Consider the following 55,904-nt stretch of genomic DNA (forward strand, 5'->3'; position numbering starts at 1 on the left):
ACGACGACGTGGTGGTGGAGTCGGGCGATCACCTGATCCTGTTCGTGATCGACAAGCGCCGCATCCGCGACGTCGAGCGGCTGTTCCAGGTCGGGCTGACGTTCTTCTGATGGCTGGCCCAGTGACAATCCGCGACGCAGGGAACGCCGCCCGATGAGCCTGCGAGTGATCCTGCGCATCCTCGGCCTGTTGCTGATGATGTTCAGCCTGACCATGATGCCGCCGATCCTGGTCTCGCTGCTGTTCGGCGACGGCCAGTGGGATGCCTTCAGCATCGCCATCGCCATCACCGTGATGACCGGCTTGATGATGTACCTGCCCAACCGCAATGCGCGCAAGGAGCTGCGCGTTCGCGACGGCTTCCTGATTGCCGCACTGTTCTGGAGCGTACTCGGGCTGTTCGGTTCGCTACCCTTCATGCTCACCGGCGACGCGGCCCTCGCCCCCACCGATGCGGTATTCGAGTCGTTCTCGGGGCTGACCACCACCGGTGCTACCGTGATCACCGGCATCGAGTTCCTGCCCGAATCGGTGCTCTACTACCGCCAGCAACTGCAGTGGCTCGGCGGCATGGGGATCGTGGTACTGGCCGTGGCGATCCTGCCGACGCTGGGGGTCGGCGGCATGGCACTCTACCGCACCGAGATCCCCGGGCCGCTGAAGGACTCCAAGCTGACCCCGCGCATCACCGAGACGGCCAAGGCCCTTTGGTACATCTACGCGGCACTGACACTGACCTGTTTCCTGGCCTACCTGGCCGCTGGCATGAACTGGTTCGACGCGCTGGGCCACAGTTTCTCCACCGTGGCCATCGGCGGATTCTCTACCTATGACGCCAGTATCGGCCACTTCGACAGCGCCCTGATCGAGCTGATCTGCGTGTTCTTCCTGGTCATTTCGGCGATGAGCTTCAGCCTGCACTTCCTGGCCTGGCGCGGCCGGCAACTCAGTCACTACCTGCACGACCCCGAGGCGCGCTTCCTGTTGATATTCCTCGCCGGATTGAGCGTCATCGCCATCGTCTCGCTATGGCTGACCGGCACCTACGACACCGAGCGCGGCTTGCGCCATGGGCTGTTCCAGGTCGTCTCCATCGCCACCACCGCCGGCTTCGGCGTGGCCGACTTCTCGGCCTGGCCGGGGGCGCTGCCCTTCCTGCTGTTCATGGCCGCCTTCGTCGGCGGCTGTTCCGGCTCCACCGGCGGCGGCATGAAGGTGATCCGTATCATCCTGATCCTGAAGCAGGGCATGCGCGAGGTAATGCGGCTGATCCACCCCAGCGCGGTGATCGCAGTGAAAGTGGGCAAGGTAAGCGTACCCGACGGCATCGCCCAGGCGGTGTGGGGCTTCTTCTCGGCCTACCTGATGCTGTTCTTCCTGATGCTGGTGGGCGTAATGGCCACCGGGGTCGATCAGGTCACCGCCTGGTCGACGGTGGCCTCGTCGCTCAACAACCTGGGCCCTGCCCTCGGCGAGGCTTCCGAGAACTACGGTGAGCTGCCCCAGCTCGCCAAATGGATCCTGGTGGTAGCGATGCTGCTCGGCCGCCTGGAAATCTTCACCGTGCTGGTGTTGTTCACGCCCGCCTTCTGGCGCAAGTGAGGCGAGTCCTGGCCGGGTTTGGCCCCGCGCGCCGCTTCATGGATAATCGGGTCTTCACCCCCTTGTGACCCGAGCGTACATGACCGACTCCCAGGAACCCGTGACCGACCCGCGCCAGGAAAGCGCCTTCAGCGGCCCCCATCGCGTCGTCGAGGTGGGCGGCACCCGCTATACCCTGCTGGGCACCGCGCATGTCTCTGCCGAGAGCGCCGAGGATGTGCGCCGGCTGATCCGCTCCGGTGAATTTGACGCCGTCGCCATCGAACTGTGCGACGCACGCCACCACAATCTCAGCAATCCGGACGCCCTGGCCCAGCAGGATCTGTTCGAGATATTCCGCCAGGGCAAGGCCGGCATGGTCGCCGCCAACCTGGCACTGGGCGCGTTCCAGCAGCGGGTCGCGGAGCAGTCCGGCATCGAACCCGGTGCCGAGATGCGTGCCGCCCTGGAAGAGGCGCGCAACCACGAGCTGCCGCTGCTGCTGATCGACCGCGACGTGGGCGTCACGCTCAAGCGCATCTACCGCAACGTACCCTGGTGGCAACGCATGTCGCTGTTCACCGGCCTGCTCGGCAGCGTGATGTCGCGCCAGGAGATCAAGCCCGAGGAGATCGAGCGGCTGAAGGAAGGGGACGTGCTGGAGTCGACTTTCAGCGAGTTCGCCGCCGAATCGGAAGCGCTCTACACGCCGCTGATCTCGGAGCGCGACCGCTACATGGTGCTGCGCCTGGCGGAGCAGGCGCCTCCCGGGCGCTACCGTAACGTGCTGGTGGTGATCGGCGCCGGCCACATGAAGGGGATGGTCGAGCATTTCGGCGCCCCGCTGCCCGCCGACCCCGAAGTGGAACGTCAAACCCTGGAAGCCACGCCGCCGCCCTCGAAACTTTGGCGCGCCCTGCCATGGCTGATCACGGCACTGGTGTTGACCGGGTTCGCCATCGGCTTCTCGCGCAACACCGAACTCGGTTGGCAACTGGTCGCAGAATGGTTCCTGATCAACGGCGTGCTCTCGGGGCTGGCCACGCTGGCCGCCCTGGCCCACCCGGTCACCGTCGTGGCCACCATGTTCGCCGCGCCGCTCACCTCGCTCAACCCCACCATTGGCGCCGGCTTCGTTGCCGCCGGAGTCGAGCTATGGATGCGCAAGCCCAAGGTGCGCGACTTCTCCATGCTGCGCCACGACGTCACCGAGCTAAAGGGCTGGTGGCGCAACCGCGTGTCGCGCACGCTGCTGGTGTTCCTGTTCGCCACCCTGGGCTCCGCCGCAGGTACCTGGATCGCCGGCTTCCGTATCGCCGGAGCATTGTTGGGGGGGCCGGCCTAGCCTGCGCTCCCCTCGCAGATGCTCCACCCATACAGGCCACCCCGTAGGCCCACCAACCGGTTGCACAGAAAAATCATAACGCCGAGTCTCCGCCTCGCAAGCGGTGGTCAATAAGAGCAGTGCCAGTAGCAGCACAGGCCGCAGGCGGGCCGTCCATAACCTAGCCATCCTGCGGCTCCTGGCTCCTGGCTCCTGGCTCCTGCGGGGCCGCCATCGCCACGCCGTGAAGGTTGGGAAATACCCGGCGCTTACCGCTAGGCTCCGGCGAATGGGCCAGGCTCCGGCGAATGGGCCAGGCTCTCCCGGCGGTGCGAGGTAACCATGCATCTCACCATGGTGAGGGGAACACGCCTTCATTGACGTACTCTTGGATGTGCTCGCGGTACCAGTCAGGGTTCCCCTCCACCTCCTCGGCCCACGCCGATTCCACGATGGGTGCATGGAAATCCCGACTGCGATCACGGCCGCAGACGTTGCAGCTGGCGCGCCACCAGACTTTGGCTTCCCCCCTACCGGAGAAACCAACCATAAGATAATGGCGGTAATCGGGTGGAGGATAATCCCGGTACCACTGCTGCAGCAGGGCGTCCGTATCCGGCAGTGCCAGATCGATCTCGTAGAAGGTCTGGGTATGGTAGGAGAACCAGCGTGCCTGTACGGATTGAGGAGCTGGCACAGGATGAGCCAATACGTTGACCGATCCACTACGAGGTGGACGATGCTCAAAACCGGCACTTAGCCCCCCCCCAGGGGTTTGCCATGCATGATCGAAGGTCATGTACTCAACCCATACCGGCCACCCTCGCGGCCCGCCGAATGGCTGCACGGCAAAGTCATAACGTCGCGGCTCAGGCTCCGCCTCGCAGGCAGCGGTCAATAGCAGCAGCGCCAGCAGCAGCGCAGTGAGCAAGCGAGTCGTCCATGGCCTAGACATCCTGCGGCTCCTGCTGGGCCACCTTCGGCACGCCGTGAAGATTGGGAAATATCCGGCGCTTGCCACTGGGCTCCGGGGCGTGGGCGAAGTGGTCTCTCAGGCTATACGACTGCTGGCGGTGAGACGTATGGATGTAGCCGGCAAAGTGTTCGTGCGATATGTCCAGCATCCACTGTCGCCCGCGTCGGCGGCCGCTTTGCCACCAGTCATCGATCAGGGTTTGCAGCTCGGCAGGAATGGCATGCTCTGGATTCGTTGCCAACAGGGGTCTCAAAGGCACCCAGGCTCGCAATGCCTCGTCATGCATCTGATGCAGGGCATAGATGGCCAGCTCCTTGCGTGTGGCGCGCCGCTCGACCTCGAGCACGTCCATGCCATCCACGCGGATGTCGAGCCCCCTTTCCTGCGCTTCCGCCTGGGCCCGGCGAATCGTCTCCCCATTGGCCCCCAGCCCACCCCGGCGGCGCACGATTAGTTCCTCAAGATTGGCGATGTCCGCCTCGTGCCTGGGGTTCTCATAGCCGCCGCCGATGTCGGCGTGCACTCCCGGCAGGGCGATCTCGGCAAAGTTGCCGGGATGGCTGCCCTGGGCATCGGCAATGCTGTTGAGCGGGAAGTTGCGGCGGATCTCGTGATGGGCAGTAAGCTGCACCACCCGCGCGGCACTGCCCGAGGCGAGGTAGAGATCGAAATCGAGGTTTTCGGCGTTGCCGGGCCAGTAGAAGCTGCCCACGGTATCGAACAACCCCACGAAGCGCACCTGTGCGAAGGGAATCGGCGAAGGAGGAAAGGCCGGAATGAGCCGCAACGGCAGCCGATACTCGCCGATGCGGAAATCCGGCACCATCGCGCTTTCCGGTCCGTCGAGCTGGAAGTCCGGCACCAGCAGGGTTTCCGGCCAGCGATGGATCAGGTTGACGAAGTGCCGGGCCAGGGCCGCGCCGCGGCTAAAGCCGAACACGTCGAAGGTCACCAGCGTATCGCGGGGGTAGGCCTCCAGGATCTTGCGGACTTCGGACAACGCTAGCTCGATACGCGCATGGCCGCCCTCCGGGCCGACGCCGCTGCCCATGCCGATGGCGTCTTCGGAGGCCACGAAGCCATCATCATTCGCATGACCGGTAATGGTCCCCACACCATGAATATAAACTCGATAGTAGCCTTCCTCTTCATCCTCCGGATATAAATCGCGCAGCTTGGCCACGTTGGTGATATCGCGATCGGGCAGATGGCGGTCGTTGTGCATGTTGTTGCCGGTGCCATCGAAGAACACGCCGATCTGCAGGTGGCGCGGCTGAGCGGGAGGCGTTTCCGGCACCGGTGGCGGCGGGGAGGGCGTCGGCTCGGGCGTGGGCACGGGGCGGACGACGCCCCAGTCACCGTGGCGCTGCAACGAGGCCATGGCTTGCGGCCCCAGCCCCCGGGCGTTCAGGCGCGGGAGGTTCCATTCGATCAGGCTCGTGGAGCCCCGCAAGAATGCCCCGGATAGACTCGCACGCCATTGCTCGCCGTTCCACTCGACCAATGGGCAGAAAGGGCGGTCGAAACCGTCGTTCAGGACCAGCAGCAGGTCACCGTCCCGGACCGCCTTGACGATCGTTCGGATCGCCTTTTCCTTGTCCGGAAACAGATCGTAGCCGCCTGCCCTTTTATACAGCTGGGAGAGAGTTTCCCGGCCAGACTCCCTGGATAGCTCGTTTTCGACCTTGCTCGCAGCGAAGGTGGGCAACTCGATGAAGGGAAGATCGATATCCCTGACGTCATGGCGACGAATGAGCTTCCAGAACACTGCCCTCTCCCCCTTCCTGGCTTTCTAAAAACGGAAAGTGAATTAGGGTATCCGGATGGTGAAGCGCGACGCTATGGTCGATTTCCTACAAAGGCCATGGTCAATGGATGACTTTTCTGTATGAGACTCACCCCACGGGCAACGCCAATGCTGCCGCACGGGGTGGCGTGCGTACTGCTCGCGAAAAAAAGATCTGGGCGGTTTACACGGTCTGGGCTTCTGCCTGGCAGGCGGACAGGCGCGTCATCCACCTAACTGTTTCCTTCATTGTCACGCTCGGCCTAGTCTTCGCCCGGGTCGCGTGCGGCCCGGGCGAAGGCCTCGATGACTTGGGCCACCACCTTGCGCTGTTCCACTGGCAGGGCCAGGTAGCGCTGCAGCACGCGGCGCTCCTCGGCGCTGACCGAGGCGCCCCAGGAGCCGCGCGGCTCGCCGATCCGATAACCACCGCTCTCACCGAAGCGCAGCACTTGCGGCTCGAGCCCAAGCCACTCGGCCAGCACCTGCAGCTTCTCCTGCTGAGGCAGGGTCTCCCCGCATAGCCAACGCCGCACGCCCTGCAGCGTGACGGGCTTGCCCCAATAGCGCAGGTTGAACTCCCGCTCGAGTACGGCAGGGCGCGGTTCGTAGCCGGCAGCGCGCATGGCGTCGGCCAGCCGTTCGGCAAAGGCGGTTTTCTCATTCATCGAGGGAATGTGCCGCGCGCACCGAGCTCGCAGTTAAACCCGGGTTGCCGAAACATGACAACAAGTGGTTTACTTTCATCATGTCAGGTACCCCTCTTGAACCATGCCGACCGTCAAAAGGTGACATGGCACGCAACAGGAGGGACGGCAGCCGCCCTCGCTGCCGGCTACACAATAGGGAAGACTCATGCCGGACTCGCTTGATAAGGAACTCGATGCGAGCATCCGCCCATCGGTGCCGGCCACCAGCGCGGCGGTACAGCCGCATGGCTGTCTCATTGCTTATGACAGCGATTGGCAAGGCGTGTGCCTGGCCAGCGCCAATCTATCCCGCTTCTTCGGTTTGTCGCCCGCCGAAGCGCTCGGGCGATCGCCCGAAGAGGTGCTGGGTACCGATGTCGCTACGGCCCTGGCAAAGGCGCTGGCCATGGGGCTGCCCGGCATGACGATCCCCTCTGGCCAGGCGCATGTGGGCTCGCGGTACCTCTACGTCTCCACATACATGGCGAGACGGCATGTGATCCTTGAAGTGGAGCCCCAGGAAGGAAAAAGCCATGAGCTGCCGGGGCTCGGTTACGCCTGGGGAACACGTATCACCCGAGCCAGCAGCGTCAACGAGCTTTACGACCAATTGCTGCGGGCGCTACACGCGCTGACCGGTTTTGAATCCTGCATTCTCCATAGCCATGAGTATGGGGGACGCAGCATGCGGCTTGGCCGGGAAGGTACCCGTCTCGAGCCTCTCCCCAGCGACATCGGCCGCTGCACCAACGCACCACTGATGCTGATCGACAGCCAGGCGGAGCCGGTCGAGCTGCTCGCGGCACCAGGCCCACTCCCCGATTTGTCGCACTGCCCGCTGTGCCTGCCGCCGCCATTGCTGAGAACCTGGCTGACCGGCCGGCAGGCCCGCGCGGCCCTCATCCTCGATCTCGGCGAGACGACCCCAGACCGGAGCCTGGCGATATGTCGGGATCGGCAGCCACGTCACCTCGCCCCACCCCTGCGGCATCAGCTGCTGCAGCTCATCCAGACGGCCGCGCTACGCCGGGAGCTGCTTCACCAAAAGCGGGAAACCCAGCACCGCTATCGCTTGCTTCACGAACGTAACACCCGACTGCAGTGGCTGGCTTATACCGACCCCTTGACCCAGGTGGCAAACCGTCACCGTATCGAGAAGGTCCTCGAAGCCGAGCTGGCGACTGCCAGCCGGAACGGCCGCTCCTTGGCATTGCTGCTGTTCGATGTCGACCACTTCAAACCGATCAACGATAGCCATGGCCATGAGGTGGGCGACAGCGTACTACGCCGAGTGGCCCAGGAGGTCCAGTCGCAGCTGCGCGACAGCGACCACCTGGGCCGCTGGGGTGGCGAGGAGTTCGTCGCTGTCATACCCGGCTGCGACCTGCCCCAGGCGCAGGAGCTGGCCTGGCGCCTGTGCCATACCCTCGCCCAGTGCCGCATCGATCCTGTGGGGGGCGTTACTGCCAGCTTCGGCGTTGCCGTTCATCGGTCTGGCGACACCTCCCGCAAACTGGTGCAACGCGCCGATCGTGCCATGTATCGCGCCAAACGAGCGGGGCGTGCCTGTGTGCGAACTCAGGAGATCGATGAATGATGCCGTTTCACTCGGCGCGATATGCCAGCAGGCGTCGCATGGCCGGGGTCGGCTGCTCGATCTTCTCGTAGCGGCGGCTGGCGTCATAGCTGACGTTGAAGACGTCGAAGTAGTCATCCAGCACCTGGGCCGCGCTGACGTCGCCGCTCTGGCGCAGCAGCTCGGCGGCCACTTCGGCGGTGCACAGATGAGCCTGGGATGCCGGCTTGCGCAAGCGGTAGCGGGTCAGTCGCGTGGTGGCCAGCGGTAGCACCGGCAGCCGGTCGAGGTAGGGACTCTTGCGGAAGATCCGCCGCGCCTGGCGCCAGGTGCCGTCGAGCAGGATGAAGACCGGTATCCGCCCACCTGCCTTGACCTCGCCGACCGCCTCCATGCCCACCACCCGCTCGGCGTAGTCGGGCTGGTCGTCGGGAAAGATCACGAAGGGGGCGAAGCGTGGATCGTCGAGCAAGGCCAGCAGCCGTTCGTCCGGTGCCGTACGGTACCAGGTGAAGACCTCGGTATCCGGCAGCACGTCGCGAATCAAGCGCCCGGTGTTGGTCGGCTTGAAGTGCTCGAGCGGATGGGTGACCAGCCACACGCGCGCCTCGCTCGCGGCGCTGGCCTGGTAGGGACAGAGACAATTCAACACCGGCAACTGGCAGCCGGGGCAGCGCTCGGTAAAGCTGCCCCGCGCCTTGAACTCGCGCCGCGGAGGGCGTGGATGACCAGTTGCGGGGTCATAAGAAAGCCCGGTTACGGGGTCAGGCGAAAGCCCTCTCGCGGGGTCAGGCGAAAATCTCGTGGCGGGGTGGCTGCCCGAAAGGTCGGCCTGGCTAGTCTCGTCCAGCATGATCTCGTGTCTAGGAGAAATGAGGCGGCAATTCTATACCAATCGGCATTCGCCAGCCTCCGGTACGTGCCCGACCGCGTCAGCCATTGGCGATCAGGGTCTGGGGCACCCACAGCCTCCCCTCGCGTTGCCAATGGCGCACCAGCGCCGGCACACCCTTGCCGGCGGGCTGGCTGATGCGGGTCACCCCCGGCGGCGCCAGCGCCTCGGCCTCGGGGTCAACCAGTACGCTGGGAGCATCCAGCGGCGTGTGGTCGAGCAGCGAGGCCGCCGGCATCACCGCCAATGAGGTGCCCACCACCAGCAGCAGGTCCGCCTCGCCGACGATCTCGCAGGCCTCCTGGAAGTGCGGCACGCTTTCGCCGAACCACACCACGTCGGGACGCAGCTGGCTGCCCTTGTCGCAGATGTCGCCCAGCTCTATCCCGCCGCGTGGCAGCGGGTACTGCATGCGTGCGTCCACCGTGGAACGCGCCTTGAGGATCTCGCCATGCAGATGCAGCACGTTGCGCGAGCCGGCGCGCTCATGCAGGTCGTCGATGTTCTGGGTGATGATGCTGACACGAAAGCCCTGCTGCTCCAGTCCCGCCAACGCCTTGTGGGCAGCATTGGGACGCGCCCGGCGCACCTGCTCGCGGCGCAGGTTGTAGAACTGCAGCACCCGGGCCGGGTCGCGCCGCCAGGCCTGTGGCGTGGCGACCTCCTCGATGGGGTGTGCGGCCCACAGCCCGTCGCCGGCACGAAAGGTCTGGATACCGCTTTCGGCACTGATACCCGAGCCGGTGAAGACCACCAGGTGGGGGCGCCTAACGTCTGCCATCACGGCCCTCGTTGCGTTACGTCAGTACACCAAGCCGTTCTCTTCACTGGCACTGAAGCGCTGCTTGTTGCGATAGGGATAGACGTCGATCACGCGCCCATCGACGATCTCCTGCTGCAGTCCCTTCCAGTAGTCGGCATCGAACAGCTCGGGGTGCAGTTGGTAGAAGAGCTTGCGCAGCTTGAGGTCGGCAAACAGGAACGGCCCGAACTCCTCGGGGAAAATATCATTGGGCCCCACCGAGTACCAAGGCTCGTTGGAAAGCTCCTGCTCCGGATACATCGGTTCGGGGATATGGCGGAAGTTGCACTCGGTGAGATAGCACACCTCGTCGTAGTCATAGAAGATCACCCGCCCGTGGCGAGTCACGCCGAAGTTCTTCAGCAGCATGTCGCCGGGGAAGATGTTGGCCGCCGCCATCTGCTTGATGGCATTGCCGTAATCCTTGAGCACCGCCCGGGTCTCGGCCTCGCCACACTGCTCCAGATAGAGGTTGAGCGGGGTCATCATGCGCTCGGTGTAGCAGTGCTTGATGATCACCTTGTCACCGCGGAGGTACACGGTGGAAGGCGCCACCTCCAGCAGGTGCTCGAGGCACTCCGGCGAGAAGTGGTCCTGACGTGCGATGAAGTTGGAGAATTCCTGGGTATCGGCCATGCGTCCGACCCGGTCGTGACGCTTCACCAGCCGGTACTTCTCGCGCACGGTGTCGTGGCTCATCTCCTTGGAGGGATCGAAGCGGTCCTTGATGATCTTGAACACGGTGCGAAACGAGGGCAGCACGAACACCGCCATGACCATGCCGCGCACGCCGGGTGCGATGATGAACTTGTCCTCGCGCTTGGCCACCTGGCGGTTGAGCGCGCGGAAGAACTCGGTCTTGCCGTGCTTGAAGAAGCCGATCGCCGAGTAGAGTTCGCCCTCCGGCTTGTCGGGCATTAGCTGCTGCAGGTAGTCGACGAACTCGCCCGGCACCTGCACCTCGACCTGGAAGTAGGCGCGGGTGAAGGAGAAGATGATGGAGACCTCGTCAGACTCGATCAGCACGGTATCGAGGTGCAACCCCTCGCCCTGCTCATGCAGGACCGGCAGCACCAGCGGCACCTGTTCGCCATCGCCACGCACCCGCCCCACCAGGTAGGCGCCCTTGTTGCGGTAGAACACGCTCTTGAGTAGCTCAATCTCTGCGTCCGGCGCGTCGAGGATCGTCTGGGGCAGGTGACCGCTCAGGAACTCGGCGCCCAGCCGCACGTCCCGTTCCAGGTCCTCGTACGGCGTCTCGAAGGGGGCCTCGGCCAGCGCCCAGCGGATCGCCGCCTCCCAGTCGCCCTTGGCGGTCATGCGGCGGCAGGGCTCTAGGCCCGAGTGGTGGGCCGCGGCGTCCCGCGAGCTGTAGACGAACATCCAGTCGTTGCGAATGTGACGATGGTGGAAGATCGAGCAGAACAGCGAGTTGAAATAGGTCTCGGCCAGCTCGTAGTCGAGGCGTTCGCTGATCAACTCGGCGTAGTGGTTCCTGGCCTCGCGCCAGCATTCGCAGTGGGTCAGATCTTCCTCGTCCAGGGCGCGCTGCAGCCGAGCCAGGGTCTCGCCGACTTTCTCCTCGTAGAGGTTGATGCGCTCGGCCGAGGCCTGCTGGGCCTCACGCCAGGCGGCATCGCGAAAGCGCCGGCTGGCATCGGCGGTGATCTCCTTGAAGCGGGTACGGTATTCGTCGAAGCCATGCAGGATGGTGGCGGCAAGGCGATAGGCGGGCGAATGCTTCATGGCAGACTCCGGGCAGCGTAGGCCACCAGCTTCGCCAATTCTCGCCCTTCGCGCGAGCCGACCATGGTGGGGCGTGTTGTAGTTCGACGACATGGCCGTCGTCATCCTTTCATCATCGCCCTGTCGCCGGGCCGTCATCCACGCCAGGCATTATCGCTCCCAAGCTCCCCGGCAGCGAGGATGCCATGCGAATCTGTCTTGTCAGCGAGACCTGGTCCCCCGAGATCAACGGCGTCGCCCATACCCTCACGCAGCTGAGCCAGGAGCTGCTGGCACGGGGCATGCAGCTCCAGCTCGTCCGTCCGCACCCAGCCGACGCTGCTACCCCGCGGCGTACGCCGGGCATGCAGGCCGAACTGCGCGTGCCGGGCATGGCGATACCCGGCTACCGCGCCGTGCGCCTCGGCCTGCCCGCCGGGCGGCGGGTCCAGCGGCTATGGCAGCAGCAGCGCCCCGACGTGGTCTACCTGGCCACCCAAGGGCCGCTGGGCTGGTCGGCGCGGCGCGTGGCCAGGCGCATGGGCATCCCGTTGGTGGCCGGCTGGCACACCAACTTCGATCACTACTGCGGCGACTACGGCGTACCCTGGCTGGCGCCGACGCTGCTGCGCGGGCTTCGCCACTTCCATAACGGCTGCCAGGCCACCCTGGTCCCCACCCGCCAGCAGGCGGACGACCTTTCACGCCAGGGTTTCCAGCGGCTCGCGGTGATGGGACGCGGCATCGACCACCGGCGCCTCGATCCGGCATTGCGCTGTGCCGAGCTGCGTCGCAGTTGGGGTGCCGACGAGCACCGCCCGGTGGCACTGCACGTCGGCCGCCTGGCGGCAGAGAAGAATCTCACCCTGCTGCGCGAGACTTTCCATGCCATGCGCAGCGCGCGCCCCGACATGGCCCAGGTCGTCGTCGGCGACGGGCCGGCACGTCGCTCGCTCGAAAAGGCGCTGCCGGAGGTGCATTTCACCGGTTTCATCTCGCCGGAGGCCTTGGCCCGGCACTACGCCAGCGCTGACCTGTTCCTGTTTCCCTCGCTCTCCGAGACCTGGGGCAACGTGGTGCCGGAAGCCATGGCCAGCGGCCTGGCCGTGGTGGCCTACCGCCACGCCGCCGCCGCCGAGCTGATCGACAGCGGCGTCAACGGCGTGACCGTGCCCGCCGGCGACGCCGAGGCATTCCGCGAGGCCGCCGTGGCGCTGTGCCAGCAGCCGGCGCGCTACGCCCAGATGGGCCGCGCTGCACGCCTGCGCAGCCAGGCCTGCCGCTGGCCGGCCATCGCCGACACCTTTCTCTCCGTACTCGAGCAGGCCCGGGAGGTGAACCATGCGACCACGCGCCCTTGCAGTATTTGATCGACTCGACCTGCTGGAATGGCGGCTGTGCCAGCGCTTTGCCAGCCTCAGCCTGTACGCCCCTTGGCTTGCCACCCTGCGTCTGGCCAGCCGCGTGGGCGACTGGCCGGTATGGGTGCTGCTGATCGCCGCCCAGCCGCTGCTCCAGCCCGAGGCCGGCCTCGCCTACTTTCTGCAGTACGCCACCACGGGGCTCGCTGCCATCCTCATCTACCGCATGATCAAGACCCGCCTGTGCCGCGAGCGTCCCTTCATCACCTTCGTCAACCTGATCCAGTGCGGCGAACCGGCCCGCGACCGCTACAGCTTCCCCAGCGGGCACACCATGCATGCGGTGATGTTCTGCGTGCTGACCGCGGCACATGCGCCCTGGCTGCTGCCGCTGCTGGTACCGCTGGCGCTACTCATCGCACTGTCACGAGTCGGGCTCGGCCTGCACTACATCAGCGACGTCGCCGCCGGTGCCGCCATCGGTTACGCCTTCGGCCTGGCCAGTCTCTACCTGGCGGGTTGACGTTACCAGGGCAGCGCCTCGCCGTTGCTGTGCCAGAAGCCGCCACTGGTTTCCAGCGTCAAGGCCTCGATACGTGCGGCGATGCCGGCAGCGGCCTCTTCGGGCGAGATCAGCCCACCGAAGTTGACCATGCGGGTCTGCACGTAGCCCGGATGCAGTTGGGCGACGGCGATGCCCTTCGGCTTGAGGTCCATGGCCAGCGACTTGCCGAAGGCGTTCAGGGCCGCCTTCGAGGCACGGTAGCCATAGCGTCCGCCGGAATCGTTGTCGGCAATCGAGCCCATGCGGCTGGAGACGTTGGCAATCTTGCTGCCGGCCCCCAAGTTGTCCAGCAGTGCCTCGGTCACTCGCAGCGGGCCGTAGGAATTGACTTCCATCTGCTCGCGAATGGCGTCGAAGTCGAGCGAACCCAGCGACTCGTCATGCAGCAGGCCGGCGTTGTTGATCAGCAGGTCCAGGCGTTGCCCACCAACGGCCTCGACGAGACGCGCAACGTCATCGGCCCGGGTCACGTCGACCCCTTCGATCACTTGAGCTGCGACCTCGTTGAGTTCCGGGGAGGCTGCACGACACACACCGATCACCTGCCAGCCCTCGTCATGATAGTGCCGGGCCAGTGCCAGGCCGATGCCGCGGTTAGCACCAGTAATCAATACATTGGAAGCCATAACGACTCCTTCATCGCGAATGAGGGACGCTTTCCAGTGTGGTGGTCGACCCAGGAAGTGCAAGTGCTGATTCGGCACATATCCCTCAACGCAAAGGCAGGCATATAATGGTTACGCAATGTAATCCCCGTCTCGGGTCCATTCACCGATGCCTGCCATCGAACAAGGACGCTTTCATGGCCAATCGCGCCTCTACTATGACACTCGCCGCCCTGGGCGGCGCCGCCATCGGCTTCGTCGTGGGTTGGCAATTGCCGAACGCCACGCCAGCCGCCCCGGCCATCGACGACGCCGTCGCCGACAGCTCGGCTCCCCCCTCCCTGGAGCTGGGCGAACGCCAGCGGGGCGAGATCACCTCGACCAGCGAGCTCAACGGCAAGGATGGCAGCCGCTTCCAGCGCTTCACCCTGCCGCTGGAGGAGGGCGCCCTGGTCGAGATCGAGCTGAGTGGCCCGCTGCAGGGCACCCTGGCCCTTTACGACGCTGACCAGCAACTGCTCGCCTCGAGTGCCAGCCCGGCCTACTACGACGCGCCTTCTGCCGCCTCATTGCGCCGCCGCATCGACGAAAGCGGCGACTACACGCTGGTGGTCAGCGGCCATGACCTGCACAGCTACGGCCCCTACACCCTGGCCAGCCGGCAAATGGAACTCACCACCAGCGATGCGCTGGAGATGCCTTCACGGGCCGATGGCTGGCTGCAAGGGAGTGGTGACACCTACACGCTGACCATCGAGGAGACCGGCCTGTTCCAGATCGAGATGCGCTCCAGCGACCTGGATGCCTACCTGGTGCTCGAAGGCCCCAACGGTTACCGCCGCGAGGACGATGACAGTGCCGGCAACCTCGATGCACGCATCGCGGACTTCCTCGAGCCGGGTGAGTATCGCCTCACCGCACGCAGCTCCTACGGCCAGGACAGCGGCCTCTATACGCTGGAGCTCGCCCCCCACGAGCTGGCCAATGGCGAAACGCTGCGCAACAGTGGCGAACTCACATTCGACGAGCCGCTGCATGGCTGGTTCAGCGGCGAGACGCTGAGCTACGAGTTCACCCTCGATGCACCCGCCGCCGTCACCATCGACATGCTCTCGTCCGATTTCGACTCCTTCCTCGAGCTGAGCGGCAATAACGTCTCTTACAGCGACGATGACGGCGGCGAAGGACTCAATGCCCGTCTCTATGCCTCGCTGGACGCCGGCAGCTATCGCGTGACCGCACGCGGTCATGGCGGTCACGGCAGCGGCTTGTTCGAACTTCGTGCCAACGGCATCGCGCTGGATGAACTGCCCAGCAACGGCCAGTTGGAGGTCGACCGCCCGGTGCGGGCCATGCTGGAGCCGGGCGCCCGTGACTACTATGAGCTGGTCGTGGAGAGCGCCGGCGACTATCGCCTGGACCTGCATTCGGACGACTTCGATGCCTATCTCGAGCTGGAGGGTCAGGGCCTGTCCCTACGCGACGACGACGGCGCCGGTGGACTGAACGCACGTATCAGTACCCATCTGGACGAGGGCACCTACCGCGCCATCGCCCGGGCCTACGGCAATAGCGAAAGCGGCAGCTATACGCTGCACCTCAGCAGCGAATAACCTCCGCGTTTTTCTCCCGGCCTTCCCATCCCCGGCAGGGTCGGGTGTTCCCCCATGGTTCTCAGCAGCGCTGGCGGCGGTCGATGAACAAACTGTTGCCGGCCTGCCGCTTGGCCTGCTGCTTGAGCTCCGAGAGATCTTCTGCAATGGTCAGGGAATCACAACCGCGCCCATCACACACAGGACGCGCCGCCAGCGATAGGCTGACGAAAGGACAGAAGTGGGTCTGGCCCTGCCGGTTTTCGACCCATATACCACCAGCTCGTCGATCCGACGCGTCGTAGAAGTCGGGAGCAATGGCACCGAAGGCCTCGAGTATGGCGTGACAGCAATGCTCCCATTCATGGCCCTCGAACAGCAGCATGAAGTCGTCTCCACCGATATGGCCGATGAAGCCTCTCTTGCCCACCAACTCGTCGAGCAACTGGGCCAGCGCCACGATGACCCGATCGCCACGCGCGTAGCCGTATGCGTCGTTGTACGCCTTGAAGTTGTCGAGGTCACAGTAGACTGCGGTGAAGGCGTCGCCTCTTTCCAACCATTCATCCAGGGTTTGGTTGATCAGCAGATTGCCCGGCAAACCGGTCAGGGGATTGGCATGGCGCGCTTGGCGCACCTGGATCGAGGTGATTTCACGCAGCAGGTCGACGATATTGCCCATGCCCTGATAGCGCTCTTCGGCATCGACAATCACGAAGTCCTCCTGGGGCACGTCGCTGTTGTCGGTGAGCTGCTGGCTGAGCGCGGTCAGCGGCGTTTCATCCACGGCGACCATCATGCGTGGATCAGCCAGTTCCCCGATCCGGCGCTTCGAGAACAGGGCATGGCTGAAGGGGTTGGTGAAAAGGGTAAGAAATTCGTTACGCCGAACCACACCAATGGGCCGCTCATTCTCCACTACCGCCACGCAGCGCAGCGTTGGGTCGGCACGGAAGCGTTCTGCCAGATCGAGTACCGGCCACTGCGGCGTGATGGGTTCCAAAGGCTTGAGTACGGCGCGAGCGCAGCGCACCTTCTCCTGGCGTAGTGGCGCTCCACTTGTCAGCAAATGCTCGATCTCGCGCGGCGGGGTCAGGCTGGGTCGAGCGAAGAAATAACCTTGCAGTAGTGAAAGGCTGCGGTCGAGTTCCCACAGGCAACGGTACTCCTCGACGGTTTCGACCCCCTCCGCGATCAACAGGCAACCCAGGCTGCGCGACACGTCGAGGATGGAGCGCAGGAATTCCCGCTTGCCGGGCTCACGGTCGATGCCGGTGACAAAGTGGCGGTCGAGCTTGACGAAGTCGGGACGTAGCTCGGCCCAATGCCGCAGGCTGGAGTGACCGGCGCCCAGATCGTCCAACGCCACCTGGAAGCCCATGTCCCGGTAATGCGCCACTGCCTGGCGCATCAGGGCATAATCCTGAATCGGCACGTGCTCGGTCAGCTCGATCACTACCCGGTTGGGTGCCAGACCATACTCGCGCAGATAGCCCAGGGTCAGGCCCTCACGAAAGTCACGCTCGACGATGGTGGACGGCATCACGTTGAGGAATAGCCGCCCCGGCAGACCGAGCCGAACAAAGGCGGCAACCGCCAGCCGCCGACACATCAGGTCGAGTTCGACTAAAAGCCCCGTTCGCATCGCCACGTCGAACAGGATCAGCGGCGAGTGCATCCACGAGCCTTCCGGCCCGCGAATCAGCGCTTCATAGCCGTGCACCCGCTGTCTGCCCACGTCGACGATCGGCTGAAAGCAGGGTGTGAGCTGCTCCCCCTCGATGATAGCCCTGAGTTCCTGTGCCTCCCGGCAAGCCATGGCACGCCCCCCCCTTTACCTACAGAAAGGGCAACAATGCGACGTATTCGTGACAGTGTCGTGACGAGACGGAACGCACCACAACGCAAATTCACGATCGAGAAACGGGAATGACACCCAAAGAGGTCGAGTTCCTGGTATTCCTTGCCAAGGGTAATGCCCTCCACCTCAAGCGATGCGTCGTAATGACGGCGTGCCCAAGCCTCATGAGCCACCGCCCAGGAGCAAACCCTGATGCCAGTAGTAGCTGCTATGCTTTGGCTATCCTTATGACGGAAGCATGGCCATCCCTTTACATATGGAAGTGAACGCCAAGCGCAGGCTTCGTTTGCGCCCTGCAACGCCACACGACATTGCCCTGCTCACACGCTGGGACGCCCAGCCCCATGTCATCGCCGCCAACCCCAACGACAGGTGGGACTGGAAGGCCGAGCTGGGCCATCAGGTCGAAGGGCGTCGACAATTCATTGCCGAACGCGATGGACGTCCCATCGGCTTCGTCCAGATCACCGACCCCGCTCGCGAGGAGAGCAGTTACTGGGGCGAAGTGGCCAACGGCCTGCGCGCCATCGACATCTGGATCGGCGAGCCCGAGGAGCTGGGCAAGGGTTACGGCACCACCATGATGCAGCTGGCACTGGCGCACTGCTTTGCCGACCCGCAGGTCACCGCGGTACTGCTCGACCCCCTGGCCGACAATCGCAGTGCCCATCGCTTCTACGAACGACTGGGCTTTCGCTTCGTCGAGCAGCGTCAGCTGGGTGCCGACATCTGCTGCATCTACCGCCTCGAACGTCGCGACTGGCTGGCCTGAGCGCCTGGGTCCGTCATGCCCCACCTCTGACCGTGCCACGACCACAGGCTGCTACGCTGTATCAGGCAACGACGGATCACGTGCATCAGGAGGTAACCGATGTCAGGGCAAAAGGACCATGCCAACCTGTTCGACGATGCCCGCTCACGCCTGGAGGAGGTATTCGACGCCATCGACATTCAAGGCGATGCCAGGGAGCGCCTGAGGCAACCCAGCCTCTCGCTGCAGGTCAGCGTGCCGGTACGCATGGACGACGGTAGCCTCAAGGTCTTTCCCGGCTGGCGCGTTCAGTACAACACCACCCTGGGGCCAGCCAAGGGCGGCATTCGCTTTCATCCCGACGTCAACCAGGAGGAGGTGACCACGCTGAGCTTCTGGATGGCGGTGAAGTGTGCCGTGGTCGACCTTCCCTACGGTGGCGGCAAGGGCGGCGTCAAGGTCGACCCCAAGCAGCTGTCGAAGCTGGAGCTGGAACGTTTGGCGCGTGGCTACGTGCGCGCCATCGCCGATGTCATGGGGCCCGATCGCGACATTCCCGCACCCGATGTGAACACCAACGCCACGGTAATGGGCTGGATGGCCGACGAGTTCGACCACCTTGCCCGCGGCAAGGTACCCGCCGCCATCACCGGCAAGCCGCCTGCCCTGGGCGGCTCGCTGGGCCGCGTGGCTGCCACCGGGCGCGGTGCACTGCATGTACTCGACCTATGGGCCGCACACGAGAAGCGCAAGCCCGAGGATACCACCGTGGCGATCCAGGGCTTTGGCAACGCCGCCTATCATTTCGCCCGCCTGGCCCATGAACGAGGCTATCGCATCGTCGCCGTTTCCGACTCCAAGGGCGCCATCTACAGCCGGGATGGCCTGGACCCCGATCCCATCATGGAGCAGAAGACCCAGAACCAGCGCCTGCACGAGATGGTCTACTGCGACGACTCGGTGTGCATCGCCGAGGACGTGGAGAAGCTCGAACGCGACGAGCTGCTTACGCTCGAGGTCGATGTTCTCGCCCTGGCGGCACTGGAGAACCAGATCCATGAAGACAATGTCGACCAGGTAAAGGCCGGCGCCGTGCTCGAAATCGCCAATGGCCCGGTTACCAGCCATGCCGACGAGCAGTTAGAAGCGCGCGGCGTACCGGTGCTGCCCGATGTGCTGGCCAATACCGGCGGTGTGATCGTCAGCTACTACGAGTGGGTACAGAACCGCAGCGGTGAACGCTGGGCTGAAGAGGAGGTCAATTCGCGCCTGGCCAAGCGTCTGGAACGGCAGAGCCAGCTCGTCTTCGAGCGCGCCAAGCGGGAGGGAATCTCCTATCGCAAGGCGGCGTATCGCCAGGGCGTCGAGCGTATTGCCGACGCCATTCAGCTGCGCGGCAACTGCCAGGACAGCGAATAGCGTGCCCAGGTCCCGCACGCGAGGTGACAAGCGTTCCGGCGGGGGCGACAATGTCGCCCCCCTTAGGCGCATATCCGGGCCACCATGACGGAACCCCTGACCATTCTTCATCGCGACGATTGCCTGGTGGCGGTGCATAAGCCAGCGGGCCTACTGGTACACCGCTCCAAGCTGGCAGGCGGCGAGAGCGAGTTCCTGCTGCAGCGTCTGCGCAACCAACTAGGCCAGCGCGTCTATCCGGTGCATCGTCTCGATCGCCCCACCTCGGGCGTCATGGTTCTGGCCCTTGACTCGGGTACTGCGGCCCGACTGGGCGAGATCTTCACCCAACGTCGGGTCGCCAAGCGCTACCTGGCCGTGGTTCGCGGCATCGGTCCCGAGCACGAGTGGTTGGCCTATGCCCTGCGAGAGGAAGATGGCAGCCGCCCTAAGGCGGAGATGCCGGCGCTCGAGGCCCTCACCGAGGTGAGAAGGCTCGACAGCGTGGAGCTACCAGTGCAGGTGGACCGCTACCCCTCCAGCCGCTATTCGCTGATGGAGGTTCGGCCGCTGACCGGACGCCGTCACCAGATTCGCCGCCACCTGTCGCGGCGCGGCTATCCGATCATCGGCGATGCCAAGCATGGCAAGGGCAACCACAACCGCTTCTTCGCCGAACGCCTGCAGTGCCCACGGCTGCTGCTGGCCGCGGTGGGCTTGAGCTTCGAACATCCCGTCGCCGGTTATCATCTGGACTTGAGCTGTGGACTGGATAGTTCCATGACGGGCCTGTTCCAGCATTTTGGCTGGGCCGGTCATCTGCCGACCGATGCAGCACGCTGCCTGGAAGCTCCTTTACCCGCCCCGACCTGACCTGACCCAGGAGATTCGAGACGCCGCCATGACCGCTCCACTACGTCCGCATGATGTCGCCCCGCCAGCGCAGGACGACTACGATTTTCGCTTCGGTGGCATCCGGCGCCTCTATGGCGCCAGCGCGCTGGAGCGCTTCCACCGCGCCCATGTGGTGGTGGTCGGCGTCGGCGGCGTCGGCAGTTGGACGGTGGAGGCACTGGCACGCTCAGGTATCGGCCGACTCACGTTGATCGACCTCGACGACGTCTGCGTCTCCAACGTCAACCGCCAGCTTCCCGCACTCGACGGCAACATCGGCCGCCCCAAGGTGGAGGTACTGGCCGAACGCTGCAGAGCAATACAGCCAGCTATCGAGGTCCTGGCCGATACCGCCTTCGTCACGCCGACCAACCTGGCACAACGCATCCCTGAGGATACCGACATGGTGGTCGATGCCATCGACAGCGTGGTGGCCAAGGCCGCACTGATCGCTTGGTGCCGGAGGCGCAAGCTGCCCATCGTCGTCGCTGGCGCTGCTGGCGGACAGACCGACCCCACGCGCATCAAGGTGGCGGACCTCGCGCGCACCGACCATGACCCACTGCTGGCCAAGGTACGCGCACGGCTACGCCGGGATTACGGCTTCTCGCGCAATCCCAAGCGACGCTTTTCCGTCGAATGCGTCTATTCTGACGAACAGTTGATCTACCCGGGTTCGGATGGTGAAGTCTGTCACCAGAAGCCCGGCAGTGGCGAATCGACCCGGCTCGACTGCGCCAGCGGCGTGGGTGCGGCCACCTTCGTCACCGGCGGCTTCGGCTTCGTAGCAGCCTCACGGGTGCTCGCCCGCTTGGCCAAGCAAGCCGCCAAGGCAACCGTCGATAACGACACGCCCCCATGACCTGGAGCCCAGCGTGATGTCTCATCCCCTTCCCGTGCCCGGCATCTACAGCCACTACAAGGGCAACCGCTACGAGGTGCTCGGCGTCGCCCACCATAGCGAGACCGAGGAGCCCCTGGTGGTCTATCGCGCCCTGTACGGTGACTATGGGCTGTGGGTGCGGCCGCTTGCCATGTTCACCGAGACCGTCGAGGTGCGCGGCGAACCGGTGCCGCGCTTCGACCTCGAAAAAGCGTTCTAGGCAAGGCTCGACAAACGAAACCGGCGCCTGGTGGCGCCGGTTGAAAGCTCATCGCAAGCAGCCGAGACGTTACTCGTCGCCGGCTTCCTGCATCTGGCGCAGCATGTAGTTCTCGATGCCGACCTTGTCGATCAGGCCGAGTTCGGTCTCGATATGATCGATGTGCTCTTCCTCGTCGGCGAGGATATGGCGGAACAGGTCGCGGGAGACGTAGTCCTTGACCTGCTCGCAATAGGCGATGGCCTCGATGTAGTCGTTACGACCTTCGTGCTCGATCTTGAGGTCGCTCTCGAGCATCTCGCGCACGTTCTCGCCGATGTGCAGCTTGCCGAGGTCCTGCAGGTTGGGTACCCCCTCGAGGAACAGGATGCGCTCGATCAGCTTGTCGGCATGCTTCATTTCGTCGATGGACTCGTCGTACTCCCACTTGGCCAGTGCCTTGAGGCCCCAGTCCTTGTACATCTTGGCATGCAGGAAATACTGGTTGATTGCCACCAGCTCATTGCCGAGGGACTTGTTGAGGTATTCGATGACCTTGGCATCGCCTTTCATTGCCTTTCTCCCTTCTCTCGTCTCGGCCTTGGGCCTGTCTTGGCGTTGCGTGACGCTCAGCGAATCATAATAGGCAGTATCAGCCCAAACACGCAAAAAATCCAACCGGGACAGTCGGTTGGATTAATGGCAACAAGAATGAGAGAGATTGGCAACGAAGAATCGATGACGACTCGCAACACTACACGGCGTAGGCAAATTCTCTGGCCGAGGCCATCAGTTCGGCCTTGACGGCCTCGCGGGTGATGGTCTTGCCGACACAGGCGCACTTGCCGCATTGGGTACCGCAGCCGGTTGCCTGCTGAACCTCTCGCCAGCTACGGGCACCGCTCTCGACGCTTTCGCGGATCTTGCGGTCGGATACGCCCTTGCAAAGACATACGTACATCGACATCACCTCGCTATGCTTACGATAGTTAATGTAAATGATTCGCATAGCCTATCGCAAGAGGGGAGGCGACTATTTTTTTGACCGGTATCAGCCTTTATCGATTACCGGCGGCTCGCCTTGGGCAAGACCACTACCCGCGTACCCGAGGCAATGTCGGGCCAACTGCGGCGTTCGGTGTCGAACAGCACCCACAGATAGCCCAGGCCGAAGGCCGCCAGTGACAGCCACGCCACCAGATAGCGCACCAGGCTCTGGGCGAGGGTTATCGAGCAACCGTCACGGGTCTGAACGCGCAGCCGCCAGGCCTGCATGCCCAGGGTCATGCCGCCACGCATCCAGGAGAAGGCGAAGAACAGGAAGGCGACCGCCAGCAGCAACAGCTGCAGCGTCAGACGCTGCGGCGTTCCGGCGCCGACTTCCTCAGGCCCCAGGCCCAACCCGTGACGCACGAAGGCCACGTGCAGCACGGTGAACAGAATCCACAGCGCCGCTACCAGAAAGGCGTCATAGAGCATGGCGCCAAGGCGCCGCCCGAGGCCGGCCGGCCATACATCGTCGAGCTGATCGAAACGTCGTTGCATCACTGTCTCTTCCTGGAACGCCACGGGCAGGTGCCGGGTGGCGCAGACATCATGAAGTAAGGTCGCCGCGCCGGCCGTCAGCCGGTGCGGCGCAGCAGATAGAGCCCCAGTCCGGCACTGATCAGTGTCGGCGCCAGCACGGCCCATACCGGGGAGAAGCCGAACACCGTCGAGGCCGGTGCCAGCAGGTCCTGCAGGTACTTGAACGACAACCCCACGACCACCCCGTAGAACACGCGCGTGCCGGCCGCCACGGTGCGCAGCGGGCCGAACACGAACGAGGCCGCGACCAGCACCAGCGAGGCCATGGTCAGCGGCATCAACATCTTCTGCCAAAAATAGAGCAGTGGCTGGGTTGCCTGCAGCCCCTGTTCCTGCAGGAAGCGAGCATAGGCCCACAGCTCGCTGGGGGCCTGGCTGTTGATCGGCAATAGCAGACGGTTGAGCTGGTCAGGTGTCAGGCTGGTCTGCCAGGGCTGTTCGGCGAGACGCTCGGCCTCGGTACGGTCGTCGAAGAAGCGAGTGACGGCGACCTCTTCCAGTAGCCAGCTGCCGTCACGCCATACGGCGCGTTCGGCCGTGATGGCCTCGCGCAGCTCGCGCCCTTCGAAGCGGTAGCGGGTCAAGTCGAGCACGGTATCGTCGGCGCGTATGGCACCGAAACGATAGACGCTGTCACCCTCGCGCTGCCAGCCGCCCTGCTGGACCAGTACCGTGCCCTCACCCTGCATCTGCTCGAGGCGCCAGGCGCTGGCGAACTGCTCGGTGCGTGGGCTGACGTATTCGGCGGTCAGCAGCACCACGACCACCACCAGGATGATGGGTTTCATCACCCCCCACAGGATACGCGTGAGAGAGCGCCCGGCGGCGCGCATCACCGTCAGCTCGTTGCTCGACGCCATGCTGCCCAGGCCGATCAGCGCACCGATCAGCACCGCCACCGGCGCGTACTGATAGAAGCGCCAGGGCAGGCGCATCAACAGGTAGAGCAGTACCTGGAAGGCGCCGTAGTTGCCTTCGACGTCATCCAGGTCGTTGATATAGGAGATCACCAGGTCGAGGCCGAGCAGCACCACCTGAACGACGATGATTGCGCCCAGTACGTTGCGGGCGATATAGCGGTCGAGACGATCCGTCAGCATCAGCGCATCCCCCTGCGCTGGTTGTGCATCAACAGTCCAACGCCCAACGCCAGGAAAAGTGCATGGATGGGCCACATGCCGATGACCGCCGGTAACGTGCCGCGGCCAATGGCATCCAGCGCCGCCAGCAACAGGCTCAGATAGCAGATGTGCAGGAAGATCGCCGGCAGCAGCTTGGCGAAGCGTCCCTGACGCGGATTGACCCTCGACAGCGGCATCGCCATCAGCGTCAGAATGAAGACCATCAGCGGTAGCGAGAAGCGCCACTGCAACTGGGCGTGGGCCCGATCGGAGTCATCGCCGAACAGTTCAACCGTAGTGGCGTACTCTGCCGACTCCAGCTCACGTCGCTCGACGCCAAGCGAGAGGCGCACGGCATAGGTCTCGAACTCCAGCCGCTCGGCTTCGAAGCGCCCCGGGTCGACGCTGTAGCGCTCGCCGTCGGCCAGCACCAGAAAACGGCTGCCGGTGTCGGGGTCCACGGTCTGGTAGCCGCTGCCGGCACGGGTCACGGCGGCTTCCGGCGTGCCGTCGCGCCGACGCTGGCGCTCGCTGATGAAAACCTCGTGCATGCGGCTGCCGTCGTCGCTGAAGGACTCGGTATAGGCGGTGCGACCGCCGCCGAAGTCCTGGAAGCGCCCCGGCGCCAACGCGGTGAAGTCGAGCCGGCTGCGCTGCTCCTCCAGCATCACGGCGTTGTGCAACGCCCCCGCCGGGGTCAGCCACAGGCTGCACAGCCCCACCATGACCGCCACCAGGGTTGCCGGCACCAGGCTGACCTGGAACAGCCGGGCGGGGCTGATGCCGCAGGCCACCAGCACGGTGATCTCGCTATTGAGATAGAGCTGACCGTAGGCCAGCAGAATGCCGAGAAAGAAGGCCAGCGGCAAAATCAGCTCGAGAAAGCCGGGCAGGTGGTACAGCATCAGATTGCCGAGGATGGCGACGGGTATGTCGCCCTCCGCGGCATCGGTGAAGTAGCGGATGAACCGGCTGCCCATGATGACCAGCAGCAGCACGCCGGCAACGGCGGCCATGGTGAGCAGGATCTCGCGTGTCAGGTATCGAAAAATGATCATGCAGCGCTCTTCCATGCAATGGCGCCATGCCTTGAGTACACTTGGGTGATTCGGCAGGCTCCGGAGCCGTGCCGGCATTATCCAGAATCCCCCATCGCTTGTCTTGTGGAGTCACCATGGAATTCCCAGTTCAGACGGCCAATCCCGCCAAGGCCGAATCGGCCTGCCTCGTGGTCCCGGTTTTCAAGGATGGCGACCTGCTGCCCGCCGCTGCCAAGCTCGACGACGCCAGCGAGCGGTTGATCGGCCAACTGATCGAGCGCGGCGACTTCGACGCCAAGCTGGGCAACGTGCAGTTGATCCCCTTCGCCCCTGGCCTCTCCGCCGATCGCCTGATGCTGGTGGGGCTGGGTGAACGCGGGAAGTGCCAGGAGAGTGCCTTCATCAAGGCGCTGGACGCCGCCTTCACCGCCGTGGCCAAGCTCACGGTCGAGGACGTTGCGGCGGCCTTCACCGACGTTCCGGTGCCGGAGCGCAGCGTCGCCTGGAAGGCGCGCATGACCGCGGAGGCCGCACTGCGCGCCGTCTATCGCTTCGACGAGTTCAAGTCGGAGAAGGCACCGCCCCTGCGGCTCGAGAAAATCACTCTGCTACTCAGCGAGGGCGACGCCGCCGACGAGGCCCGCGAAGGCGCTCGCATCGGTAACGCCATCGGTCAGGGCGTGGCCTACACCCGCACCCTGGGCAACCTGCCGGGCAACGTCTGCACCCCGACTTACCTGGCCGACCAGGCCGAACAGCTGGGCCGTGAGTCGAATGGTGCGCTCGCCGTCGAGATTCTCGACGAGGCGGCGCTGGAGGAACTTGGCGCGCATAGCCTGCTCTCGGTGGGTCGCGGCAGCGAGCAGCCCTCGCGACTGATCGTCATGAAGTACCAAGGGGCAGAGAACGCCGACGAGGCCCCCCACGTACTGGTGGGCAAGGGTATCACCTTCGATACCGGCGGCATCTCGCTCAAGCCAGGCGAAGCCATGGACGAGATGAAATTCGACATGTGCGGTGCCGCCAGCGTGTTCGGCACCGCCAAGGCGGTGCTCGGCATCCGGCCCAAGCTCAACCTGGTGTTCATCGTCGCCGCCGCCGAGAACATGCCCGACGGCCGCGCCACCAAGCCTGGCGACATCATCAAGACGCTCAAGGGGCTGACGGTGGAGGTACTCAACACCGACGCCGAAGGGCGCCTGGTGCTGTGCGATGCACTGACCTACGCCGAACGCTTCGAGCCCGCCAGCGTGATCGACATCGCCACCCTGACCGGCGCGGCGATCATCGCCCTGGGCCACCACGCCACCGGCCTGCTGTCCAACGACGACGACCTGGCGCTGGACCTGCTCGACGCCGGCGAGGCGGCCTGGGACCGCGCCTGGCACCTGCCGCTGTGGGACGAGTACAAGGAGCAGCTCGACTCCAACTTCGCCGACATGGCCAACATCGGCGGACGCCCGGCCGGCACCATCACCGCCGCCTGCTTCCTCTCGCGCTTCGCCGACACGTTCCCCTGGGCACACCTGGACATCGCCGGCACCGCCTGGACCTCGGGCAAGCAGAAGGGTGCCAGCGGCCGTCCGGTAGGCCTGCTGACCCAGTACCTGCTCGACCGCGAGGAAGAGACGCGTCAGGTCGAGAACGACGCCTAAGGCCATCAAGGTTGCCAACACAGTCGGCAACCGTTACACCTGTCGCATTGCGCGCTCCGGGTCGGCCGACCCGGAGCGCCGTAGAAGCCCAAGAAAACGCCGGAATCCCGGCTTAGCGGAGACCCATTTGCCGTGCCCAACGCAACCTTCGAGACGCTGCCCAGCGCCACACCCGTGGCAGCCAACATTCGCGACGACATCCTCGCCAGCCCCGGCTTCGGCCAGTACTTCAGCGATCATATGGCCCACGTACGCTGGACGGCCGAGTCCGGCTGGCACGGCCATGAAGTACGCCCCTACGGCCCGTTGACCCTCGACCCGGCGGCCGCCGTACTGCACTACGGCCAGGAGATCTTCGAAGGCATCAAGGCCTACCGACACGCCGACGGCTCGGTATGGTCGTTCCGCCCGGAGAAGAACGCCGAGCGTTTCCGCCGCAGCGCCCGCCGGTTGGCGCTGCCCGAACTCAGCGACGAAGACTTCGTCGGCTCGCTCAAGGCCCTGCTCGCCCGAGACCACGCCTGGGTGCCGACACCCAGCAGCGAAGCCGACGAATCGAGCCTCTACCTGCGCCCGTTCATGATCGCCAGCGAGAAGTTCCTTGGCGTGCGACCGGCCAAGGAAGTCGACTACTACGTGATCGCCTCCCCCGCTGGCGCCTACTTCAAGGGCGGCATAGCCCCGGTGTCGATCTGGCTCTCCTCCCACTACAAGCGCGCCGCGCCCGGCGGCACCGGCTTCGCCAAGTGCGGCGGCAACTACGCCGCCTCGCTGGCTGCCCAGAAGGAAGCCGAGAAGCACGGCTGTGGCCAGGTCGCCTTCCTCGACGCTGCCGAGAACAAGTGGGTCGAGGAACTGGGCGGCATGAACCTGTTCTTCGTCTACAAGGACGGCCGCCTGGTCACGCCGCGCCTGACCGACACCATCCTCGAGGGCGTGACCCGCGACTCGGTGCTCACCCTCGGCCGCGACGAAGGGTTCACCGCGGAAGAGCGTGCCATCAGCATCGACGAGTGGCGCGAGGGCGTGGCCTCCGGCGATATCACCGAGGTCTTCGCCTGCGGTACCGCCGCGGTGATCACCCCGGTGGGTCAGTTGATCAGCGAAGACGACACCATTCGCATGCCCGACGAAGGCAACGAAGTGGCCAAGCGCCTGCGCGCCAAGCTGCTCGACCTGCAGTACGGCCGTGCGGAAGATACACATGGCTGGTTGACGCGCCTGGTGTAACGGCGAAGGCGCCGCGATGGGCCCGCTGCCGCGAGTCCGTTGCTACCACGGCTATTCCCACCGAGGCGAGGGGCGCCGAAGGGCAGGCCGACGCGGAGGTCCTACGCCAGGGATGGCGTCGGTAGCGTACAGGGATGTATTCATAGCGCCTCCGCGAAGGCCTGCCCCGAGGGAAAGCCCCGGGCAGACTCTAATGACGCAAGTAGATTTCTACATCCTCCCCGACACCACACTGGAAGCGCGCCTCGGCTTCGCCTGCCGGCTGGCCGAGACCATTACCGGCAAGGGCTATCGGCTGCACCTGCACGCCGAGGACGAGGCCATGGCCACCGACCTCGACGAGCGGCTTTGGACCTTTCGCCCCGAGGCCTACCTGCCCCATGCCCTGCTCGGCAGCGACATGGCCGACAGTGTGGCGGTGACCATCGGCTGGGAACAGCCGCCCGAACCGAATCCCGAGGCCCCCATGGCGCTGCTCAACCTCGACCCGGGCATCCCCGAGTGGTTCTCGCGCTTCGAGCGCGTCGCCGAGATCATCAACCAGCACCAGCAAGTGCTCGTCGCCAAGCGCGAGTGCTGGCAGACCTACAAGCAGCGCGGCTATCCCGTGAAGGCACATCAGCTACGCGGCTGAGCCCTCAAGGCGCCAAAGCGAGGGGCGCCAGGAGTGGCCAGACCCGTTCGCGCAACAAATAGCTGGAACCTGAAGCGCACGCACCGACAAGCATGGGGGAGTCGCCTTTCTCGTCCCACAGTCGACGGTGTATCCATTGATAGCCTAACGGCAGAAGCGGTGGCCCCGGCGTTCCACAGTTCCTTGTCCACGTCGGGGCTCAGTTCCCCCTGGGGCATATCCTGCCTATGCGGCGTAGTCAAGCCATCCTTGAGCAGGCCGACTTCCAGATGGTGACGGAACAGGCGCAGCATCCGCTCGTCGCGAATGTAGCGCGCGTGACCTGTGCCATCAGCAGTTTCTGGTTCACCTGATTGAAGAAGACTTCCAAGAAACCCTCAGCGTCGCGGTACGCTGAGGGTGGATAGTGAAAATTATTGCTAATCTGCCGCGGCGAACTTCTGTATGTGGTTCTGCTCGCGATGCTCGGCTTGCCAAAGATCATAATTTGCCTGCATAGCAAGCCAATGGCGAGCCTCTCCGATACCACCGTGCTCAAGCCTTACAGCAAAGTCTGAGGAAATACCGGCATGTTCATGGAGGACGCGCGATACTGCGTTACGAGACATGCCCATTTTTTCAGAAAACTCAGTGACATTCAGCCCCAGCGCCGGCACTACACGTCGGCGCAGCAAGCGTCCTGGGTGCGGCGGGTTCTTCATCGTCATAGCTCTGTTCTCTCGTTTTCTCAATTCTAAAATTTTCTATATTCCAATACACAATTTAAGCAAATGTTGTTCTGCAAACATCAATCGCTTTCTATGAGCGCCTTCTTCTCGGTAGCCCTTGATATCCGTACCGAGCCGGATATCAAGGATCGCCGCCTATCAATGGTAGTCTTCGTAATCCACTTGGTCTGCATCTTCGCCGTCAAAAGTGAATGTAACCACCCAGTTACCGTTAACGTGTACCGAATAGAAGCCCTTCCGATTGCCGGTTAACTCATGGAAATCCATGCCCGGCAGATTCATCTGCTGTGGGTGGGATGCTGAGTCCAGCGCTCCCAAGATATCTTCCAAGTCTTCTACATGATTCGGTTGCACCCCCTGACGTTGCCCCTTGTCATAGAGCCTTTTCAGGCCCTTGTGTTTGATTTTCTTTATCATCGCATCGTACCGCCTCCCTCGCTGTTGAATTGACCTCTAGTGTATCGCGTAACGTGTCACGAGTCAAATTCATGTTTGCTGAATCCAGCGTCATCTGACCCGGCTGACGCCCACGCCCTACTCGCGCTATAATCGAGCCCATTTTCCACACGCTTTCGACGACTTCCCGCCGCCCGGCCCCACGACCGGCGGCGATCATTTCTGGACCCGGAACGCCCCATGGACAAGACCTACCAACCCGAGCAGATCGAATCCCGCTGGTACGAACGCTGGGAGGCCGACGGCCGCTTCGCCCCCTCGGGCGAGGGCGAACCCTACTCGATCATGATCCCGCCGCCCAACGTCACCGGCAGCCTGCACATGGGCCACGCGTTCCAGGACACCATCATGGACACGCTGATCCGCTGGCGGCGCATGCAAGGCAACAACACCTTGTGGCAGGTCGGCACCGACCACGCCGGTATTGCCACCCAGATGCTGGTGGAGCGCAAGGTCGCCGCCGAAGAGGGCAAGAGCCGCCACGACCTGGGCCGCGACGCCTTCATCGACAAGGTATGGGAGTGGAAGCACGAATCCGGCGGCCACATCACCCGCCAGCTGCGCCGCATGGGCGCCAGCGTTGATTGGTCGCGCGAACGATTCACCATGGACGACGGCTTCTACAAGGCGGTGCAGGAAGTCTTCGTGCGGCTCTATGAAGAGAACCTGATCTATCGCGGCAAGCGCCTGGTCAACTGGGACCCGACCCTGCACACCGCGATCTCCGACCTCGAGGTGGAGAACCGCGACCAGCAGGGCAGCTTCTGGCACTTCCGCTACCCGCTGGCCGACGGCGTCACCACCGACGCGGGCCTCGGCTACCTGGTCGTCGCCACCACCCGTCCCGAGACGATGCTGGGCGACACCGGTGTGGCGGTCAATCCCGAGGACCCGCGCTACGCCTCGCTGGCGGGCAAGTTCATCGAACTGCCCCTGGTCGGCCGCCGCATCCCCATCGTCGCCGACGAGCACGCCGACATGGAGAAGGGCTCGGGCTGCGTGAAGATCACCCCGGCCCACGACTTCAACGACTACGAAGTCGGCCGCCGCCAACATCTTCCGCTGATCAACGTCTTCACCCAGGACGCGGCGATCCTGCCCCAGGCCGAAGCCTTCGATATCCAGGGCCGCCCGCTGCCCGACATCGACCCCAGCCTGCCCCAGGCCTACGCCGGGCTCGACCGCTTCGAGGCGCGCAAGCAGATCGTCGCCGACATGGAGGCCGCCGGCCTGCTGGAGCAGATCGAGACGGTCAACAATACCCTGCCCTTTGGCGACCGCTCTGGCGACGTCATCGAGCCGCTGCTCACGGATCAATGGTTCGTCGCCGTGGAGAGCCTGGCCAAGCCCGCCATCGCCGCGGTGGAGAACGGCGACATCCAGTTCGTGCCCAAGAACTACGAGAACATGTACTTCTCGTGGATGCGCGACCTGCAGGACTGGTGCATCTCCCGCCAGCTGTGGTGGGGCCACCGCATTCCCGCCTGGTACGACGCCGAGGGCAACGTCTATGTCGCCCGCACCGAGGCCGAGGCCCGCGAAAAGCATGGCCTGAGTGACGACATCGTTCTGACACAAGATGAAGACGTGCTCGACACCTGGTTCAGTTCGGGCCTGTGGACCTTCGGCACCCTGGGCTGGCCGGAGAAGACCCCGGAGCTGGCGACCTTCCACCCCTCCAGCGTGCTGGTCACCGGCTTCGACATCATCTTCTTCTGGGTCGCGCGGATGATCATGCTGACCCTCAAGTTCACCGGCGAGGTGCCGTTCAAGACCGTCTACGTGCACGGCCTGGTGCGCGACGGCCAGGGCCAGAAGATGTCCAAGTCGAAGGGCAACGTGCTCGACCCCATCGACCTGATCGACGGCATCCAGCTCGACACGTTGCTGGAGAAGCGCACCGGCAACATGATGCAGCCGCAGAAGGCCAAGGCCATCGCCAAGGCCACCCGCGACGAATTCCCCGAGGGCATCGAGCCCCACGGCACCGATGCGCTGCGCTTCACCTTCCTCTCCCAGGCGACCACCGGGCGCGACATCAAGTTCGACATGGGCCGTCTCGACGGCTACCGCAACTTCTGCAACAAGCTGTGGAACGCCTCGCGCTACGTGCTGATGAACGCCGAGGGCCAGGACTGCGGTGCGCAAGGTGGCGAGGTCGAGTTGTCGCTGGCCGACCGCTGGATCGTCTCGCGCCTGCAGCAGACCGAGGCCCAGGTGACCAAGGCGATGGAGGAGTTCCGCTTCGACCACGCCTCCCAGGCACTCTACGAGTTCGTCTGGAACGAGTACTGCGACTGGTACCTGGAACTCTCCAAGCCGGTACTGTGGGACGACGGCGCCAGCGAGGCGGCCAAGCGCGGCACCCGCCGCACCCTGGTACGTGTGCTGGAAGCCATCCTGCGCCTGGCCCACCCGATGATGCCGTTCATCTCCGAGGAGATCTGGCAGCGCGTGGCACCGCTGGCAGGCAAGGCAACGGGCGACGGCGCTGAGTCGATCATGAACCAGCCGTGGCCCATGGCCGAGCAGGAGAAGATCGACGAGCAGGCGACCCGCGACATCGAATGGCTCAAGGGCGTGATCGTGGCGGTGCGCAACGTTCGCGCCGAGATGAACATCGCTCCCGGCAAGCCACTCGAGGTGCTGCTGACCAAGGGTGCTCCGGCGGATCGCGAGCGTCTGGAGGCCAACCGGCCCTTCCTGGCCAAGCTGGCCAAGCTCGAGAGCGCCATCTGGCTCGACGACCCGAGCGAGGCACCGCTTTCGGCCACTCAGCTGGTCGGCGACATGGAGGTGCTGGTGCCGATGGCCGACCTGATCGACAAGGAGGCGGAGCTCGCCCGCCTGGCCAAGGAGATCGACAAGCAGGACAAGCTGATTGGCGGCATCGAGAAGAAACTCGGCAACGAGAGCTTCGTCGCCAAGGCGCCGGAAGCGGTGGTCGAGAAGGAGCGCGGCAAGCTCAAGGAGTACCAGGCCGCCCGCGGTGTGCTGGTCGAGCAGCGCGACAAGATCGCTGCGCTCTGAACAGCGGCCCGACACCGCCGCCAGGAGACGACACGAATGCCTCGGGATGAAAGCACCATGGCCGGCCATAGCCAAGGCTTGACGCTCGAGGCGATCCGGCCGCTGTTCCCGCTGCTCGAGCGCAACAGCGCCGGGGCGATCCTGGTCGACGAGGCGAGCCGTCTCATCTGGATCAATGCCTGCTACTGCCGGCTGCTGGGCATCGCCGATCCGGCCAGCGTCATCGGTCGCCCGGTCAACGCGGTGATCCCTCATACCCGCATGCCCGAGGTGGTGCGTAGCGGCCGCCCCATCCTGCTCGATATCATGGAGTACCAGTCCCGCCAACTGGTGGTCACGCGGCTGCCGCTGCACGACCCGGACAGCGGACGGGTCAACGGCGCGGTGGCCTTCATCGTGTTCGACGACCTGGAGCCCCTGGCACCCTTGCTCGGCAAGTACCGTCGCCTGCAGCACGACCTGGCGGCGGCCAGGCGCGCCCTGGCCCGACGCGGCTCGCGCTACGAGCTGGCCGACTTCGTCGGCGCCAGTCCCACGGTACTCGAGGTCAAGCGCCGTGCCCGGCTGGCCGCCGCCCGGGTCACACCGGTGCTGCTGCTGGGCGAGACCGGCACCGGCAAGGAGGTGCTGGCGCAAGCCATTCACGGCGACTCCCCGCGCGGCACCCAGCCTTTCGTTGCCGTCAACGTGGCCGCAGTGCCCGAGAACCTGCTGGAGGCGGAGTTCTTTGGCGTCGCGCCGGGGGCCTATACCGGCGCCGACAAGCGCACCCGCCAGGGCAAGTTCCAGCTCGCCGACGGCGGCACGCTGTTCCTCGACGAGGTCGGCGACATGCCGCTGGCGCTGCAGGCCAAACTGCTGCGCGCCCTGCAGGAAGGCGAGGTGGAGCCGCTGGGTTCCAACGAGATCAAGCGCATCGACGTGCGCGTGATCGCCGCCACCAGCCGCGACCTGGAGGCCATGGTCGCCGAGGGCAGCTTCCGTTCCGATCTCTACTATCGGCTCAACGTGCTGCGCATCCAGGTGCCCCCGCTACGCGAACGGCTCGCCGACCTGGGAATACTGTGCGAGACGATTCTCGGCCGGATCGCAGCGGAGAGCGGCGAACCCCGTGCCGAGATCACCGCCGAGGCCGTCGCGCTGCTGCAGCGGCACGACTGGCCGGGCAACATCCGCGAGCTGCGCAATGTGCTCGAACAGACCCTGGCCCTGAGCGAAGCCTGCAGCGTCATCGACGTGCCGGAGCTGCGTGCTGCCCTGCCCCACTCTACCCAGGCAATGCACTTATCGGCACCGACCGCCACCGTCCGTCCGCTAGCCGACGTGGTCGTCGAAGCCGAGCGCACGGCGCTGATGAATGCCCTCGATGCCTGCGGCGGCAACAAGTCGCGTGCGGCACGCCTGCTGGGCATCCCCCGTTCTGTCCTCTACGCCAAGCTGGAACGACTGTCCTGAATTCAGGACATATGACTGGATTCCGGACAAATTCCTCTTCGACCAAGGTCGAAAATTGTCCGTTCTGCCAGACACTTGCTTTTACCCTTCCTCCCCAACTCCCATCCAACCACCTGTTTAATATCATTTTTATTTAAATGGCATGAAGTCTGCACTACGAAGGGGCATGCGCCGCCAAGCGGTGCTCAGGTCGCTTCGCAGGGCGACCTCCAAGACGTCCAACCGCCAGCACGAACAGGCGTTGTACCGACAATAAATCCATAAGGAGCCTTCATGTCGTCCATTCCCGCTTTCGCCACTCGCTTTCGTCCACTCACCCTTGGCGTTGCCGCTGCCGCCCTGCTGGCAGGAGCCGCGGGCGCCAATACCGCCGAAGCCCAGGAACGCGTACGCTGGCAGGTGCCCATCGCCTTCCCCTCGCATCTGGTCGGCCTGAGTACGCCGGTACGCTTCCTCAGCGAATCGCTGGAGCAGGCTTCCGGCGGCAACATCAACCTGCGCTACTACGAGCCGGGCGAGCTGATCCCGCCGTTCGAGATTCTCGATGCCGTCTCCGAAGGCCGCTACGACGCCGGCTTCACCTGGGTCGGCTACGACCAGGGCAGCATTCCCGCCCTGCCGCTGTTCGCCGGTGCACCGTTCGGCATGGAACCGCCCGCCTACCTGGCCTGGCACTATTTCGGCGGTGGCGCGGAACTGCTCGAGGAGATCTACGAGGACTACAACGTCCAGCCGCTGCTATGCAGCATGATCGGCCCGGAAGCGGCGGGCTGGTTCGCCGAGCCGCTGGAAGACCTCGACCAGATCGACGGTCTGCGCATTCGCTTCGCCGGCATCGGCGGCCGCGTGATGGAGCGCCTGGGCGCTTCGGTGACCATGATCCCCGGCGGCGAGCTCTACCAGGCCATGGAACGCGGCACCATCGATGCCATGGAATTCTCCGCCCCGGCGGTGGATCGCATCCTCGGCATGCAGGAGATCGTGCAGAACTACGTGCTGCCGGGCTGGCACCAGACCTTCACTACCGCCCACCTGCTGATCAACAAGGACAGCTGGGAGGCGCTGGAACCGCAGACCCAGGCGATGATCGACATGGGCTGTCGCGCCGCCACGCTGTATGGCTACTCCGAGAGCGAAATGGAGAACCCCAAGGCGCTGCGTGACTTCGAGGACGAAGGCGTGAATGCCCAGGTGCTCTCCGACGAGATTCTCGGCGAACTGCGCCGCGTCACCAACGAAGTACAGGCCGAAATCGCCGCGGAGGACGAGATGTTCGGTCGCGTACTCGAGAGTCAGCGCGAGTTCATGAAGGTGCATGGCAACTGGCACGTCAAGGGCCACCTGCCGCGCTCCTACTACGCCCCGGAGAATCTCGAGGACTGATCAAGCGGTATTGCGCTAGCCGTGCTGATCTGGCCGCCGCCCACAGGCGGCGGCCGACCGACTTCTTCATCCCTCGGAGTTACCCATGAGCAACAATGACTCGGCGACCCCAGCGCCGGAGGGACACTCCGCGCCAGAGCTGCCCACCAACCGCCTGAGCTATCGCCTCGACATGGCCATGCTGCTGTTCGGCCGGGCCATTTCCTGGCTGTGGCTGGCCACTCTGGCGGTGGTCCTGACCAACGTGGTCAATCGTTTCATCCTCGGCCGCGGCTCGATCGCCGTGGAAGAGCTTTCCTGGCACCTGTTCGGCGCCACCATGATTCTCACCCTGGCCTACGCCGTGGTCAGCGATGATCACGTGCGCGTCGACGTGATCCGCGAGAAATTCTCGCTGCGCACCCAGGCCTGGATCGAATTACTGGGCATTGCACTGCTGGCACTGCCGATCCTCTACCTGATGGCGGAGCAACTGTACCAGTACGGCTTCCGCTCCTTCGAGCGCGGCGAGCGCTCCCAGGCCCCCAGCGGACTGCCCTATCGCTTCATCATCAAGACCCTGATTCCCATCGGCCTGACGCTGGTGGCCGTGGCGCTGTTCTCCCGGGCGCTGCGCTGCACCACGCTGCTGTTCGGTTTCCCCAGGCGCATTCACAAGACGACTCCACGGCAATAGTCGCCGCGCGATTCACCCGGAATACGCCACGTTCACCTAGCGAGATCGACTATGGGACTGGAACAATTTCTCGTGCTGGCGATGTTCGCCAGCTTCATGGGCCTGCTGCTGCTGGGCTTCCCCGTGGCCTGGTCGCTGGCCGGCGTCGGCTTCGTCTTCGCCGTCATCGGCCACGTGCTGGTGGAATTCATCGGCGCCGACCTGTGGTTCTCCTGGGGCGGTACCATCGGCGTGCTGGACCGGCGCATCTACGGTATCGTCGCCAACGAGCTGATGGTGGCGCTGCCGCTGTTCATCTTCATGGGCATCATGCTCGACCGCTCCGGTATCGCCGAGCGATTGATGAACTCGCTGGTGCGCGTGCTCGGCGGCCTACGCGGTGGCTACGCGATCACCGTGGTGATCGTCGGCGTGCTGCTGGCCGCCTCCACCGGCATCGTCGGCGCCTCGGTGGTGCTGCTCGGCATGCTCTCGCTGGGGCCGATGATGCGCGCCCAGTACAACAAGTCGCTGGCCGTCGGCACCGCCTGCTCGGTGGGCACCTTGGGCATCCTGGTGCCCCCCAGCATCATGCTGGTGCTGATGGCCGACCGCATGGGCACCTCCGACGCCTCTGTCGGTCGGTTGTTCATGGCCGCACTGATCCCCGGCGTGATGCTGGGCGTGATGTACATCGCCTACATCCTGATCGCCGCTTACCTGAACAAGGACCTGGCCCCGGCACCCAAGGATCGCAAGCCGCTCGATGCCAGGGCCTTCCTGCAGGTATTCATTGCGGTGCTGCCGCCGCTGGGGCTGATCCTGGCAGTACTCGGCTCGATCTTCACCGGCTTTGCCACCACCACCGAGGCCTCGGCGGTGGGCGCACTGGGCGCCCTGTTGCTGGCCCTGTGCAATCGCCGGCTGAACCTGACGACCCTGCGCCAGGCGCTCTACCAGACCAGTCGTACCACGGCGTTCATCTTCGCCATCTTCATCGGTGCCACGGTGTTCGCGGCCGTGCTGCGCGGCCTGGGCGGCGACGACGTGGTGCGTTTCGCCCTTACCGGCCTGCCCTTCTCGGAAACCGGTATCGTGCTGACCATCCTGCTGGTGGTGTTCCTGCTCGGCTTCTTCCTCGACTGGGTCGAGATCACCCTGATCATCCTGCCGCTGGTGGCACCGGTGGTAATGAGCCTCGGCGTCGACCCGCTGTGGTTCGCCATGCTCTTCGCCATCTGCCTGCAGACCTCGTTCCTGACGCCGCCGGTGGGCTTTGCGCTGTTCTACATCAAGGGCGTGTGCCCGCCGGGCATCACCACCCGCGATATCTATCTCGGTGTGGCGCCATTCGTGGCGATACAGCTGCTGGGGCTCATGCTGGTGTTCTTCTACGCCCCGCTGGCGACCTGGCTACCGAACGAGATCTATGGCGGACGCTGATCCGCTTGAACGGAGACGAGATATGCAACTGATCGACAAGAGCGCCCTGATTACCGGAGCCGCGGGCGGCATCGGCCGCGCCATCGCCGAGCGCTACGCCAGGGAGGGCGCCCGGGTCGCCGTGGCCGACCTCGACCTGGACGCTGCCGAGGCGACCGTGGAAAGCATTCGCCAAGGTGGCGGCCAGGCCATGGCGCTGGCCATGGACGTGACCGATGAAGAGGCAGTCAACACCGGCGTGGAGCGCATGGTCGCCGAGTGGGGCGGCCTGGATATCGCTGTGGCCAACGCCGGTATCCAGCATATCGAGCCGCTGCACACCCTCTCCTTCGCCGACTGGCGCAAGGTGATAGCGGTGCATCTGGACGGCGCCTTCCTGGTCACCAGCGCGGCCCTGCGCCAGATGTACCAGCAGCACAGCGGCTGCATGATCTACATGGGCTCGGTGCACAGCAAGCTCGCCTCGCCGCTCAAGGCCCCCTACGTGGCCGCCAAGCATGGCCTGCTGGGCCTGTGTCGCACCGTGGCCAAGGAGGGCGCAGCCCATGGCGTGCGCAGTAACCTGATCTGCCCCGGCTTCGTGCGCACGCCGCTGGTGGATCGCCAGATACCCGAGCAGGCAAAGGCGCTGGGCATCTCCGAAGAGGCGGTGATACGCGACGTGATGCTCAAGGATACCGTCGACGGTGAATTCACCACGCTGGGGGACATCGCCGAGGTGGCGCTGCACCTGGCCGCCTTCCCCACGGCGGCGCTTACCGGCCAGTCGGTGGTGGCCAGTCACGGCTGGTACATGCAATAGGGAAACACTGCACAAATGCCTGCGCGAGAGAATCGCTCGTCAATTTGTGCAGCGCTTCCTAAGCCAATAGAGACAATTAGGGAACGCTGTTCTGCAACACGCCTTTCACATAGAATGAGGGCATCGATCACCAACCCGCGCCGATGCCCTCATGCCTCACACTCAACCAACCTTCGCTCTCGGCCGTATCCTGCTCTTCAATCTGCTGGGAGCTTTCCTGGTATGGACCTGGCTCTCGCCCGGCCTGATGTTCTGGACCGAGCTGGACGATGCGGTATTTTTTGCCACCAATGGCTGGCTGACCGAGGACAACGAAGCCTGGGTGCTGTTCGTGGCCGCCGTCAACAATCGCCTGTTCGACGTGGCGAGCCTGCTGATCCTGCTGGCGCTCTACCTGTGGGCCATGAGCCGCGACGACCACGGCCAGTACCGCCTGCTGCGCTGGGGCGGTATCGGCATCACCATGCTGCTTTCGGCGGTGTTCATCGCCCAGGGGGTGCGCATGGTGGTGCCTTACACTCACCCAAGTCCGACCATGGTGTACGAGAACGTCAACCTGGTCACGCAGATGGTCGACTTCTCGACCAAGGATAGCTCCGGCAGCAGCTTTCCGGGTGACCATGGCATCAACCTGTTCTTGTTCACTGCCTTCATGTGGCGTTTCGCCGGGCTGCGTGTCGCTCTGGTCAGCGCGCTGTTCGCGGTGCTGCTCAGCGCCCCGCGCATTCTCAGCGGCGCCCACTGGTTCAGCGACGTCTTCTTCGCCGCCGTGGCGATCAACCTGATCGTCACACCGTGGATCCTGCTCACGCCGGTGGGTCCCGGGCTGGCTCGGGCACTCACCGCGGGGCTGATCAAGCTGCGAAATGTGTTGCCAAGCCGTTAGGAAAGTCGCTTGCCTACTTCTCCGTAGGTGACAAAGCACGGCCTTGGCCGCGCTTTGTCACTACATCAATTCGCCTTGCGCCAGCCGCCCAGCACTCGCTGGTCCGGCCCGAAGAACACCAGCCGGTCGTGGTCGATCAGAAAGCGGTAGGCGTTCTCCATCATCCCGGTGATGCGCCGGGCATCCTCGAGCTGTGGGCAGCCCCGGCGGGTAGTGGCCAGCTCGCTGAACTGGATGCGGTTGCCCTCGTCGAGGTTCACCCGGCCATTGAGCTGATTGCAGCCGTCGCTGCCAGCCACACGGCCGTCAGGCGACACGATGAAATGCGGCGTCTCGGGCATCGAAAGCCGCTCATCGGTGCCTACCAGCAGCAGGTTCCAGCGCTGCCCCACCACTGGATGATCGCTCGAGGCACGGGGTTGGTCTTGTCGAGCCGGCTCAGTGGGCTTGCCGCCACACGCGGCCAGGGTCATGGCCACCAGTGCCAACAGCAGTACACGGCCAGAGCGAGACTTGTTCATGGAGAGATTCGTTCCTTATTCTCGTCGCGGGTTCTTACCAGGAGCCGGTGTTCGGCATTGAGGCCCAGGGCTCCCTGGCCGGCAGCGGATCGCCCTTCTGCAGCAGTTCGATCGAGATGCCGTCCGGGCTGCGCACGAAGGCCATGTGGCCATCGCGCGGCGGCCGGTTGATGGTCACCCCGCCCGCCTGCAACTTTTCACAGAGCGCGTAGATATCGTCGACCCGATAGGCCAGGTGACCGAAGTTGCGCCCACCGCCGTACTCTTCAGGATCCCAGTTGTAGGTCAGCTCGAGTTCCGGCGCCTTGAGATCGGCGGAACGCGACTCGTCCTCGGGTGCGGCGAGAAAAACCAAGGTGAAACGTCCCTTCTCGTTCTCCTTGCGCCTCACTTCCTTCAGCCCCAGCAAGTCGCAGTAGAAGCGCAGCGACGCATCCAGGTCGCTGACACGCACCATGGTGTGCAGGTACTGCATATGTCACTCCTTGTCGTTCCCTTGAAGAATCGCTATTCGAATAGCGGCGCTGGGTTGCGCACCATCTCGCGCGGCAATCGAACGGCGCTTCTCAAGGCTCATGGTTCCGGATGAGTATACTCATTGAAGATCGCCGGTGTCCGGTCCTCGTGGCGCCAGGTCAGCACCGCATAGTCGTCGTAGCGCCCCGTCTCCATGCCCGGCGAACCGTGGGGCATGCCAGGCACCGTCAGCCCCACCACATCGGGCTTCTCTTCCAGCAGCCGCTTGATGTCGGCGCCAGGGACGTGGCCCTCGATCACGTAGCCCTCGACCAGCGCCGTGTGACAGGAGGAAAGCTCCGGCGTAACGCCGTGCTCGATCTTCACCGCGCGCATGTCGCGGGTCTTGTGCTGGCGAACGTCGAAGCCCTCTTGTCTGAGATGATCGGCCCAGTCGGTGCAGCAGCCGCAGTTGGGGTCCTGGTACATCTCGACCACGGGGCCAGCCAGGGAATCGGTACCTGGGGCAAGGGTGAAATACAGCGCCAGCAGCCCCCCGGCCACAGCGGAGAGTGCCGTTGCCTTCCGGGTCTTGCGGTTTGCGGGTAGGATCTTCATATCAGCAGCTCCTGAAGCGTTGCAACGCCATGCTGTGGCATCGTGACAAGCCGCCGTTGGCTTGCCAATACCTCCCGAGGGAAGAGAGCGGAAATGTCGCATTATTGTGATCTGGCCCCGGGCCACCCCTGGCATGGCCCCTACCATGAGGACGAGTACGGCTTCCCGGTCGAGGACGACACGGCGCTGTTCGAACGTCTCGTGCTGGAGATCAACCAGGCCGGCCTGTCGTGGCTGACGGTGTTGAAGAAGCGCGATGCGTTCCGGCGAGCCTTTGACAACTTCGACGTCGATCGGGTTGCGGCCTTCGACGACGCCGACCGTGAGCGCCTGCTCGGCGATGCCGGCATCATCCGCAACCGGCTCAAGGTCGAGGCGGCGATACACAACGCCGGGGTGATCCAGACGCTGCGTGAGGAGCATGGCAGCTTTGCGGTCTGGCTCGACCAGCACCACCCACTGCCACTGGCCGACTGGGTCAAGCTGTTCCGCCGCACCTTCCGCTTCACCGGCCCGGAGATCGTTGGCGAATTTCTCATGAGCACCGGCTACCTGCCAGGTGCACACCGCGACGACTGCCCCGTCCACCAGCGTATTCTGGCAATCGGCCCGGCCTGGAATAGGGTCTAAGCCGCAGTCTCATTTATCGAAAGGAGCCGAGCCAGATGGATACCCTGACGCAGGCAGCGCTGGGAGCGGCGGTGGGTGGCACCGTGCTTGGCCGGCGCCTGGGACGCAAGGCGGTGTTGATCGGCGCGGCGCTGGGCACCCTGCCCGACCTCGACGTTTTCCTCGATTACGGCGATGCGGTGGCCAATATCACCGAGCACCGCGGCTTCAGCCACTCGCTGTTCGTGCTGACGGGTCTCGGCACGCTGCTGGCGCTGCTCGCCCGGCACTTCGCCCCGGCTCGCGACATTTCCTTCGGGCGCTGGTGGGCTTACTTCGTACTCTGCCTGGTCACCCATCCCCTGCTCGACGTGCTGACCACCTATGGCACCCAGATCTGGTGGCCATTGGATGTACGCCCCAGTGCCTGGCCGGTGGTATTCATCATCGATCCGCTCTACACCCTACCGCTACTGGTGGGCATCGGCTTTGCCATGGCCACTGGCAATGGATTGCGCGGCCCCGCCTGGGGCTTGGGGCTCTCCTGTGCCTACCTGGCCTTCGCCATGGCCGCCAAGGGTGTCGTGGAATACCGCCTTGCCCCGCTGCTGGCCGAGCGCGGCCTGCAGGAAGCACCGCGGCTGGTGCAACCTACCCCGTTCAACACGCTACTGTGGCGGGTGACGATCATCGATGGCGATCGTCATCATGAAACCCTGGTGGGGCTGCTGGATGGTGGCCGGGCACCGGTCGTGGAAACCTTCAGCCGTGGCGCTGAACTCGAGCCCATTGCCCTTGCGCTGGAGAAGGGCCGGCGACTGGACTGGTTCGCCGGGCCTTACCTGCGCTACGAGGCGCTCGAAATGAACGGCAGGGAAACCTTGGTCGCTACCGACCTGCGCCTGGGTTTCCCGGGCTTCTTTGCCTTCAGCTACGCCTTGGCGGTACGCGATGAGGAGGCATGGCAGCCGCTGGAAGTCACCGAGCGGGTCGCGCCCGATTCTCGTGCCGGCCTGGAGACGCTGGGCCAGTTGGGGGCAAGAATTCTCACCCCCGAGGCTACGCTCTGCACCAGTGACTTCGTTGCCGACCGCTGGATCGAATACGTGCCCGAGGCCTGCTGAGCCTTACAATCCGTCGACCAGTCCGTCGATGGCCTGCCGGGCTTCCTTGAGCGCTGCCTCGCGATGCCCGTCGCCCATGGCGAGCCCCTCGGCATAGATCACCGACACGTCGTTGATGCCGATCATGCCCAGCATCGCCTTGAGGTGCGGCGTCTGGCTGTCGAGTTCGGTGCCGGCATACTGTCCGCCACGGGCGGCCAGGATCACGGCGCGCTTGCCCGTCACCAGCCCCTCGGGGCCCTGCTCGGTATAGCGGAAGGTGGTGCCGGCACGCATCACCCGGTCGAACCAGGCCTTGAGCTGGGACGGAATGCCGAAGTTGTACATCGGCACCGCCAGCACCAGCACGTCATGGGCCAGCAGTTCTTCGATCAAGCTGTCGGAACGCTGCGCCAGCATCTGTTGCTCGGCGGAACGCGCTTCGTCCGCGACCTGCCAGCTGGAGAGTTCCTCCAGGCCCAGATGCGGCAGCGACTCGGTCGCCAGGTCGCGATGAGTGACAGCGATATCGTCGCGCCCGACGACCCGCTCGCGAAGATGACCGGCCAAGGCGTTGGATTGGCCATGCTCGCCGAGAATGGATGAGGTAACGAGAAGAATACGAGTAGCCATGACGATCTCCCTAGATGGGTTCGGTGTTGATCGCCATGTTACGTGTATTTTTTCACACTAAAAGCGCATAGTTTCGCACCCGTCATTCGAAAAATACGAAAATATATCACAGCAAAAGGCCCCGCCTATCGGCAGGGCCAAACGCGTATCACTGGCCTGGGTGGATCAGCTGAAGTTCTGGGCGACGAAGTCCCAGTTCAGCACGCTCCATACATTCTCGAGATACTTGGGGCGCGCGTTGCGGTAGTCGATGTAGTAGGCGTGCTCCCACACGTCGATGGTCAGCAGCGGGGTCTGGCCATGGGCGATCGGGGTGTCGGCGTTGCTGGTGTTGACGATGTCGACGTCACCCTTTTCAGTCTTGATCAGCCATGTCCAGCCGGCGCCGAAGTTGGCCACGGCGTTGGCGTTGAAGGCTTCCTTGAACTTGGCAAAGGAGCCGAACTTGGCATTGATCGCCTCGGCCAGTGCGCCGGTCGGCTCGCCGCCACCGTTGGGAGCGAGGCAGTGCCAGTAGAAGGTGTGGTTCCACACCTGGGCGGCCTGATTGAACAGGCCGCCGGAGGAGGACTTGATGATCTCCTCCAGCGACTTGTCGGCGTTGTCGGTACCTTCGATCAGCTCGTTGAGCTTGGTGACGTAGGCCTGGTGGTGCTTGCCGTAATGATACTCGAGGGTCTCGGCGGAGATGTGCGGCTCGAGGGCGTTCTTCTCATAGGGCAGTGCAGGCAGTTCGAATGCCATTGTTGTGGCTCCTTGCTATTCACGGTGGTGTGGCGGGGCTCGTCCAAGGCAAATCCGATGGCTCCCGGCTTGCCTTGGTTCTGGCCAGCGCGAGGCGCTGCATCCATCGCATCACGGGGTAGGGCTAAGGGGCGATGCCTTGACCACAGCCCCGATATGTTTCTCCATTCATCGTCAGCGTGACCCGGGCCGGAAACGGCTCGCCGCTCATGTCGTCGAAGCAGGCCCGCGCTTCCAGGCGCAGCTCGAAGGGCTGGTCGGTCTGGGCGCCGACGAGAGTGACCCGGCCATTGGCGTTGTCCATCCCGGTGACGCGATAGGGCAACGTCATTTCCCGCGCGCCGTAGTCGAGCACCAGCGTCAGTTCGGGCGTGTCATGAGCCAAATTGACGTTCCAGCCCGGCTCGTTGCCGCGCCCATGGAACATGACGCCGGGCCGCTGCTCGCGAGTCAGCGCCGGGCGCGCCATGGCGGCGCTGCACTCCAGCTGGCCGTTGGCGCTCTCGACCACGGCATCCCCGCCCTTGTTCCAGAAACTCAGGTCGCCCTGCTGATAGCGCGCGCCGCTGGCCACCACCGCGGGTGTCAAGCGATAGGCGCCGTGTGCCGACCATAGCCGCAGTTCGCGCTCGCCGAAGGCCGTCACCAGATCCTGCTGTGGCGTGCAGCGCCAGGCCTCGAAGCGCTCGGCACCGCCGGGGAAAAGCGATGAAGGCATCAGCGGCGCCGTGCTGGTCACCTTGCCAGTGGGCCGCGGCCCGTCGACGGGAGCGGCGACACAGCCACCCAGCAACAGTGAGCCAGCGACGAGCAGCGCCGGGCGAAGGGAAAACGTAAAGCGAAGCGTCATGGCGGTTCCTTGGACGAATCGAACCGGCACAGCATAACAGGCACCGGCCCCATGCGGCCCGGTGCCTATTTCACGCGCCGCGAACGCAGCGCCTCGCGGCGGCATCAGCCGTGGCGACGGCGCAGCTCCCGTGCGGCGTCGGCCATGTTGGCCAGCGCCGGCTCCACCTCGGCCCAGCCGCGGGTCTTGAGGCCGCAGTCGGGATTGACCCACAGCCGCTCGACGGGGATGCGCTCGGCCGCCTTCTCCATCAGCTGCACCATCCAAGCTACCTCGGGCACGTTGGGCGAGTGGATGTCGTAGACGCCCGGGCCGATCTCGTTGGGATAGGCGAAGTCATGGAAGGCGTCGAGCAACTCCATGTTCGAGCGCGAGGTCTCGATGGTGATGACATCGGCATCCAGCGCAGCGATGGCGGCGATGATGTCGTTGAACTCCGAATAGCACATGTGGGTGTGAATCTGGGTGGCGTCGCGCGCCACCGAGGCGGTCAGGCGGAAGCACTCCACGGCCCAGTCGAGGTAGCCCTGCCACTCGCCCTGGCGCAGCGGCAACCCCTCGCGCAGCGCCGGCTCGTCGATCTGGATGGCCGGAATGCCGGCGGCCTCGAGGTCGGCAACTTCGTCACGCAGGGCCAGGGCGATCTGCCGGCAGGTGACCTCGCGCGGCTGGTCGTCGCGCACGAAGGACCACTGCAGCATGGTCACCGGCCCCGTGAGCATGCCCTTCATCGGCCGCTCGGTGAGCGACTGGGCATGGCGGCTCCAGGCTACCGTCATCGGTGCCGGCCGGGTCACGTCGCCGACGATGATCGGCGGCTTGACGCAGCGCGAGCCGTAGCTCTGCACCCATCCATTGCGGGTGAAGACGTAGCCATCAAGCTGCTCGCCGAAGTACTCGACCATGTCGTTGCGCTCGGCCTCGCCGTGCACCAGCATGTCGATCCCCAGTTCTTCCTGACGGCGTACGGCATCGGCGATCTCGTCGCGCATCTTCGCCTCGTAGGCGTCACGCCCCAGCTCACCGTTCTTGTGGGCGCGGCGGGCGGTGCGAATTTCCGCGGTCTGCGGAAAGGAACCGATGGTGGTGGTGGGAAACAATGGCAGGTTCAGGGCACGGCGCTGAGCCCGAGCCCTGATCGGGTAGGGGTTGTCGCGGGAGAGCTCGGCGTCGCCGACGCCGGCCAGGCGCTGGGCAACCTCGGGCCGATGCAGCCGCGGCGAGGCCCGCCGGGCATCCAGCGCCGCCGTGGCGGCGGCGACCCGGGCACGGTCCTCATCATTGCCACGGTTGCCGAGCAGCCGGGCCAGGGTGACCGTCTCGTCGAGCTTCTGGCGGGCAAAGGTCAGCCAGCTCTTGAGCTCCCCGTCGAGTTCGTTCTCGCTGGCGAGATCCACCGGCACGTGCAGCAATGAACAGGATGGAGCCAGCCATAGCCGCTCGCCGAGGCGCATGCGGGCAGTGGCCAGGCGTTCGTGCAGCGCACCCAGATCGGCCCGCCAGACGTTGCGTCCGTCGATGGCACCTACCGACAGCACCTTGTAGCCGGGCAGGTTGTCGAGCACCGGCGTCAGCTGTTCGGGAGCGCGCACGGTGTCGATGTGCAGGCCATCCACCGGCAGGCTCACCGCCAGTTGCAGGTTGTCCCCCAGGCCGCCGAAATAAGTCGCCACCATCAGCTTGACCGGTGCCGAGCGCAAGGCGTTGTAGGCGAATTCGAAGGCGTTGCACCATTCCACGGGCAGGTCCTGCACCAGCGCCGGCTCGTCGAGCTGGACCCACTCCACGCCCTGCTCTGCCAGGCGTGCGAGGATCTCGCCGTAGACCGGCAGCAGCGCCTCGAGCAGGCTCAGACGGTCAAAGCCGACCTCGCGACCCTTGCCCAGCCACAGCCAGGTCAGCGGCCCGGTGAGCGCCACCTTGAGCGGATGACCCGTCGCCCGCGCCTCGGCCACCTCGTCGAACAGCCGTGTGCTGGCCAGCTTGAACCGTTGCCCCGCGTGCAGCTCCGGGACCAGGTAGTGGTAGTTGGTATCGAAATACTTGGTCATTTCGCAGGCCGCGGCCGGCGCCCCGCTGGGCGCGCGCCCACGCGCCATGCGGAACTGGGTGTCGAGGTCGACCTCGCCGCGGGCGACCTCTTCCTCGGCGGCAAAACGCGCCGGCACGGCACCCACCAGCGTGGAGGCGTTGAGCACCTGATCGTAGAAGGCGAAATCGCCCACGGTGATGAAGTCGAGGCCAGCGTCGCGCTGGGCCTGCCAGTGGCGCGCCCGCAGCTCGCGCCCAGTGGCCTCGAGGTCTGCACGATCGAGCTCGCCGCGCCAATAGGCTTCGACGGCGCGCTTGAGTTCACGGTCGGCACCGATTCGCGGATAGCCAAGCACATGAGCTAATGTCATGATAATTCCCTCTACGCATGAATGATGTCGCAGAGTCTCGCCGTCGCGCACGAGTGAATCAAACTAAATATATTAACTCACAACTTGAAATTAGCTCATGATAGAACTTCGTCATCTGCGGACCCTGATTGCCCTGCGCGATGCCGGCTCACTGGTCGAGGCCGCCGAGCGGGTTCACCTGACCCAGTCGGCCTTGTCGCACCAGATCAAGGATCTCGAGGAACGCCTGGGCACCGGGCTGTTCGTGCGCAAGACACGGCCGGTGGAGTTCACCCGCGCCGGTCAGCGCCTGTTGGCCCTGGCTGAACAGGTGCTGCCGTTGGTACGCATGGCCGAACGCGACGTGGCGCGGCTGATCGGCCACGAGCCGGGGCGGCTACACATGGCCATTGAATGCCATAGCTGCTTCCAGTGGCTGATGCCGACCATCGACCACTTCCGCGACCATTGGCCGGAGGTGGAGATCGACATTCCCGGCGGTCACCACTTCGACCCGCTGCCGGCGCTGGCCCGGGAGCAGCTCGACCTGGTGATCACCGCCGATCCCCAGCCGCTGCCGGGCGTCTACTATGAACCGCTGTTCCGCTATCAGGGCCTGCTGGCCGTGGCCCGCCAGCACCGCCTGGCCGAGCGCGCCTTCATCGAGCCCGAGGATCTGGCCGAGGAAACCTTGATCACCTACCCCGTGGAGCGTGCCCGCCTGGACGTCTTCACCCAGTTCCTCGACCCCGCCGGCGTGCGCCCGCACGAGATCCGCACCGCGGAACTCACGATCATGATGATGCAGCTGGTGGCCAGTGGCCGTGGCGTCTGCGCGCTACCCAACTGGGCACTCACGGAGTACCTGGAGCGCGACTACGTCAAGGCGGTAGGCCTTGGCGAAACGGGCATGTGGAGCACGCTCTACGCGGCCATTCGCGACGAGAGCCGCGAACAACCCTGGATGGAGGACTTCCTGCGCACGGCCCGCGAGACCTCCTTCGCCGTGCTGGAGGGCATCAAGCCGGCTTGACCGGCTTGGCCTTGCTGGCCGGCACTCGCGGCAGCAACAGCGAGAAGCGTGCACCGCCCAACTCCTGGCTGTCGTCGACCACCACGCTCCCCCCGTGCCAGGCCATGATCTTCTGCACGATGGAGAGCCCCAGCCCATAGCCTCCGCTGCGCCGGGTGCGGCTGTCGTCGAGCCGGGCGAAGGGCTTGAAGATGGCCTGGCGTTCGCCGGCCGGCACGCCGGGTCCGTCGTCTTCGATATCCAGGCGTACCAGGCGAGATTCCAACGAGAGCCGCACCAGCACCCGTGACTGGGCATGACGACAGGCGTTGGCCACCAGGTTCTGCAGCGCCCGCTGCAGGTAGCGCGGGTCGGCCTGCACTTCTACCTCCGGCCCCGGCGCCAGCTCCAGGCGCAGATGCGCATGCAGCGGAGCCAGGGTCTCGATGACCCGTTCGGCGACGGCGCGACAATCGACCTGGGTGCGCTCCAGCTCGGCCCCGTTGACGATACCGCTGTCGAGCCGCGCATAGGTCAGGATCTCGTCGATGAGCTGGTCGAGCTCCTCGATATCGCTATCGATGCCATGCAGTTGGCGGTGAATGGCGGGGTCGTCGGTCATGTCCTCGACCATCTGCACGGCGAAGCGAATGCGCGCCACCGGCGTGCGCAGCTCGTGGGATACCGCGCGAATCATCTCCTGCTGCGAGCGCAGCAGCGACTGAACCTGAGCGGCCATGGCGTTGAAGGCCATGCCGACCCGGCCGATGAACCCCCCGGCGTCGACCTTCACCCGGGTATCGAGGCGACCGCTGGCAATTCGACCCGCGGCCAGCTCGAGCCGTGCCAGACGTGCCTCCACGCCACGCACGATCAGGTAGATGATCGCGGCAAGCACGCCGAGCATGATCACCAGCACCAGCAGCAACAACGAAATGGGAGTGGGTTCCAGCGCCGAGACCGGGCCGATCGATAGCCATTGGCGGGAGCCGTCGCTAGCCGGCACGGCGAGATGCACGGTCAATGCCCAGTGGCCGGGCATCAGGCGAATCACCAGTTCGCCGTCGCGCAAGCGGGTGAGCTGGTGGCTATCGAGCCCTTCGGGAGCCAGGTCGCTGAGGCGTACCGGCAGGGCATCGCTGGTCACGCCCTCGAGACGCCGGCGACGAGCATCGCCATCCACCTCGGCCAGCCAGTCGCCAAGCATCTGAGCCAGGCCGCGCAGCTGACGTTCGTTGAGCCCCGAGAGGCGAGCTTCCAAAATACGCGCCTCTCGCGGCAGACGCCGGTAGAGCCGCCAGCCTTCCTCTTCGTGCACCTTTACCAGGACGCGCCCGCGCTCCAGCCGTCGACGTTCGAACCAGCCGAGGTCGGCACTCTCCGGCTCACGCAGCGAAAAGCGTATGTCGAGCACGTCGGACTGCTGGGTCAGCCAGCTGCCGCGCTCGTGGGCAGGCAGTGCGGCCACCCGCCAGGTGAGTAGTTGCAGCGGTGCTTCGGCCAATTGCTCGCGATACTGCTCGATGCGCACCCGATCGACCAGGGCCAGGCCCATCAGGGCCAGGGTAAAGGTCAGCAGCAGCGCCAGGGCCAAGGCCAGATAGACACGTAGGAAAGAGCCATCGGCCAGGAACCGCTGCATGGATCAGGCATCCTTGACGAATAGGTAGCCCTTGCTGCGCACCGTCTTGATCCGGTGCGGATGGTTGGGATCGTCGCCGATCTTGGGACGTATCCGCGAGACCCGTACGTCGATGGAGCGATCCTGGCCGTCGTACTTGATGCCACGCAGATCGCTGAAGATCTCTTCCCGAGTGAGCACCCTGCCGGCATTGCTGGCCAATAGCCACAACAGATCGAACTCGGCACTGGTGAGATCGATACGCTCGCCCTGCAGCCACGCCTCGCGGGTGGCGCTGTCGATCTCCAGATTACCGAAGGTGAGCCGGGCTTCGCCGGACTGCTCGGCGTTCTCCGCTCGCCGCAACAGTGCCCGCATGCGTGCCAACAGCACTCTAGGCTGAACCGGCTTGGGCACGTAATCGTCGGCACCCATTTCCAGCCCCAGCACCTGATCCATGTCGTCGGTGCGGGCGGTCAACATCAGGATCGGCCCGGCATAGTCGGGCCTCGCCCGGCGACAGATCGACAATCCATCCTCTCCGGGCAGCATCAGATCGAGGATCACCAGATCCGGCTGCAGCGTCAGTATCTGCTCGACACCTCGTGAGCCTTCGGCCTCCACCGTGACCTTGAATCCATTGGATTCGAGATAGTCACGGGTGAGTTCGGCCAGGCGCACGTCATCCTCGATAATCAGCACGTGTTCCATGTCGCTGCTTTCCAGGTTGTCATCCATCCTAGTCATCCCCGTGCTGGGCTTCGTTTTCACTCGGAACACCCTGTCCCGCCAATTTACTGATCAAGGATACCCGAAATAGGTCCTTTCGCCTGCCTTTCATGACATTCCGCGTCCTCGCAGCTTGCCAGCGAAGCATAGCCCGGACTTGAGCAACAACCCAAAGGATGCCCCCCGTCGAGTCACAGCTCACCCACAGGTTATCCACTTGATGAAGGCGAAAAAGCACACTATCTTGTGTTCTCAAACGAGAACGACACAAGATGATGTGCATTTACCAAGCCTGACCTCGGCTGTCAATGCCTTCGTTGCCCTGACCTCATCCCCATGCAGAAGGGATTTATCGGCCCATGCAACTCCAGACCCCCGACCCGACCGACCTGTCGCTCACGGCCCCGCAAACCCTGCGCGTCATCAAGCGTAACGGCGACGTGGCGCCCTTCGATGCCAGCAAGATTGCCGTCGCCATGCGCAAGGCCTTCATTGCCGTTGAAGGTGACAACGTCAGCGCCTCCTCGCGGGTCCGCGACTTCGTGGAGCAGGCCAGTCAAGCCATCGCCGGCGCCTTCCTGCGCCGCATGCCCGATGGCGGTACCGTGCACATCGAGGACATCCAGGACCAGGTGGAGCTGGCGCTGATGCGCGCCGGCGAGCAGAAGGTTGCTCGCGCCTACGTACTCTACCGCGAAGAGCACGCCCGCGCGCGCGCCGCGGCCGGCGCCGAGATCGAGAAGCCCCATCCCACGCTCAACGTGAGCCTGGCCGACGGCAGCCGCCGCCCGCTGGACCTCGGTCGCATCGAGACGCTGGTGTTCGACGCCTGTGCCGAACTCGAGAACGTCGATCCCAACCGCATCGTCGAGGAATCGCTGAAGAACCTCTACGACGGCGTCTCGGTGGATGGCGTGTCCCAGGCGCTGATGATGACCGCGCGCACCCTGGTCGAGAAGGAGCCCAACTACACCTACGTCACCGCCCGCCTGCTACAGGATAGCCTGCGCCGCGAGGCGCTGACGTTTCTCGGCATCGCCGAGGAAGCCACCTTCGGCGAGATGGCCGAGCTGTACAAGCCGGCGTTCCATGCCTACGTGGCCAAGGGGATCGAGTTCGAACAGCTCGACCCCAGGCTCGCCGAGTTCGATCTCGAGCGGCTGGGCGATGCGCTCGACCACACCCGCGACAACGCCTTCACCTACCTGGGCCTGCAGACCCTCTACGATCGCTACTTCATCCACCGCGACGACGTTCGCTACGAACTGCCCCAGGTGATGTTCATGCGCGTGGCCATGGGCCTGGCGCTGAACGAGGACGACCGCGAGGCGCGCGCCATCGAGTTCTACGAGCTGCTCTCCAGCTTCGACTACATGGCCTCCACGCCGACCCTGTTCAACTCGGGCACCATACGCAGCCAGCTCTCCAGCTGCTACCTCACCACCGTGCCCGACGACCTCGACGCCATCTACAGCGCCATCCGCGACAACGCCCTGCTCTCCAAGTGGGCCGGAGGCCTGGGTAACGACTGGACGCCGGTGCGCGCCCTGGGCTCCTACATCAAGGGCACCAACGGCAAGAGCCAAGGCGTGGTGCCGTTCCTCAAGGTGGTCAACGATACCGCCGTGGCGGTGAACCAGGGCGGCAAGCGCAAGGGCGCCGTATGCGCCTACCTCGAAACCTGGCACCTGGACATCGAGGAGTTCCTCGAGCTGCGCAAGAACACCGGCGACGACCGCCGCCGTACCCACGACATGAACACCGCCAACTGGGTGCCCGACCTGTTCATGAAGCGGGTGTTCGACGACAAGGAGTGGACGCTGTTCTCGCCCGCCAACTGCCCGGACCTGCACGACCTGTATGGCGCCGCTTTCGAGAAGCGCTATGAAGAGTACGAGGCGATGACCCGCTCGGGCCAGCTGAAGCTGTTCAAGCGCGTGCGCGCCAAGGACCTGTGGCGCAAGATGCTCTCGATGCTGTTCGAAACCGGCCACCCGTGGATCACTTTCAAGGACCCGTGCAACCTGCGCAGTCCGCAGCAGCACGCCGGGGTGGTGCACTCCTCGAACCTGTGCACCGAGATTACCCTCAACACCAGCGCCGACGAGATCGCGGTATGTAACCTCGGCTCGGTCAACCTGGCGCAGCACGTGGTCGACGGCAAGCTCGACGATGACAAGCTGAAGAAGACCGTGCGTACCGCCGTGCGCATGCTCGACAACGTCATCGACATCAACTACTACGCAGTACCCCAGGCCAGGAACTCCAACTTCAAGCATCGCCCGGTGGGGCTCGGCATCATGGGCTTCCAGGACGCCCTCTACGCCCAGGACATCGCCTACGCCTCCGAGGAAGCGGTGGCATTCGCCGACCGTTCCATGGAGCTGGTCAGCTACCATGCCATCGAAGCCTCATCGGACCTCGCCGCCGAGCGCGGCCGCTACGAAAGCTTCGAGGGCTCGCTGTGGAGTCAGGGCATCCTGCCCATCGACTCCATCGAGAAGCTCGTGACGGAGCGCGGCGAGAAGTACATCGAGGTGGACACCAGCGCCACCCAGGACTGGCAGCGCATCCGCCGGAAGATCGCCGAACAGGGCATGCGCAACTCCAACGTAATGGCCATTGCCCCTACCGCGACGATCTCCAACATCTGCGGCGTGTCGCAGTCGATCGAGCCGACCTACCAGAACCTCTACGTGAAATCGAACCTCTCCGGCGAGTTCACCGTGGTCAACGCCTACCTGGTCCACGACCTCAAGGCGCGCGACCTGTGGGACGAGGTGATGATCAACGACCTCAAGTACTACGACGGCAGCGTGCAGCCCATCGAGCGGGTGCCGGAAGATCTCAGGGCCAAGTACGCCACCGCCTTCGAGATGGAGCCGAAGTGGCTGGTGGAAGCCGCGGCGCGGCGCCAGAAGTGGATCGACCAGGCCCAGTCGCTGAACCTCTACATCAAGGGGGTCTCCGGCAAGAAGCTCGACGTGACCTACCGCATGGCGTGGTTCCGTGGCCTCAAGACCACCTATTACCTGCGCGCCCTGGGTGCTACCTCGGTGGAGAAGTCCACCGTCGACCGTGGCACGCTCAACGCCGTGAGCAACCAGGCGCCTTCCACCGCGCCAGCACCTTCTGCGGCACCTGCCTCAGCGCAGAAAGAACCACGCGGCGTGGAGGATTTCCTTACCGGCAAGGCGGGCAGCGGGTCGCGTGCGCCGAGCGCAGGAGAGCTAGACGATCTGGGCTGCGAGGCCTGCCAGTAAGACACGCATTGCCAACGGCGAGCGAGAGGCGCCGGGAGCAAGCCGGAGAGGAGGTCCTACGCCAGGGATGGCGTCGGTAGCGCCCAGGGATGGGTTCACAGCGCCTCCTCGATGGTCCGACACTTCGGGGCTTGCCCCCGGCATGAGCCTCGAGCGGTGAATCCATCTACGGCCCCCAAAAGAATCCGAGGTGAAGTGAAAATGCTGAACTGGGACGAGTTCCACGAGGACGAAACCACCGTCGCCGAGCAGCCGGCCAAGGCCGCGCCGGCACCTGCCGCCAAGCCGCAGCCCGCGGTGGCCCCGAGCGATGAGGTGAAGGAAAGCAGCGGCAGCTACCAGGTGGCCGACAGCGACCGTCTGGCGCGGGCACGTAAGTCGCTGGAGGAGCTCGATGTCGCCGCCGGCCTCGAGGAACTCGAAATGGGTGCGGCGCGCATCGAGGTCGACGATAAGCAGATGATCAACGCCCGCGCCGACCTCAACCAGTTGGTGCCCTTCAAGTACGAGTGGGCCTGGCAGAAATACCTGGACGGCAGCGCCAACCACTGGATGCCCCAGGAAGTGAACATGAACGCCGACATCGCGCTGTGGAAGAGCCAGGATGGCCTGACCGCGGACGAGCGTCGCATCGTCGAGCGCAGCCTGGGCTACTTCTCCACCGCCGACTCGCTGGTGGCCAACAACCTGGTGCTGGCCCTCTACCGCCTGATCACCAACCCCGAGTGTCGCCAATACCTGTTGCGCCAAGCCTTCGAGGAGGCGATCCACACCCACGCCTACCAGTACTGCGTCGAGTCGCTCGGCATGGACGAGGGCGAGGTCTTCAACATGTACCGCGAGGTGCCGTCGGTGGCCGCCAAGTCGGCCTGGAGCCTCAAGCACACCCAATCGCTGGCGCGCCCGGACTTCAATACCGGCACCTCCGAGACCGACCAGGAGCTGCTGCGCAACCTGGTGGCCTTCTACTGCGTGACCGAGGGTATCTTCTTCTACTGCGGCTTCAGCCAGATCCTCTCCATGGGTCGGCGCAACAAGATGACCGGTGTGGCCGAACAGTTCCAGTACATCCTGCGCGACGAGTCGATGCACCTGAATTTCGGCGTCGACATGATCAACCAGATCAAGATCGAGAACCCGCACCTGTGGACGCCCGAGTTCCAGGACGAGGTCACCCAGATGATCCTCGAGGGCACCGAGCTCGAGATCGCCTACGCGCGGGACACCATGCCCCGCGGCGTGCTGGGCATGAACGCGGCGATCATGGAGGAGTACCTGCACTTCATCTGCAACCGCCGCCTGGCCCAGATCGGCCTCAAGGAGCAGTTCCCCGGCGCACAGAACCCTTTCCCGTGGATGAGCGAGATCATCGACCTGCGCAAGGAGAAGAACTTCTTCGAGACCCGCGTCACCGAGTACCAGGTGGGTGGCGCGCTCAGTTGGGATTGATCCTGGACAACGAGCCCCACTCCACGTTGAGTGGGGCGCTTACCAAGCAGGAAAAAAGGAGTCGAAGGCCTTCATGTAGCAAGTACCCCGGTAGCCAACCAAAAGGTGCGTCATGTCCAGAAAAAGCGTTTCCGTGAAACCCCATCGTCGCTCAACCCCTTCCCAACCCGCCAGGTCCTCCCCCAAGCCTGGGCCCAAGACGGTTCCCGTCAAGCCTCATCGCCGCTCGCCACCAAAATGAGCGCTGCCATCCGACAAGCCTGGCTACGACCTTCAACGATTTCGAAGTGAGGTAAACGTCATGGGAAGTTTCTACGCAAACGACAACGCTCGACTCAGTGCCGTACACG

The 55,904-nt window shown here is 64.5% G+C and carries 51 protein-coding genes (1 of these 51 running past the window's edge); 27 read left to right on the forward strand and 24 right to left on the reverse strand.

All coding sequences use genetic code 11. The features are described 5' to 3' along the window. The first annotated feature begins 153 nt into the window (after positions 1–153). On the forward strand, positions 154–1,602 hold the full coding sequence (locus ACUY1T_RS18115; RefSeq protein ID WP_446024980.1) for a TrkH family potassium uptake protein: 1,449 nt from the start codon (positions 154–156) through the stop codon (positions 1,600–1,602). Positions 1,603–1,681: 79 nt separating this feature from the next. Further along, positions 1,682–2,926 carry a TraB/GumN family protein gene (locus tag ACUY1T_RS18120; RefSeq protein WP_446024981.1) on the forward strand — a complete coding sequence of 415 codons (1,245 nt, stop codon included), beginning with the start codon at positions 1,682–1,684 and terminating at the stop codon, positions 2,924–2,926. Positions 2,927–3,254: 328 nt separating this feature from the next. On the opposite strand, the gene ACUY1T_RS18125 is transcribed toward ACUY1T_RS18120, so the two are convergent. The 3 genes from ACUY1T_RS18125 to ACUY1T_RS18135 all read right to left on the reverse strand — a co-directional run bounded on the left by ACUY1T_RS18125 (position 3,255) and on the right by ACUY1T_RS18135 (position 6,335). After that, a complete protein-coding gene (locus tag ACUY1T_RS18125; protein ID WP_446024982.1) occupies positions 3,255–3,860 on the reverse strand; it encodes a DUF2931 family protein in 606 nt (201 codons plus the stop codon). Next, positions 3,853–5,649: a phospholipase effector Tle1 domain-containing protein gene (locus ACUY1T_RS18130; RefSeq protein WP_446024983.1), complete on the reverse strand. Its 1,797-nt coding sequence runs from the start codon at positions 5,647–5,649 to the stop codon at positions 3,853–3,855. The genes ACUY1T_RS18125 and ACUY1T_RS18130 overlap by 8 nt, the downstream gene beginning before the upstream one ends. Before the next feature lie 281 nt (positions 5,650–5,930). Further along, a complete protein-coding gene (locus ACUY1T_RS18135) occupies positions 5,931–6,335 on the reverse strand; it encodes a transcriptional regulator (protein ID WP_446024984.1) in 405 nt (134 codons plus the stop codon). Between the two features lie 187 nt (positions 6,336–6,522). On the opposite strand from ACUY1T_RS18135, the gene ACUY1T_RS18140 reads away from it, so the two are divergent. Then, positions 6,523–7,953, forward strand: coding sequence for a diguanylate cyclase (locus ACUY1T_RS18140; RefSeq protein WP_446024985.1), 1,431 nt, complete (start codon positions 6,523–6,525; stop codon positions 7,951–7,953). A 7-nt stretch (positions 7,954–7,960) separates the two neighbouring features. Here ACUY1T_RS18140 and ACUY1T_RS18145 read toward each other — a convergent pair whose 3' ends face one another. From ACUY1T_RS18145 to aceK, 3 genes are all read right to left on the reverse strand, one after another. Further along, the gene (locus tag ACUY1T_RS18145; protein WP_446024986.1) at positions 7,961–8,785 is read right to left on the reverse strand and encodes a DTW domain-containing protein; all 825 of its coding nucleotides are present in this window, start codon (positions 8,783–8,785) and stop codon (positions 7,961–7,963) included. A 79-nt stretch (positions 8,786–8,864) separates the two neighbouring features. Beyond that, positions 8,865–9,605: an SIR2 family NAD-dependent protein deacylase gene (locus ACUY1T_RS18150; RefSeq protein WP_446024987.1), complete on the reverse strand. Its 741-nt coding sequence runs from the start codon at positions 9,603–9,605 to the stop codon at positions 8,865–8,867. 21 nt (positions 9,606–9,626) lie between these two features. After that, entirely contained in the window at positions 9,627–11,372 is a 1,746-nt protein-coding gene (gene aceK / locus ACUY1T_RS18155; RefSeq protein ID WP_446024988.1) for a bifunctional isocitrate dehydrogenase kinase/phosphatase, read from the reverse strand. A 185-nt stretch (positions 11,373–11,557) separates the two neighbouring features. On the opposite strand from aceK, the gene ACUY1T_RS18160 reads away from it, so the two are divergent. Then, positions 11,558–12,721: a glycosyltransferase family 4 protein gene (locus ACUY1T_RS18160; protein WP_446024989.1), complete on the forward strand. Its 1,164-nt coding sequence runs from the start codon at positions 11,558–11,560 to the stop codon at positions 12,719–12,721. Then, a complete protein-coding gene (locus ACUY1T_RS18165) occupies positions 12,693–13,235 on the forward strand; it encodes a phosphatase PAP2 family protein (protein ID WP_446024990.1) in 543 nt (180 codons plus the stop codon). The genes ACUY1T_RS18160 and ACUY1T_RS18165 overlap by 29 nt, the downstream gene beginning before the upstream one ends. A 2-nt stretch (positions 13,236–13,237) precedes the next feature. On the opposite strand, the gene ACUY1T_RS18170 is transcribed toward ACUY1T_RS18165, so the two are convergent. Next, positions 13,238–13,903: an SDR family oxidoreductase gene (locus ACUY1T_RS18170; RefSeq protein WP_446024991.1), complete on the reverse strand. Its 666-nt coding sequence runs from the start codon at positions 13,901–13,903 to the stop codon at positions 13,238–13,240. A gap of 176 nt (positions 13,904–14,079) precedes the next feature. Between ACUY1T_RS18170 and ACUY1T_RS18175 the strand changes: the two genes are divergently transcribed. Beyond that, the gene (locus ACUY1T_RS18175) at positions 14,080–15,495 is read left to right on the forward strand and encodes a hypothetical protein (RefSeq protein WP_446024992.1); all 1,416 of its coding nucleotides are present in this window, start codon (positions 14,080–14,082) and stop codon (positions 15,493–15,495) included. A gap of 61 nt (positions 15,496–15,556) precedes the next feature. Here the strand turns inward: ACUY1T_RS18175 and ACUY1T_RS18180 are convergent, their stop codons facing one another. Next, positions 15,557–17,293: a bifunctional diguanylate cyclase/phosphodiesterase gene (locus tag ACUY1T_RS18180; RefSeq protein ID WP_446024993.1), complete on the reverse strand. Its 1,737-nt coding sequence runs from the start codon at positions 17,291–17,293 to the stop codon at positions 15,557–15,559. Positions 17,294–17,573: 280 nt separating this feature from the next. On the opposite strand from ACUY1T_RS18180, the gene ACUY1T_RS18185 reads away from it, so the two are divergent. From ACUY1T_RS18185 to ACUY1T_RS18205, 5 genes are all read left to right on the forward strand, one after another. Continuing rightward, positions 17,574–18,107 carry a GNAT family N-acetyltransferase gene (locus ACUY1T_RS18185; protein ID WP_446024994.1) on the forward strand — a complete coding sequence of 178 codons (534 nt, stop codon included), beginning with the start codon at positions 17,574–17,576 and terminating at the stop codon, positions 18,105–18,107. 99 nt (positions 18,108–18,206) lie between these two features. Beyond that, positions 18,207–19,505: a Glu/Leu/Phe/Val family dehydrogenase gene (locus ACUY1T_RS18190; protein WP_446024995.1), complete on the forward strand. Its 1,299-nt coding sequence runs from the start codon at positions 18,207–18,209 to the stop codon at positions 19,503–19,505. An 84-nt stretch (positions 19,506–19,589) separates the two neighbouring features. After that, positions 19,590–20,357, forward strand: coding sequence for a pseudouridine synthase (locus ACUY1T_RS18195; protein ID WP_446024996.1), 768 nt, complete (start codon positions 19,590–19,592; stop codon positions 20,355–20,357). Positions 20,358–20,385: 28 nt separating this feature from the next. Then, positions 20,386–21,240, forward strand: a complete 855-nt coding sequence (gene tcdA / locus ACUY1T_RS18200; protein ID WP_446024997.1) for a tRNA cyclic N6-threonylcarbamoyladenosine(37) synthase TcdA — start codon at positions 20,386–20,388, stop codon at positions 21,238–21,240. A 16-nt stretch (positions 21,241–21,256) separates the two neighbouring features. Continuing rightward, the gene (locus tag ACUY1T_RS18205) at positions 21,257–21,481 is read left to right on the forward strand and encodes a DUF1653 domain-containing protein (RefSeq protein WP_263581285.1); all 225 of its coding nucleotides are present in this window, start codon (positions 21,257–21,259) and stop codon (positions 21,479–21,481) included. Positions 21,482–21,550: 69 nt separating this feature from the next. Here the strand turns inward: ACUY1T_RS18205 and bfr are convergent, their stop codons facing one another. The 5 genes from bfr to lptF form a co-directional block, all read right to left on the reverse strand. Then, a complete protein-coding gene (gene bfr, locus ACUY1T_RS18210) occupies positions 21,551–22,033 on the reverse strand; it encodes a bacterioferritin (RefSeq protein WP_197566544.1) in 483 nt (160 codons plus the stop codon). Between the two features lie 181 nt (positions 22,034–22,214). Further along, positions 22,215–22,421, reverse strand: a complete 207-nt coding sequence (locus ACUY1T_RS18215; protein ID WP_446024998.1) for a (2Fe-2S)-binding protein — start codon at positions 22,419–22,421, stop codon at positions 22,215–22,217. A gap of 104 nt (positions 22,422–22,525) precedes the next feature. Beyond that, positions 22,526–23,005: an RDD family protein gene (locus ACUY1T_RS18220; RefSeq protein WP_446024999.1), complete on the reverse strand. Its 480-nt coding sequence runs from the start codon at positions 23,003–23,005 to the stop codon at positions 22,526–22,528. 77 nt (positions 23,006–23,082) lie between these two features. After that, positions 23,083–24,147 carry an LPS export ABC transporter permease LptG gene (gene lptG / locus ACUY1T_RS18225; RefSeq protein WP_446025000.1) on the reverse strand — a complete coding sequence of 355 codons (1,065 nt, stop codon included), beginning with the start codon at positions 24,145–24,147 and terminating at the stop codon, positions 23,083–23,085. After that, positions 24,147–25,226 carry an LPS export ABC transporter permease LptF gene (lptF, locus tag ACUY1T_RS18230; RefSeq protein ID WP_446025001.1) on the reverse strand — a complete coding sequence of 360 codons (1,080 nt, stop codon included), beginning with the start codon at positions 25,224–25,226 and terminating at the stop codon, positions 24,147–24,149. Before lptF ends, lptG begins: the two co-directional genes overlap by 1 nt. A 116-nt stretch (positions 25,227–25,342) precedes the next feature. Here lptF and ACUY1T_RS18235 point away from each other — a divergent pair, with 116 nt between their 5' ends. The 3 genes from ACUY1T_RS18235 (at position 25,343) to ACUY1T_RS18245 (ending at position 28,727) form a co-directional block, all read left to right on the forward strand. Continuing rightward, positions 25,343–26,863: a leucyl aminopeptidase gene (locus ACUY1T_RS18235; protein WP_446025002.1), complete on the forward strand. Its 1,521-nt coding sequence runs from the start codon at positions 25,343–25,345 to the stop codon at positions 26,861–26,863. Positions 26,864–26,995: 132 nt separating this feature from the next. Beyond that, positions 26,996–28,093: a branched-chain amino acid aminotransferase gene (locus ACUY1T_RS18240; protein ID WP_446025003.1), complete on the forward strand. Its 1,098-nt coding sequence runs from the start codon at positions 26,996–26,998 to the stop codon at positions 28,091–28,093. Positions 28,094–28,286: 193 nt separating this feature from the next. Then, positions 28,287–28,727, forward strand: coding sequence for a DNA polymerase III subunit chi (locus tag ACUY1T_RS18245; RefSeq protein WP_446025004.1), 441 nt, complete (start codon positions 28,287–28,289; stop codon positions 28,725–28,727). A 419-nt stretch (positions 28,728–29,146) separates the two neighbouring features. On the opposite strand, the gene ACUY1T_RS18250 is transcribed toward ACUY1T_RS18245, so the two are convergent. Next, complete coding sequence (locus ACUY1T_RS18250) at positions 29,147–29,434, reverse strand: HigA family addiction module antitoxin (protein WP_446025005.1); 288 nt, start codon at positions 29,432–29,434, stop codon at positions 29,147–29,149. A 159-nt stretch (positions 29,435–29,593) separates the two neighbouring features. Then, positions 29,594–29,872 (reverse strand): type II toxin-antitoxin system RelE/ParE family toxin, encoded by a 279-nt coding sequence (locus ACUY1T_RS18255; RefSeq protein WP_446025006.1) that lies wholly within the window; start codon positions 29,870–29,872, stop codon positions 29,594–29,596. A 219-nt stretch (positions 29,873–30,091) separates the two neighbouring features. Here ACUY1T_RS18255 and ACUY1T_RS18260 point away from each other — a divergent pair, with 219 nt between their 5' ends. From ACUY1T_RS18260 to ACUY1T_RS18290, 7 genes are all read left to right on the forward strand, one after another. Beyond that, the gene (locus tag ACUY1T_RS18260) at positions 30,092–32,941 is read left to right on the forward strand and encodes a valine--tRNA ligase (protein ID WP_446025007.1); all 2,850 of its coding nucleotides are present in this window, start codon (positions 30,092–30,094) and stop codon (positions 32,939–32,941) included. Between the two features lie 36 nt (positions 32,942–32,977). After that, a complete protein-coding gene (locus tag ACUY1T_RS18265) occupies positions 32,978–34,396 on the forward strand; it encodes a sigma-54 interaction domain-containing protein (protein WP_446025008.1) in 1,419 nt (472 codons plus the stop codon). A 273-nt stretch (positions 34,397–34,669) separates the two neighbouring features. Next, entirely contained in the window at positions 34,670–35,779 is a 1,110-nt protein-coding gene (locus ACUY1T_RS18270) for a TRAP transporter substrate-binding protein (RefSeq protein WP_446025009.1), read from the forward strand. A gap of 85 nt (positions 35,780–35,864) precedes the next feature. Then, positions 35,865–36,455, forward strand: a complete 591-nt coding sequence (locus ACUY1T_RS18275) for a TRAP transporter small permease subunit (protein ID WP_446025010.1) — start codon at positions 35,865–35,867, stop codon at positions 36,453–36,455. 51 nt (positions 36,456–36,506) lie between these two features. Next, positions 36,507–37,877, forward strand: coding sequence for a TRAP transporter large permease (locus tag ACUY1T_RS18280; protein WP_446025011.1), 1,371 nt, complete (start codon positions 36,507–36,509; stop codon positions 37,875–37,877). Between the two features lie 22 nt (positions 37,878–37,899). Then, a complete protein-coding gene (locus ACUY1T_RS18285) occupies positions 37,900–38,679 on the forward strand; it encodes a 3-hydroxybutyrate dehydrogenase (protein ID WP_446025012.1) in 780 nt (259 codons plus the stop codon). A gap of 151 nt (positions 38,680–38,830) precedes the next feature. Further along, positions 38,831–39,565: a phosphatase PAP2 family protein gene (locus tag ACUY1T_RS18290; protein WP_446025013.1), complete on the forward strand. Its 735-nt coding sequence runs from the start codon at positions 38,831–38,833 to the stop codon at positions 39,563–39,565. Positions 39,566–39,630: 65 nt separating this feature from the next. Here the strand turns inward: ACUY1T_RS18290 and ACUY1T_RS18295 are convergent, their stop codons facing one another. The 3 genes from ACUY1T_RS18295 to ACUY1T_RS18305 all read right to left on the reverse strand — a co-directional run bounded on the left by ACUY1T_RS18295 (position 39,631) and on the right by ACUY1T_RS18305 (position 41,160). After that, a complete protein-coding gene (locus tag ACUY1T_RS18295) occupies positions 39,631–40,086 on the reverse strand; it encodes an META domain-containing protein (protein WP_446025014.1) in 456 nt (151 codons plus the stop codon). A 34-nt stretch (positions 40,087–40,120) separates the two neighbouring features. Next, on the reverse strand, positions 40,121–40,561 hold the full coding sequence (gene gloA, locus ACUY1T_RS18300; RefSeq protein WP_446025015.1) for a lactoylglutathione lyase: 441 nt from the start codon (positions 40,559–40,561) through the stop codon (positions 40,121–40,123). Positions 40,562–40,659: 98 nt separating this feature from the next. After that, positions 40,660–41,160 (reverse strand): DUF411 domain-containing protein, encoded by a 501-nt coding sequence (locus ACUY1T_RS18305; protein ID WP_446025016.1) that lies wholly within the window; start codon positions 41,158–41,160, stop codon positions 40,660–40,662. A 93-nt stretch (positions 41,161–41,253) separates the two neighbouring features. On the opposite strand from ACUY1T_RS18305, the gene ACUY1T_RS18310 reads away from it, so the two are divergent. After that, positions 41,254–41,790 (forward strand): DNA-3-methyladenine glycosylase I, encoded by a 537-nt coding sequence (locus ACUY1T_RS18310; RefSeq protein WP_446025017.1) that lies wholly within the window; start codon positions 41,254–41,256, stop codon positions 41,788–41,790. Between the two features lie 35 nt (positions 41,791–41,825). Further along, a complete protein-coding gene (locus tag ACUY1T_RS18315) occupies positions 41,826–42,893 on the forward strand; it encodes a metal-dependent hydrolase (RefSeq protein WP_446025018.1) in 1,068 nt (355 codons plus the stop codon). A 3-nt stretch (positions 42,894–42,896) separates the two neighbouring features. Here ACUY1T_RS18315 and ACUY1T_RS18320 read toward each other — a convergent pair whose 3' ends face one another. The 4 genes from ACUY1T_RS18320 to metE form a co-directional block, all read right to left on the reverse strand. Continuing rightward, positions 42,897–43,505, reverse strand: a complete 609-nt coding sequence (locus ACUY1T_RS18320) for an FMN-dependent NADH-azoreductase (protein WP_446025019.1) — start codon at positions 43,503–43,505, stop codon at positions 42,897–42,899. Between the two features lie 165 nt (positions 43,506–43,670). Beyond that, positions 43,671–44,249 (reverse strand): superoxide dismutase, encoded by a 579-nt coding sequence (locus ACUY1T_RS18325; protein ID WP_446025020.1) that lies wholly within the window; start codon positions 44,247–44,249, stop codon positions 43,671–43,673. Positions 44,250–44,373: 124 nt separating this feature from the next. Next, on the reverse strand, positions 44,374–45,099 hold the full coding sequence (locus tag ACUY1T_RS18330; protein WP_446025021.1) for an MliC family protein: 726 nt from the start codon (positions 45,097–45,099) through the stop codon (positions 44,374–44,376). Between the two features lie 104 nt (positions 45,100–45,203). Then, entirely contained in the window at positions 45,204–47,501 is a 2,298-nt protein-coding gene (gene metE, locus ACUY1T_RS18335; protein ID WP_446025022.1) for a 5-methyltetrahydropteroyltriglutamate--homocysteine S-methyltransferase, read from the reverse strand. A gap of 97 nt (positions 47,502–47,598) precedes the next feature. Between metE and ACUY1T_RS18340 the strand changes: the two genes are divergently transcribed. Further along, positions 47,599–48,513: a LysR family transcriptional regulator gene (locus tag ACUY1T_RS18340; RefSeq protein WP_446025023.1), complete on the forward strand. Its 915-nt coding sequence runs from the start codon at positions 47,599–47,601 to the stop codon at positions 48,511–48,513. Here the strand turns inward: ACUY1T_RS18340 and ACUY1T_RS18345 are convergent. After that, on the reverse strand, positions 48,500–50,134 hold the full coding sequence (locus ACUY1T_RS18345) for an ATP-binding protein (protein ID WP_446025024.1): 1,635 nt from the start codon (positions 50,132–50,134) through the stop codon (positions 48,500–48,502). The two genes, ACUY1T_RS18340 and ACUY1T_RS18345, sit on opposite strands and share 14 nt — an antisense overlap. A gap of 3 nt (positions 50,135–50,137) precedes the next feature. Continuing rightward, the gene (locus ACUY1T_RS18350) at positions 50,138–50,851 is read right to left on the reverse strand and encodes a winged helix-turn-helix domain-containing protein (RefSeq protein ID WP_197448591.1); all 714 of its coding nucleotides are present in this window, start codon (positions 50,849–50,851) and stop codon (positions 50,138–50,140) included. 350 nt (positions 50,852–51,201) lie between these two features. Between ACUY1T_RS18350 and ACUY1T_RS18355 the strand changes: the two genes are divergently transcribed. The 3 genes from ACUY1T_RS18355 to ACUY1T_RS18365 all read left to right on the forward strand — a co-directional run. Then, positions 51,202–54,105, forward strand: a complete 2,904-nt coding sequence (locus ACUY1T_RS18355; protein ID WP_446025025.1) for a ribonucleoside-diphosphate reductase subunit alpha — start codon at positions 51,202–51,204, stop codon at positions 54,103–54,105. 201 nt (positions 54,106–54,306) lie between these two features. Then, positions 54,307–55,554: a ribonucleotide-diphosphate reductase subunit beta gene (locus ACUY1T_RS18360; protein ID WP_446025026.1), complete on the forward strand. Its 1,248-nt coding sequence runs from the start codon at positions 54,307–54,309 to the stop codon at positions 55,552–55,554. A 301-nt stretch (positions 55,555–55,855) separates the two neighbouring features. Beyond that, positions 55,856–55,904, forward strand: partial view of a hypothetical protein gene (locus ACUY1T_RS18365; protein WP_446025027.1) — the 5' portion only. It continues 281 nt past the right edge of the window; 49 of the gene's 330 nt are visible here — the first part of the coding sequence; the start codon lies at positions 55,856–55,858; its stop codon lies off the right edge, out of view.

The sequence above is a fragment of the Billgrantia sp. Q4P2 genome (genome assembly GCF_052806135.1).

What these genes read in the sequence shown, in the direction of transcription:
- ACUY1T_RS18115 (WP_446024980.1), top strand. Translation starts at nt 154, where the DNA reads ATGAGCCTGCGAGTGATCCTGCGCATCCTCGGCCTGTTGCTGATGATG.
- ACUY1T_RS18120 (WP_446024981.1), top strand. Translation starts at nt 1,682, where the DNA reads ATGACCGACTCCCAGGAACCCGTGACCGACCCGCGCCAGGAAAGCGCC.
- ACUY1T_RS18125 (WP_446024982.1), bottom strand. Translation starts at nt 3,860, where the DNA reads ATGTCTAGGCCATGGACGACTCGCTTGCTCACTGCGCTGCTGCTGGCG.
- ACUY1T_RS18135 (WP_446024984.1), bottom strand. Translation starts at nt 6,335, where the DNA reads ATGAATGAGAAAACCGCCTTTGCCGAACGGCTGGCCGACGCCATGCGC.
- ACUY1T_RS18140 (WP_446024985.1), top strand. Translation starts at nt 6,523, where the DNA reads ATGCCGGACTCGCTTGATAAGGAACTCGATGCGAGCATCCGCCCATCG.
- ACUY1T_RS18145 (WP_446024986.1), bottom strand. Translation starts at nt 8,785, where the DNA reads ATGCTGGACGAGACTAGCCAGGCCGACCTTTCGGGCAGCCACCCCGCC.
- ACUY1T_RS18150 (WP_446024987.1), bottom strand. Translation starts at nt 9,605, where the DNA reads ATGGCAGACGTTAGGCGCCCCCACCTGGTGGTCTTCACCGGCTCGGGT.
- aceK (WP_446024988.1), bottom strand. Translation starts at nt 11,372, where the DNA reads ATGAAGCATTCGCCCGCCTATCGCCTTGCCGCCACCATCCTGCATGGC.
- ACUY1T_RS18160 (WP_446024989.1), top strand. Translation starts at nt 11,558, where the DNA reads ATGCGAATCTGTCTTGTCAGCGAGACCTGGTCCCCCGAGATCAACGGC.
- ACUY1T_RS18165 (WP_446024990.1), top strand. Translation starts at nt 12,693, where the DNA reads ATGCGACCACGCGCCCTTGCAGTATTTGATCGACTCGACCTGCTGGAA.
- ACUY1T_RS18170 (WP_446024991.1), bottom strand. Translation starts at nt 13,903, where the DNA reads ATGGCTTCCAATGTATTGATTACTGGTGCTAACCGCGGCATCGGCCTG.
- ACUY1T_RS18175 (WP_446024992.1), top strand. Translation starts at nt 14,080, where the DNA reads ATGGCCAATCGCGCCTCTACTATGACACTCGCCGCCCTGGGCGGCGCC.
- ACUY1T_RS18180 (WP_446024993.1), bottom strand. Translation starts at nt 17,293, where the DNA reads ATGGCTTGCCGGGAGGCACAGGAACTCAGGGCTATCATCGAGGGGGAG.
- ACUY1T_RS18185 (WP_446024994.1), top strand. Translation starts at nt 17,574, where the DNA reads ATGGCCATCCCTTTACATATGGAAGTGAACGCCAAGCGCAGGCTTCGT.
- ACUY1T_RS18190 (WP_446024995.1), top strand. Translation starts at nt 18,207, where the DNA reads ATGTCAGGGCAAAAGGACCATGCCAACCTGTTCGACGATGCCCGCTCA.
- ACUY1T_RS18195 (WP_446024996.1), top strand. Translation starts at nt 19,590, where the DNA reads ATGACGGAACCCCTGACCATTCTTCATCGCGACGATTGCCTGGTGGCG.
- tcdA (WP_446024997.1), top strand. Translation starts at nt 20,386, where the DNA reads ATGACCGCTCCACTACGTCCGCATGATGTCGCCCCGCCAGCGCAGGAC.
- ACUY1T_RS18205 (WP_263581285.1), top strand. Translation starts at nt 21,257, where the DNA reads ATGTCTCATCCCCTTCCCGTGCCCGGCATCTACAGCCACTACAAGGGC.
- bfr (WP_197566544.1), bottom strand. Translation starts at nt 22,033, where the DNA reads ATGAAAGGCGATGCCAAGGTCATCGAATACCTCAACAAGTCCCTCGGC.
- ACUY1T_RS18215 (WP_446024998.1), bottom strand. Translation starts at nt 22,421, where the DNA reads ATGTACGTATGTCTTTGCAAGGGCGTATCCGACCGCAAGATCCGCGAA.
- ACUY1T_RS18220 (WP_446024999.1), bottom strand. Translation starts at nt 23,005, where the DNA reads ATGCAACGACGTTTCGATCAGCTCGACGATGTATGGCCGGCCGGCCTC.
- lptG (WP_446025000.1), bottom strand. Translation starts at nt 24,147, where the DNA reads ATGCTGACGGATCGTCTCGACCGCTATATCGCCCGCAACGTACTGGGC.
- lptF (WP_446025001.1), bottom strand. Translation starts at nt 25,226, where the DNA reads ATGATCATTTTTCGATACCTGACACGCGAGATCCTGCTCACCATGGCC.
- ACUY1T_RS18235 (WP_446025002.1), top strand. Translation starts at nt 25,343, where the DNA reads ATGGAATTCCCAGTTCAGACGGCCAATCCCGCCAAGGCCGAATCGGCC.
- ACUY1T_RS18245 (WP_446025004.1), top strand. Translation starts at nt 28,287, where the DNA reads ATGACGCAAGTAGATTTCTACATCCTCCCCGACACCACACTGGAAGCG.
- ACUY1T_RS18250 (WP_446025005.1), bottom strand. Translation starts at nt 29,434, where the DNA reads ATGACGATGAAGAACCCGCCGCACCCAGGACGCTTGCTGCGCCGACGT.
- ACUY1T_RS18255 (WP_446025006.1), bottom strand. Translation starts at nt 29,872, where the DNA reads ATGATAAAGAAAATCAAACACAAGGGCCTGAAAAGGCTCTATGACAAG.
- ACUY1T_RS18260 (WP_446025007.1), top strand. Translation starts at nt 30,092, where the DNA reads ATGGACAAGACCTACCAACCCGAGCAGATCGAATCCCGCTGGTACGAA.
- ACUY1T_RS18265 (WP_446025008.1), top strand. Translation starts at nt 32,978, where the DNA reads ATGCCTCGGGATGAAAGCACCATGGCCGGCCATAGCCAAGGCTTGACG.
- ACUY1T_RS18270 (WP_446025009.1), top strand. Translation starts at nt 34,670, where the DNA reads ATGTCGTCCATTCCCGCTTTCGCCACTCGCTTTCGTCCACTCACCCTT.
- ACUY1T_RS18275 (WP_446025010.1), top strand. Translation starts at nt 35,865, where the DNA reads ATGAGCAACAATGACTCGGCGACCCCAGCGCCGGAGGGACACTCCGCG.
- ACUY1T_RS18280 (WP_446025011.1), top strand. Translation starts at nt 36,507, where the DNA reads ATGGGACTGGAACAATTTCTCGTGCTGGCGATGTTCGCCAGCTTCATG.
- ACUY1T_RS18285 (WP_446025012.1), top strand. Translation starts at nt 37,900, where the DNA reads ATGCAACTGATCGACAAGAGCGCCCTGATTACCGGAGCCGCGGGCGGC.
- ACUY1T_RS18290 (WP_446025013.1), top strand. Translation starts at nt 38,831, where the DNA reads ATGCCTCACACTCAACCAACCTTCGCTCTCGGCCGTATCCTGCTCTTC.
- ACUY1T_RS18295 (WP_446025014.1), bottom strand. Translation starts at nt 40,086, where the DNA reads ATGAACAAGTCTCGCTCTGGCCGTGTACTGCTGTTGGCACTGGTGGCC.
- gloA (WP_446025015.1), bottom strand. Translation starts at nt 40,561, where the DNA reads ATGCAGTACCTGCACACCATGGTGCGTGTCAGCGACCTGGATGCGTCG.
- ACUY1T_RS18305 (WP_446025016.1), bottom strand. Translation starts at nt 41,160, where the DNA reads ATGAAGATCCTACCCGCAAACCGCAAGACCCGGAAGGCAACGGCACTC.
- ACUY1T_RS18310 (WP_446025017.1), top strand. Translation starts at nt 41,254, where the DNA reads ATGTCGCATTATTGTGATCTGGCCCCGGGCCACCCCTGGCATGGCCCC.
- ACUY1T_RS18315 (WP_446025018.1), top strand. Translation starts at nt 41,826, where the DNA reads ATGGATACCCTGACGCAGGCAGCGCTGGGAGCGGCGGTGGGTGGCACC.
- ACUY1T_RS18320 (WP_446025019.1), bottom strand. Translation starts at nt 43,505, where the DNA reads ATGGCTACTCGTATTCTTCTCGTTACCTCATCCATTCTCGGCGAGCAT.
- ACUY1T_RS18325 (WP_446025020.1), bottom strand. Translation starts at nt 44,249, where the DNA reads ATGGCATTCGAACTGCCTGCACTGCCCTATGAGAAGAACGCCCTCGAG.
- ACUY1T_RS18330 (WP_446025021.1), bottom strand. Translation starts at nt 45,099, where the DNA reads ATGACGCTTCGCTTTACGTTTTCCCTTCGCCCGGCGCTGCTCGTCGCT.
- metE (WP_446025022.1), bottom strand. Translation starts at nt 47,501, where the DNA reads ATGACATTAGCTCATGTGCTTGGCTATCCGCGAATCGGTGCCGACCGT.
- ACUY1T_RS18340 (WP_446025023.1), top strand. Translation starts at nt 47,599, where the DNA reads ATGATAGAACTTCGTCATCTGCGGACCCTGATTGCCCTGCGCGATGCC.
- ACUY1T_RS18345 (WP_446025024.1), bottom strand. Translation starts at nt 50,134, where the DNA reads ATGCAGCGGTTCCTGGCCGATGGCTCTTTCCTACGTGTCTATCTGGCC.
- ACUY1T_RS18350 (WP_197448591.1), bottom strand. Translation starts at nt 50,851, where the DNA reads ATGGATGACAACCTGGAAAGCAGCGACATGGAACACGTGCTGATTATC.
- ACUY1T_RS18355 (WP_446025025.1), top strand. Translation starts at nt 51,202, where the DNA reads ATGCAACTCCAGACCCCCGACCCGACCGACCTGTCGCTCACGGCCCCG.
- ACUY1T_RS18360 (WP_446025026.1), top strand. Translation starts at nt 54,307, where the DNA reads ATGCTGAACTGGGACGAGTTCCACGAGGACGAAACCACCGTCGCCGAG.